Origin of the sequence: Poseidonibacter parvus, from assembly GCF_001956695.1 — a bacterium.
Classification (GTDB): domain Bacteria; phylum Campylobacterota; class Campylobacteria; order Campylobacterales; family Arcobacteraceae; genus Poseidonibacter; species Poseidonibacter parvus.
Map to the genome: position 1 here is coordinate 403,701 of NZ_CP019070.1, position 57,671 is coordinate 461,371.

55 protein-coding genes (2 of these 55 cut by a window edge) are annotated in these 57,671 nt (G+C 29.1%); 42 read left to right on the forward strand and 13 right to left on the reverse strand.

The annotated features are described in order from the left end of the window. A protein-coding gene (locus tag LPB137_RS02015) for a hypothetical protein (RefSeq protein ID WP_228144679.1) crosses the window boundary here: on the forward strand, positions 1 to 242 show its 3' portion. It extends 154 nt beyond the left edge of the window; only the last 242 of its 396 coding nucleotides appear in the window; its start codon lies off the left edge, out of view; the stop codon is at positions 240 to 242. Then, positions 242 to 913, forward strand: a complete 672-nt coding sequence (locus LPB137_RS02020) for a 16S rRNA (uracil(1498)-N(3))-methyltransferase (RefSeq protein ID WP_076083717.1) — start codon at positions 242 to 244, stop codon at positions 911 to 913. Before LPB137_RS02015 ends, LPB137_RS02020 begins: the two co-directional genes overlap by 1 nt. 80 nt (positions 914 to 993) lie before the next feature. Here the strand turns inward: LPB137_RS02020 and LPB137_RS02025 are convergent, their stop codons facing one another. The 5 genes from LPB137_RS02025 to argB form a co-directional block, all read right to left on the reverse strand. Then, the gene (locus tag LPB137_RS02025; RefSeq protein ID WP_076083720.1) at positions 994 to 1,878 is read right to left on the reverse strand and encodes a c-type cytochrome; all 885 of its coding nucleotides are present in this window, start codon (positions 1,876 to 1,878) and stop codon (positions 994 to 996) included. Continuing rightward, a complete protein-coding gene (locus tag LPB137_RS02030) occupies positions 1,878 to 3,128 on the reverse strand; it encodes a cytochrome b (RefSeq protein ID WP_076083723.1) in 1,251 nt (416 codons plus the stop codon). Before LPB137_RS02030 ends, LPB137_RS02025 begins: the two co-directional genes overlap by 1 nt. Positions 3,129 to 3,138: 10 nt before the next feature. Beyond that, a complete protein-coding gene (gene petA, locus LPB137_RS02035) occupies positions 3,139 to 3,639 on the reverse strand; it encodes a ubiquinol-cytochrome c reductase iron-sulfur subunit (RefSeq protein ID WP_076083726.1) in 501 nt (166 codons plus the stop codon). A 160-nt stretch (positions 3,640 to 3,799) separates the two neighbouring features. Continuing rightward, complete coding sequence (gene thrC / locus LPB137_RS02040) at positions 3,800 to 5,281, reverse strand: threonine synthase (RefSeq protein ID WP_076083729.1); 1,482 nt, start codon at positions 5,279 to 5,281, stop codon at positions 3,800 to 3,802. 9 nt (positions 5,282 to 5,290) lie between these two features. Further along, positions 5,291 to 6,196 carry an acetylglutamate kinase gene (gene argB, locus LPB137_RS02045; RefSeq protein WP_076083732.1) on the reverse strand — a complete coding sequence of 302 codons (906 nt, stop codon included), beginning with the start codon at positions 6,194 to 6,196 and terminating at the stop codon, positions 5,291 to 5,293. Between the two features lie 112 nt (positions 6,197 to 6,308). On the opposite strand from argB, the gene LPB137_RS02050 reads away from it, so the two are divergent. Next, positions 6,309 to 9,041 (forward strand): RecB-like helicase, encoded by a 2,733-nt coding sequence (locus LPB137_RS02050; RefSeq protein WP_076083735.1) that lies wholly within the window; start codon positions 6,309 to 6,311, stop codon positions 9,039 to 9,041. Positions 9,042 to 9,108: 67 nt separating this feature from the next. Here the strand turns inward: LPB137_RS02050 and LPB137_RS02055 are convergent, their stop codons facing one another. From LPB137_RS02055 to LPB137_RS02070, 4 genes are all read right to left on the reverse strand, one after another. Beyond that, entirely contained in the window at positions 9,109 to 9,795 is a 687-nt protein-coding gene (locus tag LPB137_RS02055; protein WP_076083738.1) for a F0F1 ATP synthase subunit A, read from the reverse strand. A gap of 89 nt (positions 9,796 to 9,884) precedes the next feature. After that, a complete protein-coding gene (ilvA, locus tag LPB137_RS02060; RefSeq protein WP_076089160.1) occupies positions 9,885 to 11,090 on the reverse strand; it encodes a threonine ammonia-lyase in 1,206 nt (401 codons plus the stop codon). A gap of 101 nt (positions 11,091 to 11,191) precedes the next feature. After that, complete coding sequence (gene metE / locus LPB137_RS02065; RefSeq protein WP_076083741.1) at positions 11,192 to 13,462, reverse strand: 5-methyltetrahydropteroyltriglutamate--homocysteine S-methyltransferase; 2,271 nt, start codon at positions 13,460 to 13,462, stop codon at positions 11,192 to 11,194. Positions 13,463 to 13,524: 62 nt separating this feature from the next. Then, complete coding sequence (locus tag LPB137_RS02070) at positions 13,525 to 13,869, reverse strand: hypothetical protein (RefSeq protein ID WP_076083744.1); 345 nt, start codon at positions 13,867 to 13,869, stop codon at positions 13,525 to 13,527. Positions 13,870 to 13,972: 103 nt separating this feature from the next. Between LPB137_RS02070 and trmD the strand changes: the two genes are divergently transcribed. Genes trmD through LPB137_RS02090 form a run of 4 tightly spaced genes read left to right on the forward strand, consistent with a single transcriptional unit; the run spans position 13,973 to position 16,164 of the window. Continuing rightward, on the forward strand, positions 13,973 to 14,650 hold the full coding sequence (gene trmD, locus LPB137_RS02075; protein ID WP_076083747.1) for a tRNA (guanosine(37)-N1)-methyltransferase TrmD: 678 nt from the start codon (positions 13,973 to 13,975) through the stop codon (positions 14,648 to 14,650). Next, on the forward strand, positions 14,647 to 15,003 hold the full coding sequence (rplS, locus tag LPB137_RS02080; RefSeq protein WP_076083750.1) for a 50S ribosomal protein L19: 357 nt from the start codon (positions 14,647 to 14,649) through the stop codon (positions 15,001 to 15,003). The genes trmD and rplS overlap by 4 nt, the downstream gene beginning before the upstream one ends. A gap of 36 nt (positions 15,004 to 15,039) precedes the next feature. After that, positions 15,040 to 15,558 carry a hypothetical protein gene (locus LPB137_RS02085; RefSeq protein ID WP_156981717.1) on the forward strand — a complete coding sequence of 173 codons (519 nt, stop codon included), beginning with the start codon at positions 15,040 to 15,042 and terminating at the stop codon, positions 15,556 to 15,558. A 12-nt stretch (positions 15,559 to 15,570) separates the two neighbouring features. Beyond that, positions 15,571 to 16,164 carry a DedA family protein gene (locus LPB137_RS02090; protein ID WP_076083756.1) on the forward strand — a complete coding sequence of 198 codons (594 nt, stop codon included), beginning with the start codon at positions 15,571 to 15,573 and terminating at the stop codon, positions 16,162 to 16,164. A 21-nt stretch (positions 16,165 to 16,185) separates the two neighbouring features. Here the strand turns inward: LPB137_RS02090 and LPB137_RS02095 are convergent, their stop codons facing one another. Then, positions 16,186 to 17,034: a universal stress protein gene (locus LPB137_RS02095; protein ID WP_076083759.1), complete on the reverse strand. Its 849-nt coding sequence runs from the start codon at positions 17,032 to 17,034 to the stop codon at positions 16,186 to 16,188. Between the two features lie 87 nt (positions 17,035 to 17,121). Between LPB137_RS02095 and LPB137_RS02100 the strand changes: the two genes are divergently transcribed. Beyond that, positions 17,122 to 17,910 (forward strand): ABC transporter ATP-binding protein, encoded by a 789-nt coding sequence (locus tag LPB137_RS02100; RefSeq protein ID WP_076083762.1) that lies wholly within the window; start codon positions 17,122 to 17,124, stop codon positions 17,908 to 17,910. Position 17,911: 1 nt separating this feature from the next. Here LPB137_RS02100 and LPB137_RS02105 read toward each other — a convergent pair whose 3' ends face one another. Next, positions 17,912 to 18,820 carry a DMT family transporter gene (locus LPB137_RS02105; RefSeq protein WP_076083765.1) on the reverse strand — a complete coding sequence of 303 codons (909 nt, stop codon included), beginning with the start codon at positions 18,818 to 18,820 and terminating at the stop codon, positions 17,912 to 17,914. 214 nt (positions 18,821 to 19,034) lie between these two features. Between LPB137_RS02105 and LPB137_RS02110 the strand changes: the two genes are divergently transcribed. From LPB137_RS02110 to LPB137_RS02245, 28 genes are all read left to right on the forward strand, one after another. Further along, positions 19,035 to 19,967, forward strand: coding sequence for a dihydrodipicolinate synthase family protein (locus LPB137_RS02110; protein WP_228144704.1), 933 nt, complete (start codon positions 19,035 to 19,037; stop codon positions 19,965 to 19,967). A 121-nt stretch (positions 19,968 to 20,088) separates the two neighbouring features. Next, complete coding sequence (locus tag LPB137_RS02115) at positions 20,089 to 21,672, forward strand: aldehyde dehydrogenase (NADP(+)) (RefSeq protein ID WP_076083771.1); 1,584 nt, start codon at positions 20,089 to 20,091, stop codon at positions 21,670 to 21,672. Further along, complete coding sequence (lhpI, locus tag LPB137_RS02120; RefSeq protein WP_076083774.1) at positions 21,669 to 22,604, forward strand: bifunctional Delta(1)-pyrroline-2-carboxylate/Delta(1)-piperideine-2-carboxylate reductase; 936 nt, start codon at positions 21,669 to 21,671, stop codon at positions 22,602 to 22,604. Before LPB137_RS02115 ends, lhpI begins: the two co-directional genes overlap by 4 nt. Positions 22,605 to 22,613: 9 nt before the next feature. Then, complete coding sequence (locus LPB137_RS02125; RefSeq protein ID WP_076083777.1) at positions 22,614 to 23,618, forward strand: 4-hydroxyproline epimerase; 1,005 nt, start codon at positions 22,614 to 22,616, stop codon at positions 23,616 to 23,618. A gap of 1 nt (position 23,619) precedes the next feature. Then, entirely contained in the window at positions 23,620 to 24,876 is a 1,257-nt protein-coding gene (locus tag LPB137_RS02130) for an NAD(P)/FAD-dependent oxidoreductase (protein ID WP_076083780.1), read from the forward strand. 84 nt (positions 24,877 to 24,960) lie between these two features. Next, complete coding sequence (locus LPB137_RS02135; protein WP_076089162.1) at positions 24,961 to 25,782, forward strand: transporter substrate-binding domain-containing protein; 822 nt, start codon at positions 24,961 to 24,963, stop codon at positions 25,780 to 25,782. Positions 25,783 to 25,835: 53 nt separating this feature from the next. Further along, positions 25,836 to 26,510 (forward strand): amino acid ABC transporter permease, encoded by a 675-nt coding sequence (locus tag LPB137_RS02140; RefSeq protein WP_076083783.1) that lies wholly within the window; start codon positions 25,836 to 25,838, stop codon positions 26,508 to 26,510. Beyond that, positions 26,510 to 27,232 (forward strand): amino acid ABC transporter permease, encoded by a 723-nt coding sequence (locus tag LPB137_RS02145; RefSeq protein ID WP_083657065.1) that lies wholly within the window; start codon positions 26,510 to 26,512, stop codon positions 27,230 to 27,232. Before LPB137_RS02140 ends, LPB137_RS02145 begins: the two co-directional genes overlap by 1 nt. Then, positions 27,229 to 27,954, forward strand: coding sequence for an amino acid ABC transporter ATP-binding protein (locus LPB137_RS02150; protein WP_076083786.1), 726 nt, complete (start codon positions 27,229 to 27,231; stop codon positions 27,952 to 27,954). Before LPB137_RS02145 ends, LPB137_RS02150 begins: the two co-directional genes overlap by 4 nt. Before the next feature lie 93 nt (positions 27,955 to 28,047). Then, positions 28,048 to 28,530, forward strand: a complete 483-nt coding sequence (gene rraA / locus LPB137_RS02155) for a ribonuclease E activity regulator RraA (protein ID WP_076083789.1) — start codon at positions 28,048 to 28,050, stop codon at positions 28,528 to 28,530. Between the two features lie 21 nt (positions 28,531 to 28,551). Next, positions 28,552 to 29,439, forward strand: coding sequence for a DMT family transporter (locus LPB137_RS02160; protein WP_076083791.1), 888 nt, complete (start codon positions 28,552 to 28,554; stop codon positions 29,437 to 29,439). Between the two features lies 1 nt (position 29,440). Then, positions 29,441 to 30,484 carry a proline racemase family protein gene (locus LPB137_RS02165; protein ID WP_076083793.1) on the forward strand — a complete coding sequence of 348 codons (1,044 nt, stop codon included), beginning with the start codon at positions 29,441 to 29,443 and terminating at the stop codon, positions 30,482 to 30,484. Positions 30,485 to 30,496: 12 nt separating this feature from the next. After that, the gene (locus LPB137_RS02170; RefSeq protein ID WP_076083795.1) at positions 30,497 to 31,135 is read left to right on the forward strand and encodes a GntR family transcriptional regulator; all 639 of its coding nucleotides are present in this window, start codon (positions 30,497 to 30,499) and stop codon (positions 31,133 to 31,135) included. 288 nt (positions 31,136 to 31,423) lie between these two features. Further along, positions 31,424 to 31,663: a hypothetical protein gene (locus tag LPB137_RS02175; protein WP_076083797.1), complete on the forward strand. Its 240-nt coding sequence runs from the start codon at positions 31,424 to 31,426 to the stop codon at positions 31,661 to 31,663. Next, complete coding sequence (locus tag LPB137_RS02180) at positions 31,656 to 32,315, forward strand: hypothetical protein (protein WP_076083799.1); 660 nt, start codon at positions 31,656 to 31,658, stop codon at positions 32,313 to 32,315. Before LPB137_RS02175 ends, LPB137_RS02180 begins: the two co-directional genes overlap by 8 nt. A 37-nt stretch (positions 32,316 to 32,352) precedes the next feature. Next, on the forward strand, positions 32,353 to 33,474 hold the full coding sequence (locus LPB137_RS02185; protein WP_076083801.1) for a branched-chain amino acid ABC transporter substrate-binding protein: 1,122 nt from the start codon (positions 32,353 to 32,355) through the stop codon (positions 33,472 to 33,474). A gap of 17 nt (positions 33,475 to 33,491) precedes the next feature. Beyond that, the gene (locus tag LPB137_RS02190) at positions 33,492 to 34,394 is read left to right on the forward strand and encodes a branched-chain amino acid ABC transporter permease (protein ID WP_076083803.1); all 903 of its coding nucleotides are present in this window, start codon (positions 33,492 to 33,494) and stop codon (positions 34,392 to 34,394) included. After that, entirely contained in the window at positions 34,394 to 35,359 is a 966-nt protein-coding gene (locus tag LPB137_RS02195; RefSeq protein WP_076083805.1) for a branched-chain amino acid ABC transporter permease, read from the forward strand. The genes LPB137_RS02190 and LPB137_RS02195 overlap by 1 nt, the downstream gene beginning before the upstream one ends. Continuing rightward, the gene (locus LPB137_RS02200; protein ID WP_076083807.1) at positions 35,359 to 36,144 is read left to right on the forward strand and encodes an ABC transporter ATP-binding protein; all 786 of its coding nucleotides are present in this window, start codon (positions 35,359 to 35,361) and stop codon (positions 36,142 to 36,144) included. Before LPB137_RS02195 ends, LPB137_RS02200 begins: the two co-directional genes overlap by 1 nt. Next, complete coding sequence (locus LPB137_RS02205; protein ID WP_076083809.1) at positions 36,144 to 36,866, forward strand: ABC transporter ATP-binding protein; 723 nt, start codon at positions 36,144 to 36,146, stop codon at positions 36,864 to 36,866. Before LPB137_RS02200 ends, LPB137_RS02205 begins: the two co-directional genes overlap by 1 nt. Before the next feature lie 134 nt (positions 36,867 to 37,000). Then, positions 37,001 to 40,570 carry a proline dehydrogenase family protein gene (locus LPB137_RS02210; protein WP_076083812.1) on the forward strand — a complete coding sequence of 1,190 codons (3,570 nt, stop codon included), beginning with the start codon at positions 37,001 to 37,003 and terminating at the stop codon, positions 40,568 to 40,570. 152 nt (positions 40,571 to 40,722) lie between these two features. Next, positions 40,723 to 42,438 (forward strand): FMN-binding glutamate synthase family protein, encoded by a 1,716-nt coding sequence (locus LPB137_RS02215; RefSeq protein WP_076083814.1) that lies wholly within the window; start codon positions 40,723 to 40,725, stop codon positions 42,436 to 42,438. Between the two features lie 258 nt (positions 42,439 to 42,696). Next, positions 42,697 to 42,933, forward strand: a complete 237-nt coding sequence (locus LPB137_RS02220) for a hypothetical protein (RefSeq protein ID WP_076083816.1) — start codon at positions 42,697 to 42,699, stop codon at positions 42,931 to 42,933. Next, positions 42,933 to 43,574 carry a hypothetical protein gene (locus LPB137_RS02225; RefSeq protein ID WP_076083818.1) on the forward strand — a complete coding sequence of 214 codons (642 nt, stop codon included), beginning with the start codon at positions 42,933 to 42,935 and terminating at the stop codon, positions 43,572 to 43,574. Before LPB137_RS02220 ends, LPB137_RS02225 begins: the two co-directional genes overlap by 1 nt. Positions 43,575 to 43,852: 278 nt before the next feature. Beyond that, entirely contained in the window at positions 43,853 to 44,779 is a 927-nt protein-coding gene (ctlX, locus tag LPB137_RS02230; RefSeq protein ID WP_076083820.1) for a citrulline utilization hydrolase CtlX, read from the forward strand. An 11-nt stretch (positions 44,780 to 44,790) separates the two neighbouring features. After that, positions 44,791 to 45,804 carry an ornithine cyclodeaminase gene (locus tag LPB137_RS02235; RefSeq protein ID WP_076083822.1) on the forward strand — a complete coding sequence of 338 codons (1,014 nt, stop codon included), beginning with the start codon at positions 44,791 to 44,793 and terminating at the stop codon, positions 45,802 to 45,804. Further along, positions 45,804 to 46,754 (forward strand): arginase, encoded by a 951-nt coding sequence (locus tag LPB137_RS02240; RefSeq protein WP_076083824.1) that lies wholly within the window; start codon positions 45,804 to 45,806, stop codon positions 46,752 to 46,754. Before LPB137_RS02235 ends, LPB137_RS02240 begins: the two co-directional genes overlap by 1 nt. Before the next feature lie 18 nt (positions 46,755 to 46,772). Then, positions 46,773 to 48,179, forward strand: coding sequence for a YjiH family protein (locus LPB137_RS02245; protein WP_197682249.1), 1,407 nt, complete (start codon positions 46,773 to 46,775; stop codon positions 48,177 to 48,179). 54 nt (positions 48,180 to 48,233) lie between these two features. On the opposite strand, the gene LPB137_RS02250 is transcribed toward LPB137_RS02245, so the two are convergent. Together LPB137_RS02250 and LPB137_RS02255 are read right to left on the reverse strand one after the other, a co-directional pair. Continuing rightward, positions 48,234 to 48,704, reverse strand: coding sequence for a threonine/serine exporter family protein (locus tag LPB137_RS02250; protein WP_076083826.1), 471 nt, complete (start codon positions 48,702 to 48,704; stop codon positions 48,234 to 48,236). Between the two features lies 1 nt (position 48,705). After that, a complete protein-coding gene (locus tag LPB137_RS02255) occupies positions 48,706 to 49,479 on the reverse strand; it encodes a threonine/serine exporter family protein (RefSeq protein ID WP_076083828.1) in 774 nt (257 codons plus the stop codon). Positions 49,480 to 49,635: 156 nt separating this feature from the next. Here LPB137_RS02255 and LPB137_RS02260 point away from each other — a divergent pair, with 156 nt between their 5' ends. The 6 genes from LPB137_RS02260 to LPB137_RS02285 all read left to right on the forward strand — a co-directional run. Continuing rightward, positions 49,636 to 49,968, forward strand: a complete 333-nt coding sequence (locus LPB137_RS02260) for a hypothetical protein (RefSeq protein ID WP_076083830.1) — start codon at positions 49,636 to 49,638, stop codon at positions 49,966 to 49,968. Further along, on the forward strand, positions 49,946 to 50,581 hold the full coding sequence (locus LPB137_RS02265) for a type III pantothenate kinase (protein WP_228144680.1): 636 nt from the start codon (positions 49,946 to 49,948) through the stop codon (positions 50,579 to 50,581). Before LPB137_RS02260 ends, LPB137_RS02265 begins: the two co-directional genes overlap by 23 nt. Continuing rightward, a complete protein-coding gene (gene hisG, locus LPB137_RS02270; RefSeq protein WP_076083835.1) occupies positions 50,559 to 51,167 on the forward strand; it encodes an ATP phosphoribosyltransferase in 609 nt (202 codons plus the stop codon). The genes LPB137_RS02265 and hisG overlap by 23 nt, the downstream gene beginning before the upstream one ends. Further along, a complete protein-coding gene (locus LPB137_RS02275) occupies positions 51,167 to 51,865 on the forward strand; it encodes a class I SAM-dependent DNA methyltransferase (protein ID WP_076083838.1) in 699 nt (232 codons plus the stop codon). The genes hisG and LPB137_RS02275 overlap by 1 nt, the downstream gene beginning before the upstream one ends. A gap of 47 nt (positions 51,866 to 51,912) precedes the next feature. After that, positions 51,913 to 52,509: an FmdE family protein gene (locus LPB137_RS02280; RefSeq protein ID WP_076083841.1), complete on the forward strand. Its 597-nt coding sequence runs from the start codon at positions 51,913 to 51,915 to the stop codon at positions 52,507 to 52,509. 108 nt (positions 52,510 to 52,617) lie between these two features. After that, positions 52,618 to 57,671, forward strand: the 5' portion of a protein-coding gene (locus LPB137_RS02285) for a beta strand repeat-containing protein (RefSeq protein ID WP_076083844.1). 6,298 nt of this gene lie beyond the right edge of the window; only the first 5,054 of its 11,352 coding nucleotides appear in the window; the start codon lies at positions 52,618 to 52,620; its stop codon lies off the right edge, out of view.

Consider the following 57,671-nt stretch of genomic DNA (forward strand, 5'->3'; position numbering starts at 1 on the left):
TTGTAATTTATACTGGAACAATTGTTGCTTTTTATGCTCAAGTTATGAGTATTACAATATTTTTAATGATACCAGCTTCTATTTTTTTACTAGTAATTGAAATTAAAAGATATAAGAAAATGAGAGTTATTAAGTTTGCTGATGTAGAAGCTCAACAAGAGTTTTATAAATATGCAAAAAAAATCTATATTATAGAGATTTCTGTAATAGTCTCTATTTACCTTATAAGTAAAGTATTTTAATGCAATTCACTTATGATATTAATTGCGGAAATGAATTCTTAGAAATAAGTGATGATACATATAAATATTTAATAAAAGCAAGAAGGCACAAAATTAATGATGAAATATATTTTAGAAATTTAAAGAATGATTTGCTTTATTTATATAAGCTAAGTTCAATAAATAGAAGAAGTGCTAGTTTTAATTTAATTTCAAGTGAAGAAAAAATAGTAAGAAATGAAAATAGTTTACATTTAATTTGGTGTTTAGTTGATCCTAAAACAATTGAGAAGTATTTAGCTTCTTTAAATGAATTAGGAGTTGAAAAAATTACTTTTGTTTATTGTGAATATTCACAAAAGAATTTTAAATTAAATTTTGAGAAGTTAGAAAAAATATTAATTAATTCTTCTTCTCAATGTGGAAGATCAGATATTATAAAATTAGATTTTTGTAATTCATTAGAAGAAGTTATGAAAGAAAATGAGAATGTTTATTTCTTGGATTTTTCAGATATTTCAATTGATGATAAAAAAGAAGATATTAAAACTTTAGTTATTGGTTGTGAAGGTGGCTTCTCAAAAGATGAAAGATTGACTTTTAACAAAGAGAAGATAGTTGGTTTTAAATCAAATATAATATTAAGAAGTGAAACAGCAATATTAAGTGCAGCATCTAAAATATTAATATAAATATTTATAGTTTTTAAAGTAAAAAAAAGGCCTAGAAGTAAAACTTCTAGGCCTTTTTTATTTCCTTATAAAAAGAAGTTCTAGTGAACTTCTCTCCATTTAGAGTTTTTCCATAAGAATGCAAATATAGCAAAGATTACCATATAAATTAAGAATTTAGGTCCTAATTCAGATCTAGCTTCTTTACTTGGATCTCCAATTTCTTCAAGATAAGTTACAACTTGTTCTTGAGATTCTTCAGTTAATCCAACTCTAGGCATTGCAGTACCTTCAAGATGTTTTTGAGGTAAATTAATGAATGTTTCTAAATATTCATGTCCTCTTGATTTAATGTATTGAGATAAATCAGGTGGTAGTTTACCCATATATGCTTTGATATTTTCATCAGGTGTAAATGCTGCCATTGTACCTTTTTGCATATCAGCGTATTTGATTGAGTGACATCTTTGACAAGCATCTGTAAATACTTCTTTATTACTCATTTCTTCTGGAGCAATAGATTTTAAGTATGCTACCATATCAGCAATTTCTTGTGGTTGCATCCAATCATAACCAGGCATTGGATGAGCACGTCCATCAACAAATTTATGAGAAACATCAGAAGCTTTTGCAGGGTTTTTAATAAATGCAGCTAAATAAGCAGCATCATATAATTTTCCTGCACTTCCTAAATCAGGAGGTGTAACACCGTAAGCTGCTGCTGAACTTGCATTATCCATAATCTCAGGGAAACCTTTAGATTTAATAGAGTGACAAGCAGTACAGTTTGCAGTAACTAATGCTTCACCTGCTGTTGCATTACCTTCTAATGAAGTAACATCAGCAACGTCTTTTTGTACATCTTCAAATTTAAAATCTGCAGGTGCAACATGTGGGTGCATTTGAGAGTGAGCAAATGGCTCAACTCCCCAGTATGTAATAAGCGTTAAAGCTACTACTACTGCTAGTATTTTTAATTCTCTCATTATAATGCTCCCCTTTTCTTAGCGTCTATTTTTGTAACAATTGGTAGTACTAAGAACATAATAATAAATAATGTTGCTGCAAAGAAACCAACCCATGCATTTACACCTGTTGGTGGTAATTTACCATAAACAGTAAGTACAATTAAATCTGCCATTAATATCCAGAACCAAATAAAGAACACAGGTCTTTTGTGTGCTGGTAAAATTGCAGGATCTCTATCTAACCATGGTAATACTAAGAAAATAACGTTTGCAAATGCAAATGCAATTAATCCAATATCAAAGGCTTTAAATCCAGCAATATCAAAGAAGAAACCTCTTAATACTTCATACGACCATAAGAAATACCACTCAGGATAAATGTGAGCAGGTGTTACCATATTATCAGCAGGATCAAAGTTAACTGGATCCATTGCAAAGTTATAATGGAAGAATACTAAATAGAAGTAGAATATTAAGAAAATACCTAATACAGCTAAATCTTTAGAAATAAATACAGGCCAGAAAGGAATAACTTTTGACTCTTTTTTATTTCCAGCTAAATATTTTTCAGCTTCTTCATCAAAATCAAATTCATCAGAAGTTTGGTTGTTAACGTGAGGAATTCTTAATGTATAGAAGTGTAATCCAATAATACCCATAATAGTAATAGGTAATAAGAATACGTGTAACATGAAGAATCTAGTTAATGTAGCATCGGCCACATTAAAATCACCTCTAATCCAAATAACTAAAGCATCACCAATTACAGGAACTCCACCAAATAAGTTTGTAATAACCATAGCAGCCCAGTAAGACATTTGTCCCCATGGTAACATATATCCAGAGAATCCAGCAGCAGAGAATGTCATAAATAATAACATACCTGAAATCCAAATCATTTCTCTACCTTGCTTATAAGAACCGTAGTAGATACCTGTAAACATGTGAATATAAATAATTAAGAATACAACCGAAGCTGCAACACCATGCATATGTCTAAATAACCAACCAAATGCAACTTCTTGCATAATTGTGTAGTTAACAGAATCAAATGCTAAACCAATATCTGGTTTGTAATACATCATTAAGAAAATACCAGAAATGATTAAAATACCAAATGTAGTAGCTAATAATACACCCATTGCCCATAAGAAGTTAATATCTTTTGGAATCCAATATTCAGTCATCATAACTTTATTGAATGTTGTAGTATTTAACCTTTGGTCTAACCATTCACCAACAGAGTTAGCTTTTTCAAATTTTGCCATTGCTTACTCCTTATGCCATCATCGCAGCAGCGATTTTTTTGTATTCAGGACCTTCTTCACCTAAAACGATAGATGTTCCTTTTACACTAAACGGTGGTAAATCAAGAGGTCTTGGAGGAGGTCCAAATGTTTGTGTTCCACTAGCATTAAACTCTCCACCATGACATGCACATTTCCACATATCTTTCTTCCATGCTGGAATACACCCTAAGTGAGTACATAACCCAATTGCAACAGTAAATCTGTCAGAACCGATTATTAAGTCTCTAGGAGCTTCTTCCATTTCAGCAGTTTTCTTTAGTAAGAAAATTGGCTTTCCTCTCCATGATACAGTTACAGGATTTCCAGCTTTTAAACTACCAAGTTCTACATTTGTAAAACCTCCAGCTAAAACGCTTGGAAGTGGATCCCATGCTTGTTTCATTCCAACAAGTGACGCAGCACCACCTACTGCAGCAACTGCAGCAAATGAGTAACCAAGAAAATCTCGTCTATTAGTTTGATTAGACATATTTGGCTTCCTTTTTTTTAAATTAAAATCCTACAATTATATTGTCTTTTGTCTTAAAATGAATTGACTTATGTCACGAAATGTTATGTTAATGCTATTATTTGTGAAATTTATACACAAAAGTAAGATAATGTGTAGTATTGTTTATTATTAGAGAGACTTATGACTCTCTAATAAATTTAACAATTTGCGATTCAATATCTTTTTTATCAATAATTGAATCATGATTTATTTTTGAGTTAAATAAATCTTTTATACTTTGAGGTAAGTTAGCATTATATTTAGAAGATATCTCATCTAATGCCTCTTTGTCCGTATATTTTACATCATTTTGATTTAAAGAGTTAAGAACTGTTGGAGAAAATTTAGTCCATTCTGCTGTAGAATAAATCACAGTTTTTAAATCTTTTTGTTTTAAATCTTCATATGCTTTTAAACAAGTTGCTGTATGTGGATCCATTAAATATCCATCGTCCAGAAACTCTTTTATAATTTTTTGACCATAAGCATCATCAGAATTTACAGCTGCAAACTCTTCTTGAAGTTTAAGTGTTTCATTTTTACTCATTTTAAAGATGTTGTTTTCTTTTAAATCATCTAATAATTCTTTTGTTCTTTGTGCTCCATAAAGTGAATACATAACTCTTTCAATATTTGAAGATTTTAAAATATCCATTGCAGGTGATTTTGTAAGTTTTAACTCTTTTCCACGAATATCATAAATACCAGTGTTAATCCATTGTGTTAAAATATTGTTTTCATTTGAAGCAACTAAAAATTTCTCAACTGGAACTCCCATTGCTTTTGCATAAAAAGCTCCTAATACATTTCCAAAGTTTCCTGAAGGTACTACTAGGTATATTTTTTCACCCATTTTGATTTCTTGTTGTTTAAGAAGTTGAATATATGACCAGAAATGATAAATAATTTGGAAAATAATTCTTCCAAAGTTTACAGAGTTTGCTGCACTTAATTTAATTCCATCATTTTGTAATTCATCTTTAAAACTTTGTGATGCTAGAAGATTTTTCAAAGCTGTTTGTGCATCATCAAAGTTTCCTTTGATTCCAATTACTTTTAAGTTTTTTCCATCTTCACAAACCATTTGTAATCTTTGAACATCAGAAGTTCCTCCATCTGGATAAAGACAAGCTACTTGTATATTTTCTTTATTTTTAAAAGTATTAAGTGCAGCTGGTCCAGTGTCACCTGAAGTTGCCGCAAGAATTAAATAGTTTTCATTTCTTTTTTTAGCAATTGAGCTTAAAATTGAACCAAAAGGTTGAAGTGCCATATCTTTAAAAGCCCTTGTTGGACCATGATATTGTTCATGAACAAATAAATCATCTTTTACACGTACAACTGGACATGGGTTTGAAGCATCATCAAAATTATCATACAAATCAAGTGCTTTATTTATCTCATTTTCATCAATATCAATTTGGAAAGCTTTTAAAATATCATAAGCTAATTCTTTATAACTTTTATCTACATGATTTTGTAAAAAGTTTTCTTCTAAAGTTGGTAACTCTTTTGGAACATACAATCCTCCAAAAGAAGCACTTGGATTTAAAATAGCTTCACTAAATGGAACTTCTGTAGGTTTAATTCCATCATTTCCTCTTGTTTCAATAAAATTCATAATAATTCCTTAGTCATTTTCATTTAATAATTTTTCAATATCAATCCCATTATTAGGGTTATCTCTTCTTAAGAACTGTGTACCAATTCCATCTTTTGTAAATAGTTCAAGTAAAATCGAATGCTCAACTCTACCATCAATTATATGTGCTTTATTTACACCATCATGAATAGTTTCAATACATGAATCAACTTTAGGAATCATTCCACCTGCAATTGTTCCATCAGCTTTATAAGCTTCAACTTGTTCTTTATCTAAAGTTGTTAAATGAACACCAGCTTTATCTAACACTCCAATAATATCTGTAAGAAATAGTACTTTTTGAGCTCCAAGTGCAACAGCAACTTTTGATGCTGCAAAATCCGCATTAATATTAAATCCTGGATGATTTGGTTCTGCACTATCTGCAATTGGTGCAATTACAGGAATAAAACCTTCTTTAATTAAATTATTGATTAAATCTCCATTTATTTCAGTGATTTCACCTGTGTAACCAAATTTTCCACCATCTTTTGGACGTGCTTTGATAATTGCAGAATCTTTTCCTGAGATACCAATAGCTTTTGCACCATGATGATTAAGAAGTGAGGTAATGTTTTTATTGATTTCACCAGAAAGTACCATTTCAACAACTCTCATTGTCTCTTTTGAAGTAACTCTATGACCATCTATAAATTCAGATTTTATTTCAAGTTTTTCTAATAACTCAGAAATTCTTGCTCCTCCACCATGAACAATAACTGGATTAATACCAAGTAATGAAAGAAGAACAATATCTTGAGCAAATTTTTCTTGTAATTCAGGACTTGTTTGTGCTGAACCACCATATTTAATTACAATAGTCTTGCTATTGAATTTTTTTATATAAGGAATGGCATCAAGTAGGGTTTGTACTTTTTGATGTTTATCTTGCATAATATTTCCTATGATTATTTTTAAAGGTAATGATTATATCTAAATCTATCTTAATGAGAAAAAGTAGCTTTTTAATAATACACTTATAATTTTTACTGTTGTATTATTCACTATGAAAAAATTTTTAGCATTAAAAGCCAGCGCTGGTTCTGGTAAAACATTCGCACTTACAGTTAGGTATATTACACTACTACTATTAGATGCAAAACCAAATGAAATATTAACACTTACATTTACAAATAAAGCTGCAAATGAGATGAGTGAAAGAATATATAATACACTTTTAACTCTAGGTGATGATGAAGCATATTTAAATGCAATTATAAAAGAATCATCACTTTCAAAAGAACAAATTTTAGGTAAGAAAAACTTTTTAGTAAAGTCCTTTACAAATGCAAATTTAAGTATTTTTACAATTGATAAATTTATAAATAGTATATTAAGAGAATTCTGTGGTTATATTGGAATATCAGATGACTTTGAAATAAAAGAAGATGATATTGAAGCTTTATCTATGAAGTTTTTACAATCTCTTGATGTAAAGCAGTTTGACTCATTGATTGATTTTTCAATTTATGAAAAAAAGAAGTTTAATTCTATTTTTGATTTATTTAAAAACCTACTTGAAAAAAATGAAAATATTGAAATTGTTGATATTGATGCAAAGTTAATAAATATTCAAAAAGATCAAGTTTTATTAAGTGCATATAAAATAAAAGAAGCCATTTTGAATTGTGAAGTTGCAAGTAATTCAGCTAAAAAAGCAGTTGATTTTGAAAACTTTGATGAGTTGTTTACAAAAACATGGATAGGAAAAGAGACTTTAAGTGATTATTCATATTTTAAAAAATGTTCAAATGATACATTGGAGAGCTTTTTTGCAAATGTAAAAGAAGAAATAGGACTTTATTATAAGCTAAGAGCTGGATATAGTCTTAGTAAACTTTTTGAATTATATATGATGTTTAAAAATTTTAAATTAACATTTAATAAAAATAAAAACTATTTAGAATTTAATGATATTTCAAATTTAGTATATGAGTTATTATCAACAAAAATAGATAAAGAGTTTTTGTATTTTAGATTAGATTCTCAATTTTCCCATATTTTAATGGATGAGTTTCAAGATACTTCTCTTTTACAATATAAAATTTTAGAACCACTTATAAAAGAGTCATTGTCTGGTGAACAAAATAAATTCAAATCCTTCTTTTATGTGGGGGATACAAAACAATCTATTTATAGATTTAGAGGTGGAAAAAGAGAATTATTTGATTATGTAGCAAATACAAATAAATCCTTAGAGGTTGAAGTTTTAAATACAAACTATAGGTCTTGTGAAAATGTAATAAATTTTGTAAATTCATTATTTGTAAATTTACCTTCTTATGAATATTATGATCAGTTATCAATCAGGAAAGGTGGATATGTTGAAGTTCTTGTTGATAAACAATTAGTTGAAGAAGAAAAGTTTGCAACAGTTGCTTCAAAGATTGCACAACTTATTAAACAAGGTGTAAACTCAAATGATATTGCAATATTAACATATACTAACTCTGATGTTTTAGATATGTATAATTATTTAAAGAATAAATTTCCAAGTTTAAAAATATCTACTGAAATGACATCAAAATTAATAAATCAAGAAAATGTACAAGCTGTAATAAATGCAATTAAATATATTTATTTTAAAGAAGAGATTTATAAAGAAAATTTAAATGCACTAATTGGAAATAAAGTATTAACAAAGCTTGCAATTAATTTTGAAGTAGATAAAAAATCTGTTCAGGAAATTATAAAAGAAATAGCAACATCATTAAAAATAATAGATGAAAATGTTGTTAAGTTTATAGAGTGTAGTACTATTTATAATAATATTGTAGATTTTGTTTACGAAATAGATAAACTTGATGCTGTTATGGAAAATAGCGAATCTTCAGGATTACAAATACTTACAATTTTTAAATCAAAAGGTTTAGAGTTTAATACTGTAATTTTACTTGATAGAATAAAAAGAAAAAATTCTGATAAGTCATCATTACTTTTTGAATATGATAGTGTTGAGTTAAAAAATATCTTTTACAAAATAAAAGGTTATGAAAATTATAATAAACAATACTCAAATGCTATTGCAAAAGAAAAAGCATTAAGCTTAGAAGATGAAATAAATATTTTATATGTTGCTCTTACTCGTGCTAAAAATAATATGATAATCTTCAAAAAAGAGAAGTCATCAGTTTTTGATATCCTAAGTATGAAAGCTTCAATATTTGGTCAAATAATTGAAAGTACAAATGTATCAAAAAATTATGAAAAAAGCGAAAAAATTCTTTATACTCCAATGGATTTAGGTCAACAAGAAAAACAAATTGCAAAAGAAAAAGATTTAGATGATAATAGACTTCATTCTAAATACTTTGGTATTGCAACTCACTTTTGTCTTGAAATGATGAATGACTTTGATAAAGCTGATTTAGATTATTGTTTGAATCTTGTAAGAACTAGGTATTCAAACTATTTAGATGAGAGTGATTTTATTAATATTAAAAATAGAATAACAAAACTACTTGAACATAAGTTATTTGCCAATTTAATTAAAGATTCAAAGTTTATATCTGAGCAAGCTTTAGTTTATAATGGAGAAATTAAAATTATTGATTTACTTTTATTTAAAGGTGACAAATATTATATTTTAGATTATAAAACTACAAAAGAAAAATCACATGATCATATCTTACAAGTAACTTACTATAAAAAAGCAATTAAAGAGATATTCAAAAGTGAAGAAGTATTTTCATATTTAGTGTATTTAAAAGAGAATGAAGTTTTAATTGATGAGGTTTAAAATATAGGCATAAAAAAAGGGATGAATTTCTTCATCCCTTTTTTAAATATTAAGAAAACTTAAAGTTCTAGTGATCTTCTTCTGACATCATAATTGATCCAGCTATATAAACGTAAGTTAAAATAGCGAATACGAATGCTTGTAAAACTCCAAATGCTGTTAACATAAAGAATCCAGATAAAGGTACAATCCATGGTGTTAACATTAATAATACCATTAAGAACATATCATCACCTCTAATTGCACCAAAAAGTCTGAATGACAGAGATACGATTCTAGAAATGTGAGAAATAATTTCAATAGGGAACATTAATGGAGCTAAAATTGGCATTGGACCCATAAAATGTTTAAAATAGTTTATAAAACCATTTTCTTTAATACCTAAGTAATTATAGTAAACAAATACTATAAGAGCTAAAGATAAAGTAAAGTTTATATTAGCTGTTGGTGATTCAAAACCTGGAATAACACCAATTAAGTTAGAACAAACAATTACTAACGCTAAAGATGCAATTAAAGGCATGTATCTTCTAGCATTTTTTTCACCCATTGTATCAGCACCTACAGATATAACACCACCAATGAATGTTTCCATAACATTTTGGCTACCAGTTGGAACTAATTGTAATCTTTTTGTAGCTGATCGTGCTATTAAAAATATTATACCTACCACTAGGACAAAGTGTGATAAGATAATCCATTCTTGACCGTGACCACCAATAGATCCCAAGAATGTAAATAGTCTTCCTTCCATTTTCTTCCTTTTTTTTGTTTCTCAATACTAAATTATCTCTGCATTATATGATTTGTTTTCTAAAAACTATATAAAGATTATAAATTAATTTAAATTTGTTTGAATCTGTATGCGTTTTGTTTCAAATTTTCTCTAATTAGTTTTTGATGTTCTTCGCCTTTTGTTTCAACTGCAATTGTTACATGTGCTTCTCCAAACTCTAATTTAACGGAGTTTCTATCATAATCTATTTGTACAATATTTGCATCACTTTGTTTAAGTACTTCAGTTAATCTCATAAGAGCACCTGCTTTGTCCATTAAAGTAACAATTAGATTCATTTTTCTATATGATTTTACTAAACCTTTGTCAATAATTAAAGAAAGCATTGTAACATCAATATTTCCACCACAAACAATTGAACAAACTTTTTGATTTTCTATTTCTACTTTTTTATGCATAATAGCAGCAGTTGCTACAGCACCTGCTCCTTCAACTACTAATTTGTGTTTTTCTAGTAAAAATAAAATGGCATTTGCTATTTCATTATCAGATACTTCAACAACTTCATCAACATGTTCTAAAATAATTTCTAAAAGTTTTGGAGTTACATCTCTTACAGCAATTCCATCTGCAATTGTTTTAACTGATGCTGAATCAATTGGCATTTTTGATTCAAAAGATTCTTTCATTCCTCTAGCACCACTTGCAACTACACCTGTGATTTTTATATTTGGATTTATTTCTTTTGCTGCGATTGCAATTCCTGAAATTAATCCTCCCCCACCAATTGGTACAACAATATGTTCAATATCATCAATTTTTTCTAGAATTTCTAAAGCAATTGTTCCTTGCCCAGCAATAACAGCATCATCTGCAAAAGGATGAATAAACTCTTTATTGTTTTCTTCAGAAAATTTTATTGCAGTTGCATAGGCTTCATCAAAATTTTCACCAACTAAAACAACATTTGCACCATAAGATTTTACACCACTTACTTTTGTAAGAGGAGTTGATTCTGGCATAAAAATTGTAGCTTCACAATCAAAATGTTTTGCAGCATATGCTAAACCTTGAGCATGATTACCAGCACTTGCAGCTACTACACCGTTTTTTCTTACCTTATCTTCCATACATGCAAGTTTATTAAAAGCACCTCTTATTTTAAAACTACCTGTAAGTTGTAAATTGTCTTCTTTTAAATAAATTTGTGCATTTAAGTCACTACTTAAAATTGGAGCTTTAACTAATGGAGTATTTAAAACAGTGCCTGCTAATCTTTTTTTCGCTTCTTTAATATTGTTTAATGTAATCATTTCTTCTTTTCTCATTTTATATAATTCCTTGATATTATCTAAAAATATGTTTTATCATAATTAATTATGATAAAACATATTTTTACTAGAGTCTAAAGACTCTAGTAAGTTTTTTCTTTTATTATTTGTACGGCTTTAACCATATTTCTTAAACTTTGTTTTACTTCAGGCCAATTTCTTGTTTTTAATCCACAATCTGGATTTATCCATAATTGCTCTTTTGGTAAAACTTCAACTAAAGCTTCAATTTGTTTAACCATTTCTTCAATACTTGGAACTCTTGGAGAATGAATATCATAAATTCCTGGTCCTATTTCTTGCTTGTAAGCTACTTCTTTAAATATCTTTAAAAGTTTATTTCCACTTCTTGCTGTTTCTATTGAAATCACATCAGCATCCATAGCTTCAATTGTTTTAATAATGTCATTAAATTGACTATAACACATATGTGTATGAATTTGAGTATTACTTTTTGCGCAAGAAATACTTAGTTTAAAGTTATCAACAGCCCACTTTTCATATTCAGCAATATTTTCTTTTCTTAAAGGATAACCTTCTTTAAAAGCTGCTTCATCAACTTGAATCATTTTTATTTCTGCATTTTGTAAGTCATCAACTTCTTTACAAATTCCTAAGGCTATTTGTTTTGCTACTTCACTTCTTGGCATATCATCTCTTACAAAAGACCAGTTTAAAATAGTAACTGGACCTGTTAACATTCCTTTTACTGTTTTTGATGTTTTACTTTGAGCATATTTAGTCCAATTTACAGTCATTGGATTTTCTCTGTTTACATCTCCATAAATTAATGGTGGTTTCACACATCTACTTCCATATGATTGAACCCAAGCATTTTTAGTAAAAGCAAAACCATCTAACATCTCACCAAAATATTCAACCATATCATTTCTTTCAGGTTCTCCATGAACTAGTACATCAAGTCCAATTTCTTCTTGAAATGAAATACAATCATCAATATATTTTTTTATCTCTTTTTCATATTCTTCTTTGCTAATTAAAGAGGCTTTATAATTCTTTCTATTTTCTCTAATTTCTTTTGTTTGAGGAAAAGATCCAATTGTAGTAGTTGCTAGATAATCGTACTTGAAATAATCTCTTTGCGCTTTAATTCTATCTTCAAATTTATCTGCTCTTTGTAATACTTTCAGATTTTTTAACTCTTCTTGAATTTTGTTATTATGAATTTTTGTAGATGTTTTTCTTTTATTATTATCTTCAATATTTTTTTGTATTGCAGACTTTTCTTCTAAACTTAAATCTAAATTGAAAAATTGCTTTGAAAGAAGTGATAATTCATTTAATTTTTCGCAAGCAAAAGCTAACCAAGATTTAATCTGCTCATCCAATTTTTCTTCATAATTTAAAGTAAAAGGTACATGTAATAGTGATGAAGATGTAGAAATTATAATATTTTCTTTTTTTATTACTTTTGCTATTTCTTCTAAAAGTGATTTTTTCTCTTCAAAGTTACTTTTCCAAATATTTCGTCCATCAATTACACCTGCTATTAATACTTTATTTGAATCTTTGATTAAATTTAAGCAATTAAGATTTTTTCTTCCATAAATAAAATCTAAACCAAGAGCCCAAATAGGAGTGTTAACAAAATTTTTTGTTGCTTCATTAGAGTGTTCAAAATAAGTAGAAACAACAAGTTTAATATTTTTTGCAATACTTGTTAATTGATCATAAGTAGGTTTTATTAGAGAAAGTATTTTTGAGTCTAAATCTTTTACAAATAAAGGCTCATCAAATTGAACAACAATTTCTTCATCTAAATTTGATATTTCTAATAATAGTTCTTTATAAATTTCTACAACTTTATTTATATGAGAAAATGTATCACTATTATCAATACTTTTACTAAGACCTAAATATGTAATAGGTCCAATTAAATTGATTTTAGTTTTAATACCTAATTCTTTAGCTTCTTTGTATTCATTTATAACTTTTTTACTATTTAATTTAAATGTAGTTTCTTTTGAAATTTCTGGAACTATATAATGGTAATTTGTATTAAACCATTTTGTCATTTCCATTGCAAGAGCTTTGTCATTTCCTCTAGCCATTGAAAAGTATTGTTCTTCGTCTTTTAGCTTCTCAAATCTTTTTGGAATTGCTCCTAATAAAATTGTAGTATCAAGCATATTGTCATAATATGAAAAATCATTTGATGAAATAAAATCTATTTTTGCTTTTTTCTGATAATTCCAGTGTCTTTTTTTTAATTGTTCTGCTACATATTTAACTTCTTCAAAGCCTATTTGCTTTGACCAATATTTTTCTAAAACTTTTTTAAGTTCTCTTTTTTCTCCAATACGAGGAAATCCTAATACGTAATTCTTTTGCATAACTAATCCTTTTGTTATTAATAATTTATTTTTATATGATTTTGTTTTAATTTTTGAATAAATTATGCAAAAGGAGGGTGTACTCCTGTTCTTCTAAAGGCAAAAAAAGCATTGTAAAATGGACATCGAGGAATAAATTTAAATAGAGTTATAGCTAAAGCAGTTCTTTTTTTAAAGATACATTCACAATGACATGGCTTCTTATTTTGAATAAGACATAAAGTTAAGTTTTCAATGAGATTTGGAGGTGCATCTTCATCTTCATCGTTTTCGTTAGAAATTAAAAGTTTATTATTGATATGGTTTTTTGTAGACGTTAGGACACTATGTAATTGTGTAGCTAATGAATATGCTTGTATAGAACTTAGTGTAAAATACTTTTTGCCAAAACCTCTTAGTAGTTTCAAATAATAACCTTAATAAATTTTTCGTGCAGTTTAAATTAATAATGCTTAATTACAAATAAAAATAAATATGGTATTATTCCAATAAAAAAGGTAGAGTATTAGTTTGAAATTTACATTTGTGACACTTTTCCCAAACTTAATTGAACCATATTTTCAAGATTCTATTTTAAAACGAGCAGTTGATTCAAATTTTATATCTTATGAGTTTTATAATCCAAGAGATTTCACAAATAATAAGCATTTGAAAGTTGATAAACAAATGGTAGGTGGAGGAGCAGGAATGCTTATGACTTGCCAACCTTTGTTTGATTGCTTAGATAAAATAAAAGAAGAAAATGAAGATGCTTATATTATTTTTCCTTTAGCTGCTGCAAAAACATTTAAACAAAATGATGCAAAGCGTTTGGCAAAGAAAAAAAACATAGTATTTGTAAGTGGAAGATATGAAGGAATTGATGAAAGAGTAATAGAAAAATATGCAAATGAGGTATTTTCTATAGGAGAATTTGTTTTAACAGGTGGAGAATTACCATCTTTAACAATGAGTGATGCAATTTCTAGAAATGTTGATGGTGTTCTTGGGAATGCCCAATCTTTAGATGTTGAGAGTTATGAAAATCAACTTTTAGAAGCTCCATCTTTTGCTAAACCTGAAATTTTCCAAAATTTAAGTGTCGTTAAAGAATTCTTAAAGGGAAATCATAGTAAAATTTCCGACTTAAAAAACCAGATGTCAATTTGTAAGACAAAATACTATAGACCTAATAAGGAAAAACGATGAAAAACAGATATATTGCTAGTTTCGAAACTGCACAAATAGAGTCAAAAGAAATCCCTCAATTTAGAGCAGGAGATACTGTAAGACTTGGTATTGAGATTAAAGAAGGTGAAAAAAAGAGAGTTCAGACTTACGAAGGTATCGTAATTGCTAGACATGGTGAAGGTGTTTCTGCAACATTTAACGTAAGAAAAATTGGTGCTAACTCTGTTGGTGTTGAAAGAATTTTCCCATTATACTCTGATTCAATCAAATCTTTTGAAGTATTAAGAAGAGGTAGAGTAAGAAGAGCTAAGTTACATTACTTAAGAGGATTAAGAGGAAAAGCTGCAAGAATTAAAGAACTTAAAAGATAGTAAAACTTTAGAGTTTAGGCTCTATTGTTAATTAATATGTCAAAAATATTAATTCACACTACTTCTTTAATAGAAGCACAACCTATAGTTGATTTCTTTAATTTAGAGAAATTAACTAATCCAATTGAAAATACAATTTATTCTAATGATGATTTAATACTTATAGTTTCTGGTGTAAGTAAAGAAGAAATATTAGACTCTTTAAATTATATTTTCAAAAACTTCCAAATCTCTAAAGCTTTTGATTTAAGTATTGCCTCGTGCAGTGATGGATCAATTGCTCTAGGAACACTTTTTTGTACTAATCGATTTATCAATGGACTTAATTTTGCAAATGTTACTACAGTAGAGAAAGCTTTAGAAACAGATAAAGATTTAGAAACATTACTTGTTGATAAGCAAGCAGAGTTCTTTAGACAAACATGTAAAGAAAATATTCAAGACTTTTATATATTAAAAATTGTTTCTGATTATTTTGATGAAACAACTCCTAGTGAAAAAGAGATATTCCAACTTATAAATGATTCTATTTTAAAATGGAAGAACTTAATTTAATAAAGGTACTTAATGCTTCATGATATTGTAAACTTTGTTGTAGATACTGTTGGTAGTTTAGGCTATACAGGTATATTTATCATGATGTTTTTAGAAAGCTCGTTCTTTCCATTTCCTTCAGAAGTTGTAATGGTTCCAGCTGGTTACTTAGCATATAAGGGTGAAATGAATATATATTTTGCTATTTTTGCAGGAGTTGCTGGCTCACTAACTGGCGCACTTTTTAACTACTTTTTAGCAGTTAAATTCGGAAGAGCTTTTTTAGTTAAATATGGGAAATACTTTTTTATTAAAGAAGAAACAATTTCAAAAATGGAAGAGTTTTTTAAATCACATGGACATATTTCAACTTTCTCAGGGCGTTTAATTCCAGCAGTAAGACAATATATATCTTTTCCAGCAGGCCTTGCTAGAATGAATTTATTAACATTTTCTATTTATACTACATTAGGTGCAGCGATTTGGGTAGTGATTTTAACACTTCTAGGATACTACTTAGGAGATAATGAAGCTTTAATAAAAGAATATCTAAGGTATATAATCGTTGGAATTTTAATTTGCTTAGCAATTATTGGTTTTTGGTATTATAAAAAGATTAAAAAATAGAGTTAAAATAACTCTATTTTATTAATTTGACATAAATATTGGGATATTTGTATGTTCTAATATGTATTTAGTAGTTCCTCCAAACATAAGCTCTTTAAAACCCTTATGTCCAAAAGCACCTGCAACTATTAATTCATAATTCCCATCTTTAGCATTTTTAAGTAAAGCTTCACCTGGAGTATTTGTTGTTTTTACTATTTCATATGTTGCTATTATATTATGTATTTTTAAATAATCTTGCAATTTGATTACTTCATTCTCATTTTTCATATATTCATTTGCTGTAATAATATGTACTTTCTTTGCTTTTTTCATTATAGGTATTGCTTGTGATATTGCTCTTGATACCTCTGGTGAATTATTCCATCCAATTAGTATTCGGTCTGTATTAAAACTTGTCATTTCTCTAGGAAACATTAATGCAGGTTTTCCACTTTTTGTAACTGTGGTTTCAAACGTAGCCGTTAATCGTGCATTATGAGGAGCAGAAACAACAACTAAATCACAGTACTTTGACTCTTGTTCAATTAACTTACTTCTATATCCTTCTCCTGATAATATCTGTGCACTAGCAGTATTAGTGATTATTGTACTTGAAATTGTAGTATCAAGTTTATTTGCTTCTTCTTTAAATATTTTTTCATGTATATGAAGATCTTTTTCTAGTTTATCTTTAGCAATTGCATTTAATTCTTTTAAAATAGACTCTGGTATATTGTCTGCAAATTGCATAATCTGACTAGGTTTTGCAAGTGATTTAAAAATATCTAAATGAGCATTAAAGTGTTTTCCAATAAGTAATGCACCATGAATTCTTTGAGCAAGCTCTTCTCCTCCACCAATTGGGAAGAATAATTTTTTATATTCCATTATATTCCTTTAATATATTATTAATATATTAATTTTATCATAAAAATAGTAAAATATGATATATTAATAATATATATAAGGATAAAGATGAATATAATAGAATTTGAAAATATAAATATTGGCTATGACTATAGGTTTTTAGTTTTAAAAAATATTAATTTAAATATTAAAGAGGGAGAACATTGGGTTATATTAGGTGCAAATGGTTCTGGTAAATCAACTTTATTAAAACTAATATCAAATGATTTATATCCTAATACTCATTATGAATTTAAGAAAAAAATATTTGGAATAGAAAAATGGGATATTTTTGATTTAAAGAAAAAACTTGGAATAGTTACAAATGAACTACAAAACGAGTTTGTATATCAAGCTAGATTTGCCAGTGGTTATGAAATTGTACGTTCTGGTTTTTTTGCAAGTATTGGTAAAAAAGAACATCATATTTTTACTAAAGAACAAAATGAAAAAACAGATGAAATTTTTGACTACTTAGATATAAAAGTTTTAAAAGATAAAAAGGCTTCTTTAATGTCAACGGGAGAACTTCGTAAATGTCTAATAGCAAGAGCTTTAATTTATAGACCAAAAGCTTTATTACTTGATGAGCCTACAACAGGACTTGATATAAAAGCACAAAAGAATTTTTTATCATTAATTAAAAGATTAACTTCAACATTAAGTATTATTATAATTACTCACCATGTTAAAGAAATTATTGAAGATATAAGTCATGTCGCTCTTATTGCTGACAATTGTATTTATAAACAAGGTTTAAAAAAAGATATTTTAACAAGTGCTAATATCTCAAAAGTTTTTGATTTAGATATTGAACTCTTGTCAAAAAATAATAAATATTATATAAAAGAAGATTAATTTATTTTTTAATCTTCTGTGTTAATGATTTACCTTGTTGCACTAATAAACCAATTACAATTAATACTAAACCAATAATAGTAGAAAATAAAATTGCTTCTCCCACTAAAAAGTAAATAAATATTAATGATAAAAATGGTGCTATAAATATTAAATTAGCAATTTTTGATGTAGAAGTAGTTAATTTCATTGCACTTAACCAAAACATAAAAGTTATACTCATTTCAAATAACCCTATATAAGTCGCTCCTAATAACCCCTTTATATCCGGTATAGAAAAATCTTCCATATATAAGTAATAAATTAAAACTAAGGGTAAACCAACTATAAAACTAGAAAAGAGACCAACAACTGGTTCTACTTTTACTTTTGTATTATATATCCAATATAAAGACCATACTACTGTAGTTAATAGTGCTAAGATAACACCATATGTATTTGAGAAGTCTAATGATAAAGGATTTCCCTTTGTTGCAATAATCAAAACTCCAAAATAACATATAAATCCTGCAATAAAATCACTAAGCTTTGGTTTGTGACCTAATAAAGGTATTGAAAGATATGTCAACATTAATGCCCAAGTAAAATTTATAGTTTGTGCTTCTTGAACTGGTAAAAGATCATATGCCTTAAACAATAATATATATTGTAAGAATGGATTTAGTATTCCTAATAGAATAATAAGTTTATAATTTTGTTTAAAATGTATAAGTACTTGTTTTAACTGTTTTTTTATTAATACAATAATTAATAAAACTATAGTTGAAGTAAGAACAGCATAGAAAACTAGCTGTGCTACACTTAAGGTTTGAAGGCTTATTTTAAATACACTTGCAACAGTTGACCATAAAAACACTGCAATTAGTGCGTGAATATAAGCTATCTTCTGATTTTTAATGTCATTTTTCATATTACTACTTTTTTTAAAATTTCAGTTTGTTTTAATATAAAAACAAATACTGCTATGATATACTTCTAATATATCAATTGATATATCAAGAATATATTAATAAACATGATACAACAAAAAAATTAAATTAAGTTAAAAGGATTATGTCAAATAATTTATTTGACAAAAAGGTAATATAATGAAAACAACTAGTACAGATTGGCTTTATACAGTTATGCCGGCCGTGTTTACATGGCTAAAAGAATCAGAATCTGGTGCCCTTGAAATTGACTTTGAAGAAACACAAAGACAGGCTGAATATGTTTTAAAAGCTCAAGGAAAGGGAGGAAGTAGAATGGGAGGACTTGTGGCTTCTGGTACTTTAGGTGAGAATAGTTACCTAAGTAACGAACAGCGTCTCTCACTACTTAAATCCCTTTCTGAAGTTGCTAAAAAATATAGTGTTCCCTTGATCAGTGGAGCTGTGGCAGAAACTAAAGAAGAGATTGCTAAAATCATTGCAGGACTAGCAACTGTTGGTGTGGATACGGTTATGGTTATGCCTCCAAAAACTTTAGCAGTTCCTTCTGATGAAGATATGTATGCGTACTATGCTCTTGCTGCAACAGCTGCAAAAGAGGCAGGCATAACAATTATGCCTTATAACAACCCTGATGCAGCAGGATATCATGCAATCTCAACAGATACTCTTATTAAACTTGCTGATCTACCTGAAGTAGTTGCTCTTAAAATATCGTCTATAGATGTTTCAATTATTGAAACACTGTTGTTAGAGAACAAAGATTTAAAAATTTTGGCAGGTGTTGATACTGTAACTGTATATGCTGGACTTGCTGGAGCATGCGGTGGGATTACAGGTGTAGGTACTGTCTTCCCAAAAGCTAGTGTTACTATGCAGGAGTATGTTTTAAAAGGAGAATGGGCCCAGGCTCTAAAAGTTTCTCAGGCTATGAACTCTATTTCATATCTTGATGGTCAGCCGCTGCTTATGGAATACCTTAAGTTTGCAATGGGAATTCACCATAATGATTCTGTTGGAGGACTTCGTACTCTTGGTAAGAAATTAACTCGTGATCAAATTGAAGATGTTCGAGCAAGGTATATTCTAGCAAAAGAAAGAGTTGAAGCATTGGGTTTATTAGATTAATCCTTATTGATAGTATGATAGAAAAAAAAATTAATTAAACTAAAATGGTTAGTATGAAATGTAAATTTATTGGAGTTTATCCAGCAGTTACAACTAGCCTCATTATAAAAAAGGATATAAATTGAGTATACACGGTAAAAACTTTATTGGAAATGAATTATCAGCTAAGGGTGATAAGACGAGTAAGTTATATGATATTAATAGTAATGAAGCACTAGATGGTGAATTCTTTCATGCAACGACTGTAGAGGTTGATGAAGCTTTAGTTAAAGCTAATAAAGCTTTTATTGAGTATAAACAAACTTCTCAATTACATCGAGCAGAATTCTTAGAAACAATTGCATCAGAAATTATGAATTTAGGTGATGAATTAATCCTAAGAACAATGACTGAGTCAAATCTTCCAAGACCTAGAATCGAAGGAGAGAGAGGACGAACTATAGGGCAAATTAAAATGTTTGCTAACTTACTAAAAGATGGTTCATGGGTTGAAGCATCAATTGATGAAGCACTGCCAGAACGAACACCACTTCCAAGAAATGATTTAAGAAAGATGTTAAGACCTCTTGGTGTTGTATCTGTATTTGAAGCAAGTAACTTTCCTTTAGCTTTTGCTTGTGCAGGAGGAGATACCGCTTCAGCTTTAGCAGCAGGTTGTCCAGTTATTGTAAAGGCACACTCTTCTCATAGTGGCACATCTGAATTAATTGCAGGTGCAATTATAAAAGCAGTTGAAAAATGTAATATGCCAAATGGTACATTCTCAATGGTTCATGGATCAGGAAGAACGGTGGGGCAACAAATTGTTTTAAATGAAGCAGTACAAGCAGTTGGTTTTACAGGTTCAACATATGCTGGAATGGAATTATTCAAATTAGCGAACTCAAGAAAACAGCCAATTCCAGTATTTGCAGAGATGGGGAGTGTTAATCCTTGTTTATTTCTACCATCATCTTTAAATGATACTAAAAAACTTGCAGCTACATACGCTTTTTCTATTACATTAGGTGCTGGACAGTTTTGTACAAATCCTGGATTAATTATTGCCTTAAAAGATGAAAAATTAGAAGCATTTAAAAAAGATTTAAAAGATGAAATTTCAAAAGTAAAACCTGCAACAATGTTATCAAAAGGTATTCAAGAAGCTTATGAAAAAAATAAAGATGAAGCTATTTCTCAAGATGGTATGACAGTAATTGCAGAAGCCTTTGAAGATAATTTAGCTTCAGAAGGTAAACCTGTAGTTGCAAGTGTTGAAGCTTCAACATTTATTTCAAATCCTAAGCTTCAAGAAGAAGTTTTTGGTCCTTATTCTTTATTAGTAGAATGTAATGATATTAATGAATTAGATCAGGTAATTGCATCTTTAGAAGGGCAATTAACAGCAACGGTAATGGGTGAAGAAAGCGAAATGTCTTCATATGAAAATCAGATTTTAAATTTAGAAAATAAGTGTGGAAGAATTTTATTTAATGGCGTTCCAACGGGTGTTGAGGTTTGTGCTTCAATGCAACATGGTGGTCCATTCCCAGCTGCAACTGATGCTAGATTTACATCAGTAGGAACTGGAGCTATTAAAAGATTTGTACGACCTGTTTGTTTTCAAGATTGTCCAAGTTTTTTGCTTCCTTTAGAACTTCAAGATGGAAATCCATTAGGAATTTTAAGAATTGTAAATGATAAGTACACAAAGAGTTCATTATGAGATTTATAGATAAAGAAGAAATTGCAAAAGCACTTGATTATCCATCATTAATAGAAGCATTAAGAAATGCTTTTATTTCTGATATTAAAGTGCCACCAAGACATCATCATGATTTTAAAAACCCAAAAGAGGGTATGGATTCAACACTACTTCTAATGCCTGCATGGGAAGAGAGTGAATCTATTGGTGTAAAAATTGTAACAGTTAGTCCTAATAATACTAAATATAATTTACCTGCTATTCAAGGTTTATACTTATTAATGGATGCACAAAAAGGAACAATTGAAGCTTTACTAGAAGGTAAAACTTTAACAGTTAAAAGAACAGCAGCATCATCTGCATTAGCTAGTTCGTATCTTTCAAGAAAAGATTCAAGTTCTATATTAATAATTGGAACTGGAGCATTAAGTTCTGAGTTAATTAAAGCACACGCAAGTGTAAGAGATATAAAAGATGTTTATATTTGGGGTAGAGATAAATCTAAAGCCTTAAAGATTGTAGATGAATTAAAAGATGATTTTAATATTAAAGCAGTTGATAATATTGAAGATGAAATTTCCAATGTAGATATCATTTCTTGTGCAACACTTAGTGTGGAACCTTTAGTTTTTGGTAAATTTTTAAAAGCAGGACAACATGTAGATTTAGTTGGTGCATATAAGCCTAATATGAGAGAAGCTGATGATGAGCTAATTAAAACTGTTGATATTTATATTGATACTAATATGGCTAAAAAAGAAACGGGAGATATTAAAATACCACTGGATACAAATGTAATTAGTGAAGATGATATTAAAGCTGATTTATTTGAATTAACAAGAGAGATAAAAGAAGGAAGAACATCTGATTCTTCGATTACTTTATTTAAATCTGTTGGTCATGGACTAGAAGATTTGGCAGCTGCTAAATTAGTAAAAGAAAAATTGAGTTAAGGAGTAATTATGTCTTGTAAAACATTTTTTTGTGTTGATGCACACACTTGTGGTAATCCTGTAAGAGTTATTTGTGGGGGAGCACCTCTGTTAAAAGGTGCAAATATGAGCGAAAAAAGACAACATTTCTTAAGAGAGTTTGATTGGATTAGAAAAGGTTTAATGTTTGAACCTCGTGGTCATGACATGATGAGTGGAACAATAATTTTTGAACCATCAAGTGATGAATTTGATGTATCTATTTTATTTATAGAAACAAGTGGATGCTTACCTATGTGTGGACATGGAACGATAGGAACAGTTACTGTTTTAATTGAAAAAGAGATAGTAACTCCTAAAGTTGAAGGTACTTTAAGAATTGAAACTCCCGCTGGTTTAGTGGTCGCTACTTATACAAGAGATGATAAAAATAGAGTTAAATCTGTAAAAATTGTAAATATTGCCTCTTTTTTACACTCAGAGAAACTTGAAATAGAATCATCAACATTAGGAAAACTTACTGTTGATGTAGCTTATGGTGGAAACTTTTATGCAATTGTGGATCCTCAAGAAAACTTCACTGGAATTGAAGATTTTAAAGCTGCTGAATTAATTGCAATGAGTGCAGAATTAAGGGAAAGATTAAATGAAAAATATTCATTTGTTCATCCTTTAAATGAAACGATAAATGGTTTATCTCATATTGAATGGACAGGTAAAACTATTGATGAAAGTTCAAGTGCAAGAAATGCAGTTTTTTATGGTGAAAAAGCAATAGATAGATCTCCTTGTGGAACTGGTACAAGTGCTAGAATGGCACAGTGGTATTCAAAAGGTAAATTAAACAAGAATGAAGATTTTATTCATGAAAGTTTTATTGGTTCAAAATTTATTGGAAGAATAGAAGAAGAAGTTACTTTAGGCTCATATAAAGCAATAATACCTTCAATTGAAGGTTGGGCAAAAATCACTGGTTTAAATACCATAACTATTGATGATGATGATCCATATGCCCATGGGTTCGTGGTGATTTAAGGTGAAAAATGAAATTGCAATAATAGGTGGAGGAATAAGTGGAATTTGTTCTGCTTATTACTTACATAAGAGTGGACATAAGGTTACAGTTTTTGATGCTAATGAAATAGGAACACAGTGTTCTTCTGGAAATGCAGGATTAATTGTTCCTAGTCATTTTGAAACTTTATCAAATCCTGGAATTTTAAAAAAAGGTTTTAAATGGATGTTAAATCCAAATTCACCATTTTTTTTAAAACCAAGTTTGGACTTAGAGTTAATTACGTGGTTATTTAAATTCAATACTTTTTGTACAAAAAAACATGTTGAAAATAATAAACATTTTTTAAGAGATATAAATTTATATAGTTTATCTTTATACAAAGATTTACTAGAAGACAATAATATAGATTTTGATTTGAAGCAAAGTGGTTTATTAATGCTTTGTAAAGAAGAAAAAACTTTAAAAGAAGAAGAACTTATTGTAAATGAAGCTATTAGTTTAGGTTTAGATGCAAAAGTTTTAAATAAAGATGAGTTAAAAATACTAGAACCAAATGCTTCTTTTGATGTACTTGGTGCTACTTATTTTAAAGATGATTCTAAGATACAGCCGTATGATTTTATTATGGCGATGAAAAAATATTTAGAAAAAAATGGTGTAAAGTTTTTTGAAAACTGCTTAATAGATGATATTAAAACAAATAAAAATAATATTACTTCAATAATTGATCAATCATCTGTTGCTCATAGTTTTGATCAGTATGTGTTTACATCAGGAATATTTACATCAAAACTTGCTAAAAAAATTGATTTAAATCTACCTATGGAAGGTGGAAAAGGTTTCTCTTTTATTAGTTATAAAAATGAAGCCTTAAACTTTTCTACACCTATGATTTTAGCGGAAGAAAAAGTTGCAATAACTCCTTATGATGATTATGTACGTTTTGGTGGAACTATGATGTTAGGTGTTAATGATTTAAAAATTAATGATAGAAGAATCAATAATATTAGAAAGTCTGCAAACAAATATATAAATGGTTTAGATTTAAAACAAAATGATATGAAAGATCAGTGGGCAGGACTTAGACCTTGTTCTCCAGATGGTATTCCATATATAGGAAGAAGCGAAAAATTTTCTAATGTAATTATTGCAACAGGGCATGCAATGATGGGTGTGTCTTTAGGTCCAGCAACGGGTTGTATTATCAGAGATTTGATAAATGAAGAAAAAACTAAAATTAATATTTCTAAAATGAATATTAATAGGTTTAATTAAATTTTAAAGGAGGGAAAAATAAGTTTTTACATAAATAAAATTAGTTTGATTACAAAAAAAAATAAAATAAAAAAAGGAATTAAAATGAAATTTATAAATAAATTAACAATAATAGCAGCATCAGTTTTAGCTTTAGGAGCTACAAGTGTAAGTGCAGACAAATTAGATAAGGTTATCTCAAAAGGTAAAATCAAATGTGGTGTTGTTTTAGATTTTCCTCCAATGGGATATCGAGATGCAAAAAATAAACCAGCAGGTTTTGATGTTGAATATTGTAAAGATTTAGCAAAGTCTTTAGGTGTTAAGTTAGAGCTTAAATCTATGTCTTTTGCTCAAAGAATACCTGCTTTAAATTCTGGAAAAGTTGATGTTGTTATTGGTTCAACTTCTGATACTTTAGAAAGAGCGAAATCAGCTGGTTTTACAATGCCATATTTTGTTTTCAAACTTCAAGCATTAGTTAAAAAAGATTCTGGAATTAAAGAGTTTAAAGATTTAAAAGGTAAAAAAGTTACAGCAGCACTTAGTACTACTCCTGAAACAGAATTTATGAAAAATGTAAAAGCTTTAGGTTGGGATGAAGATAATTATTTCTCATCTAAATCAGAAAATGATACTCATTTAGCACTATCTCAAGGTAAAGCAGATGCAATTATTACAACAGATACTACTATTGCAGAGTTATTAAAACTTCCTAAATATAAAGATTATGTTGCTGGTCCTTTTATTCCAGGATTTGATGATTTTGTATCAATTATTGTTAAAAGAACTGAATTTGGAATGATTAATTATTTAAATTTATTTATTCACCAACAAGTAAGATCTGGTAGATATGCAGAATTAAATAAACAATTCTATGGAAATTCTCCAGTTAGAAAATTAACAGTAGATGGAATTTATTATTAATAGGTTATTCAAGGCTTAAGCCTTGAATAAATACATCAATATAAGGATTATATATGTTTGAATTTGATTACACTTTCCACTGGATTACGGTATGGAATGTACTACCTGAAATGCTTAGCGCTGCTGTAGTGACTTTAGAAGTTGCTATTTTATCTATTGTTCTTGGTCTTATCATTGCTATCTTTTTATCACTAGGAAAAGAATCAGAAAATGAGTTCGCAAGAACTACATCAATTATATGGATTGAAATTGCAAGAAATACGCCTGCGTTATTTCAAATTTATATGGCTTACTTTGGCTTAGGAGCATTTGGTATTCATTTAAGTCCTTATGTTGCTGTATTATTAGCATTAACATTTAATAATGCTGGATATTTAGCTGAAACATTAAGAGGTGGTTTTGCATCAATTCCAAATACTCAAATGTCAGCTTCAAGATCTCTAGGAATGAGTAAATTACAAACTTATTGGTATATTATATTACCTCAAGTTTTAAGAAAAGTTTATCATCCTATGACAAATCAAATAATTTGGGCAATCTTAATGACATCTCTTGGAACACTAGTTGGAATGTTAGAGTTAACAGGTAAAACTGATCAGTTACAATCTTTATCTTTCAGAACTTTTGAGTTTTATCTTGTAGCTGCGGTAATGTACTTTGTTATGGCCAAAGGAATTTTACTAGCATCAAAATTACTTTCATATAAATTATTTAGAGGAGATGCATAATGAGTAATAAACAAATTAAATATTCTATATATACACTTCTTATAATATATGTTATTTATCAAACAGTTTCGACAATTCAAGCCTCGTCATTAACTTATTATGATTTAGAGTTTTTACTTGAAGGTTTAATGAGAACAATTTATATTTCAATTGTTTCAATTTTAATCGGAACATTTTTTGGAATTATATTTGGATACTTTAAAAGTAATTCAGGTCCAATATCAAATATATTTTTAAGTGGTTTTCTTGATATTTTAAGATCAGTTCCTTTAATTATTCAATTTATCTTATTTTATTCATTTATGGGAATTTTAGAGATTGATATTTCGGTATTTTGGGTAGGTGCAATTGTTTTATCTGCATACACTTCTGCTTTCGTAACAGAAGTAGTTCGTGCAGGAATTGATTCTGTACCTCAAACTACAAGAAGAGCATCAAGATCTTTAGGTTTATCTTATTGGCAAGATTATAGATATATAGTTTTTCCTTTAGGTGTTAGAACTGTGTTTCCAGCTTGGATAAGTATTGTTTTATCAGTTATTAAAGATTCGGCACTTGTTTCTGTTATTGGTTATTTGGAGTTATTAAAAACTACAGAAGAATTGATTTCGAAAACACAAGAAGCTTTATTATTACTATTAGGTGTTGGGTTCTTTTATTTTATTATTTCGTATCCAATTTCATTATATGCAGCACATTTAGAAAGGAAGTTAAAAATATGATTGAGTTAAAAAAAGTACATAAATCGTTTGGAGATTTAGAAGTATTAAAAGGTATAGATTTAACAGTACAAAAAGGTGAGGTTTTATCAGTAATTGGTGGTTCTGGTTCTGGTAAATCTACTATGCTTTATTGCATTAATGCAATTGAAAATATCCAAAAAGGTCAAATAGAAGTTGATGGAGTATCTGTACATGATAAGAAAACAAATATTAATAAATTAAGACAAAAAATTGGAATGGTTTTTCAACAATGGAATTCTTTTCCTCATTTAACCGTTCTTGAAAACGTTGCCCTAGCACCACAAAAAGTTTTAGGAAAAACAAAAGAAGATGCAGAAAAAATTGCAAAAGAGCAATTAATACATGTTGGACTTGGTGATAAGTTTGATGAGTTTCCTACAAGAATGTCTGGTGGACAACAGCAAAGACTTGCAATTGCAAGAGCATTAGCTATGGAACCTGAGTATATGCTTTTTGATGAAATCACATCAGCACTTGATCCCGAATTAGTAGGAGAGGTACTTGATACCTTAAGACTACTTAGAAAAGAAGGAATGACAATGATTTGTGTTACTCATGAAATTGCATTTGCAAGAGAAGTATCAGATAGAATTGCTTTCTTTCATAAAGGTGTTATTGAAGAAATCGGAACACCCGAACAAGTAATCGAAAACCCACAAAAAGAGAGAACACAACAGTTTTTATCAAAGGTTTTACATTAAACCTTTAGATATAAAATGATTAAATATAACTAATTAACAAAAGGAAATATACTTAGTGATAAAACTCTTTTTGTTATAAATTTAAGGTAAAAAATGAATATGCAAGTTTCAGATATTTGTGATGATAATCAGAATAAAAAAATTCAAGTATTATCTGCAAAATTTAATAACTATGGAAAATTGAAGAAATTCTCTGGTCAAATAGAAACATTAAAAATAAGTAAAAGTAATTTTCATTTATTAGAAATTCTAAGAGATGAAGATGGTAAAGGTAGAATTATGGTTGTGGATAACAATCAGGATTTCTTTGGTGTAGTAGGGGATAAACTAATGGCATTTGCATTAAAAAATAACTGGACTGCAATTATTATCAATGGTTATGTTAGAGATACCTTTGAGACTAAAAATATTGATGTAGGATTATACGCAATTGGCGCTTGTCCTTTAAGAAATTTTGAAAAAACAAAATCTTTTAGAGGTATTGATTTGAAATTTGAAGGTGTAAGTTTTAGTAAAGGTGATTATATTTATGCAGATGAAGACGGTATTATTCTTACTAAAAATAAACTAATTTAAAATATTACAAAAAGGATTAATTTGATTTCTAATAATAAAACAACTATCTTAGCATTAATCCTTTTTGTAATACTACTATGGGCAGGTAACTTTATATCAATTGCTTATTTAGTAAAAGAGATGGATGTTTTTACAGCTTTAACGTTAAGACTTGCTTTTGTTTCTTTGTTATTATCACCTTTTTTGAAAAACCTACCATCTTTTAGAGATCTTTCTTTTTTATTTCTAGCAGCAATTGCGATTGTGCCTGGACACTTTGGACTTCTTTTTTTATCAATATTAAATACTTCTAGTGTAGGAGGAGTGTCTGTATTAATTCAATTGGCAATACCTTTTTCTATAATATTTGCATGGATAATTTTTAAAGATAAACCAAGTCCTTTAAGAATTACTGGTTTAACAATATCTTTTTTTGGAATAGTTTTCTTATTATATGATCCAAGTTTATTAGATAGTAGAGATGCTTTTATTATGGCAATTGCATCTGCATTGTGTTTAGGTATTTATTTTAATATTGTAAAGAAAATAAAAAATGTGAAAAGTATTAGTGTTATAGCTTGGACATCTTTATTAGGAGTACCTATGATGTATATAATTATGCTTTTTAATAATAATACTTTTTCTTCTGTTTTAGAAATTAAAGATAGTTTAACTATATGGGCATTTTTTTACACAGTTATTGCAAGTAGTATTATAGGACATGGCATTTGGGCTTACTTAGTTAAGACACAAGATATAAGTTTTATTTCTCCTTTTTTATTATTAGTTCCAATAGTTGCAGTTATTTTAAGTACTTTTACTTTAGGTGAAGAAATTACATTTCGTTTTATAATTGTTTCAAGTGTGATTATTTTTGGAATTTTTCTTGTTTTTATATCTAGAAATTCTCAAAATAATTTAAAGGATTAAAATGGAAATTTTACAAAAAATTAAAGATTCGAAAATCCAAAAAGATTTTCTAAAGATAAAGACAATTGATATGCATACAGGTGGTGAGCCTTTACGTGTTATTCTTGATGGTTACCCGAGAATAGAAGGTAAAACAATCTTAGAAAAAAGAAGTTATGTTAAAAATAATTTAGATCATTTAAGAACCACTTTGATGTTTGAACCTCGTGGGCATGCTGATATGTATGGAGTATTACTTGTTGAACCTGAAAATAAAGATTCAGATTTTGGTGTAATATTTATGCATAATGAAGGTTATAGCACAATGTGTGGACATGCAACAATTGCTATTACAAAATTAGCAGTTGAGTTAGGTTGGGTTGAGGTTAGAAAACCAATTACTAATATAAAAATAGATGCTCCTTGTGGGCAGTTAGATTCTTTTGCTAGTATAGATGAAAATGGAGATGTTACAAGTGTTAGTTTTAAATGTGTTCCATCTTTTGTTATTGCTTTAAATGAAGAAATATATGTGGAAAGTATTGGTACTGTAAGGTATGATTTAGCATATGGTGGAGCATTTTATGCTTATATAAATGCTGATTCAATTGGTCTTAGTTTGAATAAGGATAATTATGATAAAATTATTCATTACGGAAAGAAAATCAAACATGCAATAAGTGAAAATAAAGATAATATCAAACATCCTTTTGAAGAGGATTTAAGTTTTCTTTATGGAACAATTTTTATTACAAAATCAGATAAATTTCATAGTAAAAATGTATGCGTCTTTGCAGATGGAGAAGTTGATAGAAGTCCAACTGGCTCAGGTGTATCTGGTAGAGCTGCAATTCATTTTAAAAGAAATGAACTTTTAATAAATGAGAGTATTAAAATTGAGAGTATTTTAGGTACAAGCTTTGATGTCGAAGTAGACTCAACATTAAAGTACTCGGATTTTGATGCTATTATCCCTAAAGTTAGCGGGAATGCAAATATTACAGGTGAACATACATTTTTAATTGATGAAAATGATGAGTTGAAACATGGATTTTTTTTAAGATAACAAGGAAATAAGATGCAAGAGAATAATTTATCAGTAAAAGCATATAAAATATTAGAAGAGTTAATTGTAACTTTAAAATTAGAACCTGGTAAAACCTATTCTGAAAAAGAATTAATGGCTCTATCTGATATTAGTAGAACACCTCTTCGAGAAGCCTTATTAAAATTATCAAATGAATCTCTACTTAATATTATTCCTAGACGTGGAATTGAAATATCTGATATTAATATGGCTAATCAATTATCTATTTTAGAAACAAGAAGAGTATTAGATAATCTTCTTATTTCAAAAGCTACTAAGTATGCTACTACATTAGAAAAAAATAAAATACTTGATTTTAAAAAACATATGATTGAAGCTGTTGAAAAAAAAGATGTAATTGAGTATTTACGAAATGATAAACAATTAGATCAAACAATATTTGAAACGGCAAGAAACGAATATGCAGCAAATGCTACGGCTCCTTTACATATCAGAAGTAGAAGGTTTTGGTATTATTTTAAAGGAAGTGATGATTTAGAAGCTTCTGCAAAGGTTCATATGGATTTAATAGATGCCATTGTTGCATCTAATGAAGAAAAAGCAATTGAACTTTCTGATAAGATAATAAACAATCTAGTTGAAGTAGTTAAAAAATATATGAATATCTAAGAACTATTTAACTTAAACTTATAGAATTCTTTTTATATTTATTAATAAGAATTCAACTACTATATCATTCCCTCAATATTTCATTTATTTTCACTTTAATTTATAACTATTCTACTCTTAACATAGCATTAAAATAGCATTTGCAATTTATTTGTAAAATTGCGTAATTTTTAGACAATTTAAGCTAATATATTAAGTTTTAATTAAGTTTCACTGTGAAATAATGATTAAAGAAAAAAAGGTACTACTTTAAGTAGTACTAAAAAATACACATAAAAAGTTATAAAAATGGCAAAGCAAAAATATAAAAGAACAGTTATTCAAAAAGTTATAAATAATCATTTAAAAAGTAATAAAAGAGAAGTTTCTCAACTTACTGTAAAGATTGATAAAAGACTGGATAACGCACTTTTAGTTTTATCTACATCTTTAAATATTTCTAAAAATAAACTAATAGAAGATATTTTATTTGAAAGTGGTATTTTAGATGAAGTAGATGAAAATTTTGTTGGAGATAACAATGAATAGTTTCCCATCACAAGATGAAGTAGTAGAAGCAGTTTTAACAGGTATTAAAACTGCTAAGTCAAATTATAGTTTTTGGACTGCTGATGATATTTATTTATCATATGCACCTCCAAAATTCTTGACTATACATGTATCTCAAGAAATAGCAAAACTAAGTCCTGCTCCAGAAATTTTTATTGATGCAACAATTGCTGATATATTAAGATGTTCTCTTCCTAAAAGAGATGCATTTAAGTGGTTTATGGCAGAGAATAATATTGCTCAAGATGTAATTTGTTTAACACTAGATGAAAGATTTGAACATAAAAGTGATAATGATTCTATTTCAAAAGTTATTATGAGTATAAGAAATGGTGTAAGAAACGCACAAGCTGAATATAAAGATGATATAGAGTTAATGTGTAAATTACTTCAAAGAGAACAAAGGGATGAATCTACATTAGACTATGGAGTTTTTGCTTTTTACTTAGATATTTCAAATACTGCAAGAAAAAAAAGCGAAAAAAGATTAGAAGAAATTATTGAAGCATTTAATAAGATTGTAGCTTCACATAAAAATTTAAAATCAAGTTTTAAAGGAGGCGATATTAACAAGATTGATAATGTTGGCGAATGGTGTGTTGGGTGTTATATTATTGAACCAACGGTTTAAATAATATAAGAAATTTAATTCAAACTAAGGAGAAAATATGAATTTTAAAAAATTAACAGGTGCTTTAGCACTAAGTGCGGTAGTTGCTAGTTCACTAGTTGCTGCAGATACTGTAAAGATAGGTGTTCAAGCGCCAATTACTGGTAAGTATGCAAATGAAGGTCAAAGTATTGAAAACTTTGTTAAGTTAATTGTAGATGAAAAAAATGCAGCTGGTGGACTTTTAGGTAAACAAATTGAAGTTGTTACTTGTGATGATGAAGCTAAAGCTCAAAAAGCTGCTGTTTGTGCTAAGAAATTAGTAAATGAGGGTGTATTTGCTGTAATTGGTTCTTATACTTCAGGAGCAACAGAAGCTGCTCAAACTACATACTATAGAAACAAAGTTTTACAAACTTCTGATGGTACAAGTGATTCTTTAATTTCTAAAAAATACTGGACTTTCTTTAGAAATTCATTTCCAAACTCATCACAAAGTGATTTTACAGCTGATTACTTTGTAAATGTAAAAAAATATCAAAGAATTGTTGTTTTATCTGATTACTCTTCTTATTCTGCTGGACTAGGTGATTCAACTGAAGCATCTACAAAAGCACTTGGCGGGAATGTAATCTTTAGAGGAAAAGTTAAATCAGGAACTCAAAACTTTACAGCAGTTTTAACAAAAATTAAAGCAATGAAACCAGATGTTATTTATTACTCAGGTTACTATACTGATGGTGGACTTATCCGTGCACAACAAGAGCAATTAGAAATTGATGCTGACTTTGTTGGTGGAGATTCAAATGATAACCCTGATTTTGTTAAATTAGCAGGAAAATCAGCTGAAGGTACAGTTTTAATTAACTTTCCAACTCCAGAAATTTTACCATATCCTGAAGCTAAAAAATATTTAGCGGCATATAAAGCTAGATTTAAAATGGACCCTCCATCAATTTGGCCTGTTACAAATGCTGATGGATTAAGAGCTGTTATTGAAGGTGTTGAAAAAACTAACTCTTTTGATACTAAAAAAATCTCTGATTATATTAGATCTACAATGAAAGATTTCCCAGGAATTACAGGACCATTTAACATTAGAGAAGATGGTGAAAGAGTAGGTGCTAAATTTGTTGTATATAATATGAAAAATGATGGTACTAAAGAAGTAGTAAAATAAGTAAGGGATAGACAAATATGGATACTTTTCTTCAACAGTTAATCAATGGTTTAACAGTAGGAAGTTTGTATGCATTAGTAGCCTTAGGTTATACAATGGTTTACGGTGTGATGAAGTTAATCAACTTCGCACACGGTGACCTTGTTGCCTTTTCTGCTTATGTAGGACTTACTATTTTTACTCAATTTTATGGTTCAAATGCATTGTCTTTAGTGAATATTGTAATAGTATTTTCATTAACAGCAATTGTGGTGGCTTTTGTGGGTGTTCTTCTTGAGCGTCTTGCATACAGACCTTTAAGAACGGCACCAAGATTAAGTGCTGTTGTTTCAGCACTTGGAGCTTCACTTGTTATTCAAAATGGAATTATGTTAATTTGGGGACCAAATATGGAGATTTTCCCTGCTGATGTATTCCCCTCAACATCTTGGAACTTTGGTGGAGTAATTATTTCATTTACACAATTAGTGATTTTAGCACTATCTGCTGTTTTAATGGTTTCATTATATATTTTTATTAATAAAACAAAAATGGGTACAGCAATTAGAGCAACTGCAATTGATCAAGATGCTGCAAAATTAATGGGAATTAATGTTAATAGAATTATTATGATTATATTTATTGTAGGTTCTATGTTAGGTGCAATTGGTGGTCTGTTTATTGGTATGTATTACCGAGGTCTAACATTTGATATGGGATGGCTTTATGGTTTAAATGCTTTTATTGCAGCAATTATAGGTGGTATTGGTTCAATTCCAGGAGCAATGCTAGGTGGGCTTTTACTTGGATTATTTAATGCAATGATTTCAGGTTATATTTCAACAGAATGGGCAGAAACATTTACCTTTATTTTACTAATTGTAATTTTAATTGTAAAACCAACTGGACTTCTTGGTGAAAAAACAGCGGAGAAAGTATAATGAATAAAACTACAGGAATTGCTACTTTATTTATAGTAGTTATGGCAGTTTTTCCATTTATAGTTGATTCTGCTTGGTTAAGTATTGGTATTACATTTTTAGTATTTGCAGTAGTTGCTTTTTCTCAAGATATTATTTTAGGTCGTGCTGGTATTTTTAATATGGGTCATGCAATCTTCTTTGGAATGGGAGCATATACAACTGCTATTTTAAATGTACATTTTGGTTTAGAAATTATTGCAACTATTCCTTTTGCAATCATAATTCCAGCTATATTTTCAATTTTACTAGCTGGTCCAATTATTCATTTAAGAGGTGATTATTTATTAGTTGCAACTATTGGATTTAATATCATATTTGAACAAGTTTTATCAAATGATGTATTTGGTTTAACAGGTGGTCCAAATGGTATTTTTGGTATTGATGTAGTTAGAATCTTCGGTTATGAATTATTTTCAGATACAGCAATTTATTATTTAGCATTTGGTTTATTAGTTCTTACATTACTAATTATAAGAAACCTAGATACTTCAGCTTATGGAAGAGCTTTATACTATATTCATAAAGATGAAATAGCTGCTAAATCTATGGGAATAAATGTTTCATATTATAAACTATTTGCTTTTGCTTTAGGAGCTGCGATTGCTGGAGCTGCTGGAAGTGTGTTTGCTATTCAGTATTCAGCTGTAAGTCCTGAGTCATTTAACTTTATGCAATCAGTTATGTTCTTTGCTATTGTACTTGTAGGTGGATCAGCTTCACTTCCTGGAATTATTATAGGAACATTTGTAATGTTTGTATTGCCTGAGTTATTTACAGAGTTTAAAGAATCAAGATATTTAATTTTTGGTGCAGCAATGGTATTAACAATGATTTTAAGACCTAATGGTGTATGGCCAGCTAAGTTTGGAAATATTCCAAAGTTCTTAAAGAAAAAAGTAACTAAAGAAGAAGGGGCAAAATAATGGAATATGTATTAGAGATTGAAAATGTTTCAAAGTTTTTCCACGGTTTGGTTGCAATTGATGATTTAACTATTAAAGTAAAACCTGGTCAAATTTATGGAATTATTGGTCCCAATGGTGCTGGTAAAACGACACTTTTTAACTGTGTTACAGGTATTTATACTCCTGAAAAAGGAAGTATTAAATATAAAGGTGAAAATATTACAGGGATGGAACCTCATAAAATTGCTCAAAGAGGAGTTTTAAGAACATTCCAAAATATTAGACTATTTAAAGAGATGAGTGTTGCTGAAAATATTATTGCAGGAACACATACAAAATCAACTCAAAAATGGTACCACTCAATTGTTCATACTCCAGCATATAAAAAAGATGAATTAAAATCTTGGAAAAAAGTTGAAGAACTAATGGAGTTTTTTGGTTTAAGTACTTTTGCAGATACTCCCGCTGGAGATTTGTCTTATGGAAATCAAAGAAAAATTGAAATGGCAAGAGCACTTGCAGCTGATCCTGAAATTTTAATTTTAGATGAACCAGCAGCTGGACTTAATGAAAATGAAACAATTGAGTTAACAAATATTATCTTAAAGATTAAAGAAATGGGTCTTGGGATTATGATGATTGAACATGATATGGAAATGGTAATGAAATTAACAGATTACATCACTGTTATTAACTTTGGAAAAGAGATTTCTCAAGGTGAACCTTCATTTGTTCAAGATGATCCAAGAGTTATTGAAGCATATATTGGAACTGATGATGAAGATGAAGAGGAGGAATCATAATGGTTAATAATGAAGTATTATTAGATATAAAAGACCTTCACGTATCTTATGGAGCAATTACTGCTATTAAAGGTATTAATATTCAAGTTAAACGTGGTGAAGTTGTAACAATTCTTGGTGCTAATGGTGCTGGTAAAACGACAACTTTACAAACTATATCTGGACTTTTAAAAGCAAAATCTGGATCTATTGTTTTTGATAAAAATGATATAACAAAATGTGAAGCACATGATATCGTATCTTTAGGAATGTCTCATTCTCCAGAAGGAAGAAGAGTTTTTGGAATCTTAACAGTAGAAGAAAATCTTATGATGGGTGCATATACATTAAAAGATCATGATAAAGAGACATTAGAATGGATTTATGACATTCTTCCAAGACTTAAAGAGCGACGAAAGCAACTTGCAGGAACGCTTTCAGGTGGAGAGCAACAAATGTTAGCAATTGGTAGGGCAATTATGTCTAAACCAAAACTATTAATCCTTGATGAACCATCACTTGGATTAGCACCAATTTTAATTAAAGGTATTTTCAAAGCAGTTAAAGAAATCGCGCAAAGCGGTGTAACTGTTTTATTAGTAGAACAAAATGCAAAGGCTGCTTTAAAATTAGCAGATAGAGCGTATGTACTTGAAGTAGGTAAAATTACTCATGAAGGTACAGCAGAAGAATTGTTAAATTCTAAGACAATTCAAGAAGCATATTTAGGAAAAAAACATTAGATAACAAAACCATTGAAGAAAAGTAGCATAAGGGGATTTACTTGGCGGCATATCCCCTTAGTTTCTAGACAAAAAAGCCTGTCTGTAAGCTACTTGAAATTTATTTAAAAACAAATTAATTTTAAGGATTAAAAATGAAAAAAGAACAAGAACTTGTAAATTCTGCTGTAACTCTTGCTTGTAAATGGCAAAATAGAGCAACTGAACTTGTGAGTGATTTTGATAGAGAATTTTATGTAAAGATGAATAAGATGCTTGAACAACCAAAAGATAAAGCACTTTTAATTGAGCTTATGGATCAGTGTTTTAGAGCTGAATCAAATGCAAGAATAGCAGATCAGATTTGTTTTTTATTAGAAAAACATGGAATGGCACATTTTTTTACAACAAAAGATAAAACGCTTTTATACCTATTCCAAAATATAGGTAAATATTTACCTAATATTTCTGTTCCATTATTTGTAAATCAAATTAGAGAAGATACTAAAACTGTAGTAATTAAGGGTGAAGAAGAGATCTTTAATGCACATCTTAAGAAAAGAAAATCTGAAGGAACTAGAGTAAATATCAACCTTATTGGGGAAGTAGTCTTAGGAGAGCAAGAAGCGGGTGAGCGAATGGAAAAATATATAAAGGCATTAGAGAATCCAAATGTTGATTATATTTCTATTAAAATATCTACTATTTTTTCACAAATTAATCCTTTAAATTTTGAAAATGTTGTTGATGTATTAGTTGCTAAGCTTACTTTAATTTATGAAGCCGCACAAAAGAATCAATATGTAACAAACTCTGGTGAAAAGAGAGATAAGTTCATTAATCTTGATATGGAAGAGTACCGAGATTTAGCTATTACTGTTGAAGTATTTAAAAGAACTTTAGAAAAGCCACAATTTCAAAGCCTTTATGCTGGTATTGTATTACAAGCTTATTTACCTGATTCCTTTCTTTGGCAAAAAGATTTATGTGATTGGGCAAGAAATAGAGTACAAAATGGTGGATCTCCTATTAAGTTTAGACTTGTTAAGGGTGCTAATATGGAGATGGAAGAAACAGAAGCCTCTCAAAAACATTGGGAAATGGTTACTTATGTAGATAAAGCTGACACTGATTCAAATTATAAAAGAATGGTTAGATATGCACTGGATAAAGACAATGCTCCATTTATGCATATAGGAACAGCATCTCACAATTTATTTGAATTAGCATTTGCTACTGTAATGGCAGATGAGAATGGAACAAGTGAATATCATACATTAGAAATGTTAGAAGGTATGAGTGAATCTGCAAGATTAGCAATTAAAGAAATTTCTAAAGAAGTGATTTTATATGCACCTACTGCATCAAAAGAACAATTTACAAATGCAATTGCATATTTAGTGCGAAGACTTGATGAAAATACTGGTCCAAATAACTTTATTAGATATTCATTTGGATTAAAAGTTGCTTCAAAAGACTGGAAAATGCAAGAAAATCTTTTTAGAGAATCTTTTGAAGTTGAAAAAACATCTTTTGTAGGTTCTAAAAGAGTTCAAAATAGATTAGACGAAAAATGGGACAATTATTCAAACTCTTCTTTTGATACAAACTCTTACCATGCAGAAGCTGATACTGATTTTATTTTAGAAAAAAATCATGAATGGGCTGCTAATATTGTTAAAAAATGGAAAAACACTAAAGATACTGTTCATACAATTGCCCCTGTTGTTGTAGGTGGAGAAGATTTAGTAGGTGATCGTAAAATTTTTGATGCTATTGATAAATGTCAAGTTGAAGATGGTGTATTAGCAGGTAGATTTGCCTTAGCAAATAAAGAAGATATTAATAAAGCTGTTGCAGTTGCAAAGGCTGATGTTGATGGTTGGAGAGATTTAACTCATGCACAAAGACATGAAATATTAAAAGCAGTTGCAATTAAAATGCGTGAAAGAAGAGATAATTTAATTGGAGTAGCTTCAGCTGAAGTTGGTAAAGTATTTACTGAAACTGATGTAGAAGTATCTGAAGCAATTGATTTTGTTGAATTCTATACTCATGCAATTAGACACTTTGATGATTATGAAAATCTTGAAGTTAGTGCAAAAGGTGTTGGTGTAGTTGTTCCTCCTTGGAATTTCCCTATTGCAATTCCCGTTGGTGGAGTAGCATCAGCATTAGCAGCTGGTAATACTGTTATTATTAAACCTGCTTCTGTTGCTGCTTTATGTTCTTATGAAATGTGTAAATGTTTCTGGGATGCTGGGATTTCAAAAAATGTTTTACAATTTCTTCCTTGTCCAGGAGCACTTGCAGGAGAGCATTTAATTCCAAATAAAGATATTGACTTCTTAATCTTAACAGGTGGTGAAGATACAGCTGCAACAATGTTAGAAACTAGAAATGATTTATTCTTATCGGCTGAAACTGGTGGAAAAGATGCCACAATTGTTACAAATATGGCAGATAGAGAACAAGCTGTTAAAAATGTATGTCAAAGTGCATTTGGAAACTCTGGTCAAAAATGTTCAGCAACTTCTTTACTTGTATTAGAAGATGAAGTTTATAACGACGCAGGGTTTAAAAAGGCATTAATTGATACGGCAAGCTCAATGAATGTAGGTTCTATTTGGGACATGAAAAATAGAATCGGAACATTAGCTAATAAAGTAAGTGGTAACCTAGAACGGGCACTTAATGAGCTTGAAGGTAATGAAACTTGGGCTTTAAAACCAGAATATGTTGATGGTAACCCTTATATGTTAAAACCATCAATTAAATGGGGAGTTGAGGAAGGTAACTTTATTCACATGAATGAATTATTTGGACCTGTATTAGCAGTTATTAAAGCAAGTGATTTAGAACATGCAGTTAAAATAGTAAATGCAACTGGATATGGATTAACTTCCGGAATTGAATCTTTAGATGAAAGAGAAATAGAATATTGGAAAGAAAATCTTGAAGCTGGTAACCTTTATATAAATAGAGGAACTACAGGTGCAATAGTTTTACGACAACCATTTGGTGGAATGGGTAAATCTGCAATTGGAGCAGGGAGAAAAGCTGGTTTCTATAACTATGTTACTCAATTTGTTGATATAAAAGAAACTCAAAATCCAAAAAGTTTAAAAGTATATAATACTGAATTAACTAAATTTATTGATAACTGTGTTAGTACTCATAATAATCAAGAAGATTTCAAGAAATTAAGTATTGCACTACAATCATATTATTCTAACTTTGAAACAGAGTTCTCACAAGAGAAAGATTATGCAAAGGTAAGAGGTGAAGATAACCACTTTAGATATTTACCTTTAGATAATGTACTTATTAGAGTATCAAGTGAGGATACATTATTTGAATCAATCTCAAGAATCTTAGCTGCAAAAGTATCAGGAGTTAGATTTAAAGTTTCTATTGAAGATAATAAATTAATTCAATCATTCCTAGAGAATTCAAAAGAATTATTTGGTGCACGTGACGGTTTAGTTTCTCAAACAGATGATGAAATGATTAAGTCAATGGATAAATTTGATAGAGTAATTTATTCGGATATTTCAAAAGTATCAGATGTAGTGTTTAAGAAATCTGCCCAAACATTAACTTTTATAGTAAGACAAAAACCAATGATGGAAGGAAGACTAGAGCTTCTTAATTACTTCATTGAACAATCAATCTCACACTCTTTCCATAGATATGGAAATATTGGTGCTAGGGATTTAGCTTAATATCATAAAGAGAGAGTCTTTCTCTCTCTAATTATTTAAATCTTGCAGTCTAGGTGTATGCTTCCTAAATTTATGATTAGACTGCAAGCTTTGAATAATAAAACCAAAACCAAAATCAAAAAATAAATCAATAAAATTAATTAGGATATTAAATGGGAACAGGAATAACACTATTCTTAAGTCTAGTAATTATAATAATAGCATGGTATATACACGATAAATATGTACAAAGAACACATCAAATTTTAGTTAATTATCCAATAATTGGAAGATTAAGATTTGTATTTCAGGAATTTAGAGAACCTTTTAGACAATACTTTGGAGATGAGAAGTTTTATGAATCTATGGACAAATTGGACTGGGTTTATAATGCATCAAGAGATAAAATAAGCTTCTCATCTTTTTCCCCTGCACAACCTTTAGAAAAACCAAAGTTTATGTTAAGACATACCAATATTGTTTTAAATGATGATGAAGTTGATAATGAATTTAATGTAACACTTGGAGAAAATAGAGAACAACCTTTCTTTGCAAAATCTGTAATTGCACGTGCACCAATGAGCGACGGATCTATTTCTCCAGAAGGTACACGAGCCTTTGTATATGGTGCAAAAATGGGAGGTTTCCCTATTAACTCAGGGGAAGGTGGGCTTACTTCTAACTTTTTTGTAACGCATTATGATTATGATGAAAGATACATGAAAGAAGTAAGAGGTAGTATTTTAGAATATAAAATATTTAAGTTAGCAAAAATATTTTTTAATGAACCAGTTGCAGTAGACTTATACAGGAAAAGAGTTTTTAAAAATGATTTAGAAGCTGACACTTATATGTTTAATAAAGATAAAGAGTGTTTTTATAGACCAAATTGGGAAGCTCCTCTTGAGAGTTTTCCAAGTGTTGTTCCTGAAGATATGGCTGATATTATATTACAAATAAGTTCAGGCTTTTATGGAGTAAGAACAAAAGAGGGAGAATTTGATATTGAACGTTATAAAAAGCAAATGAGTTTTTGTAAAATGACGGAGATAAAAATTGCTCAAGGAGCTAAACAAACAGGTGGAAAATTAGTAGCTAAAAAAGTTACTCCTTCTATTGCATATTATAGAAATATAGAAGCTAATAAAGATGCCTTCTCCCCGAATAGATTTCCATATGCAAATACAATAGAGGAATTGTTCAATTTTATTGGGACATTGCAAGTTGCTTCAAAAAAACCAGTTGGAATTAAAATTGTAATTTCAGATCATGATAATATTGTTCCCCTTGCCCAAGAGATAAAAAGAAGAATAGATTTAAATCTTCCTTATCCTGATTATATTTCGATTGATGGAGGAAGTGGTGGAAGTGCAACAGCACCTTTGGACATGATGGAAAGAATTGGTATGGATATTAGGGATGCTTTATATTTAGTAGATAAAGTTCTTAAAGATTATGGAGTAAGAGATAAAGTGAAAATATCTGCAAGTGGTAAGATTCTTACTCCTGATGATATTGTAATTATTCTTTGTCTAGGTGCAGACTTTGTACAAATAGCACGTGGGTTTATGATGAGTGCTGGATGTATACGAGCTAGATTTTGCTCAGGAGCTACAAAACACCAATGTCCAGTAGGACTTGCAACTCAAGATATTAAAAAAAGAAAGCATTATTTTGTTAAAAAACATTCGCAAAATGTGAAAAACTATCATAATAATATTTTAAAAAGTATGAAAAGTCTATTAGCGGTAATGGGTCTTAAAAATGTAAAAGATTTAAGTAAAGAGAAGTTGATATTCTTAGATAAAGATTCAATTATTCATGATGATATGGATGCTTTATTTGAAAGAAGAGTTTTAAAGAAGAAAGGGAAATCAGATGAAAGTTAATGATTTAAAAGATTACTTAGGATTTGCAGTAGCTGGAAACTTTGCTGGACATTTAGGCGAAATGAATTTTTTTATAAAAAACTAGCTTAAATAGCATCAAAATAGCATTCTTAGTTTATTTTCAAAACTTTACCAAATTACATCTCTATATATATAATTAAACCTATTTCTTAAGTTTATTTTAATTTTAACTGTGCAAGAATAATCAATCAAAGTTTAGTAATACTTTTGGTATTACTAAAAAATATTAGGAAAAAAATGGCATTAAGAAATAATGATAGACTTGTTATTCAACGAGTTATAGATAAAAATTCTGGAACTAAAAAAAAGAAAAAAGTTGTTCAATTAAGTATTAAAATAGATGAGAATATTGATGATGCTTTATATACTTTAAGTAAGTCATTAAATATTTCTAAAAATAAATTAATTGAAGATATTTTTCTTGAAAGTGGTATTGTTCAAGAAGTTGATGAAAACTACACAAAGGTTAGATAATGAATCCTTTTCCTGAAAAAAAAGAAGTTTTAGAAAAAGTACAAAAAGGTATTTTAAATGCTAGAGAAAACTTTTCTCTATGGACAGGGGAAGAATTATATCTTTCTTATGCTCCAGCAAATTTTTTGTCAATTCACATTTCACAAGAAATATCAAAATTAAGTGTTTTACCTGAAATATTTATCGACGCAACAATTGCAGATACTCTAAAGTACGCGCTAAAGAATACAGATGAGTATAAATCTTTTATGAGAAAAAATGAAATTATGGATAGAACTTTTTGCATTACTCTTGATGAAAGGTTTGACCATGAAACAAATAGAGATTCTATAGCCAAAGTTATTATTTCAGTTAGAAATGGTGTACGAAATGTAAAAGAAGAATATTTAAATGATATAGATGTAATGTGCAAAGTTATTTCAGATTCAAGTTTAGATTATGCAGTTTTTGCTTTTTATCTAGATATTTCTAATAAAGCTAGAATTAAAGCCAAGGAAAGAATTAATGAATTAATTTCAGCATTTGATGAAGTTTCTGAGAAGTATAAAGAAATAAGTACAAGATTTATTGGAGGAGATATAAATACAATTGAAAATATAGGTGAATGGAGTGTTGGATGTTATGTAATTGAAAATAAATAATTGAAAATAATATTTTCAAAATATTAAGTATTTATTGGTTAAATTTAGTGGCAAAGGAAAAGGAGTTACTTGGCGGTGCATCCTTTCCCTTCTTAACAGTCAAAGCTGTACTGTTACGCTACCTTAAATTTATTAAAAAACAAATTAATTTTAAGGATTATAGATGAAAAAAAAATATAAAGTTTCTATAAATAACTTTTATAACTCTTTCTCGCATAAATTTATGCAAGACAATGATAATTCTTATTATTTAAAATTAAAAATAAGGATAAAAAATAATGTCATTAATACAATCCCCCAATACTATAGTCATGGTAAGGCCGTGGAAGTTTTGTTCTAATCCTGAAACTTCTGATGATAATGCTTTTCAAAAAATCAGCTCATTAACTAAGTCAAATACAGCTTTTAATGCAAAAGAAGAATTTAATGAAGTAGTTAGAGTATTAGAATCAAAAACAATTAAAGTTCATATATTTGATGATTTTGGGGAAAAAGATACTCCTGATTCTGTATTTCCTAATAATTGGTTTTCAACGCACCCTGGTGGTCATATAGCAATTTATCCAATGTTTTCTTTAAGTAGAAGAAGAGAAAGGAGGCAAGATATTATTGAGATGTTGAAGTCTGAATATAGAGTTCAAGATGTAATTGATTTTTCTGGTTTAGAATGGGATAATTTATTTCTTGAAGGAACTGGGGCAATGGTTCTTGATCATATAAATAGAATTGCATATACAGCTAAATCAAATAGATCAAGTGAAATTATTTTAGAAAGATTTTGCTCTATTTTTCATTATGAACCAATGGCATTTGATACGGAAGATGAAAATGGTAAAACAGTTTATCATACTAATGTAATGATGAGCATAGGTACTAAGTATGCATTAATTTGTTTAAATATGATAAATGATGATAAAAGAAGAGCAGAAGTAAAAAGTAGACTTGAAGAATCAGGAAGGGTTGTTATTGATTTGAGCTTTGCTCAGATTAATAATTTTGCAGGTAATACCTTAGAATTAACTGGCTTAAATGGAAAGAAATACTTAGTAATATCAAAAGTTGCCTATGAATCATTACATAGTTCAGAGATAGAAATATTATCGAAAATGGTTGAAACTATACCTATAAGTATCCCAACAATTGAGTTAGCTGGTGGTTCAGTTAGATGTATGATGGCTGGAATCCATCTTAGTAAAAGAAAATAAAAGGAAAAAATATGAAAGTATTAGAAATAGAAGATATTAAAAGAATTGTAGAAAAGCTAGGATATAAAGATTTTTATTCAATGTTAATAAGAACATTAGAAGAAGATTATTCAAATTGGGAGAGTTTTGATAAAACACCAAGAGTAGCAAATCATGTTGATGGTGGAGTGATTGAATTAATGCCAATTTCAAATGATAAATTATATACATTTAAATATGTAAATGGACATCCTAAAAATCCAGCACAAAATAAAATGACAGTAATGGCAACGGGACAATTATCAGAAGTTTCAACAGGTGAACCTTTGATGTTTACGGAAATGACATTGTTAACAGCATTTAGAACAGCAGCAAACTCAGCAATGGCAGCAAAATATTTAGCAAAAAAAGATTCAAAAATATTAACACTTATTGGAACAGGTGCACAAAGTGAATTTCAATATCTTGCATTTTCACAAATATTTGATCTTGAAGAAATAAGATACTTTGATACAGATCCAAAAGCAATGGATAAATTTGAAAAAAATATGAAACAATTTGATATAAAAATAACAAGATGTAAAGATTCAAGAGAAGCGGCAATGGGTGCAGATATTATTACAACATGTACTGCTGATAAAAGGTATCAAACTGTTTTAACAAGAGATATGATTTTAGGAGATGTATATATTAATGGAATAGGTGGAGATTGTCCAGGTAAAACAGAAATTGAAAAAGAATTAGTTGAGTCATCAACAGTAGTATGTGAATTTTTAGAACAATGTAAAATTGAAGGTGAAATACAACAATTAGATAAAGATTTTACTTGTACGGAATTGTATGAAGTTATTCGAGGTGAGAAGAAAATAAATGTAGAAACTCATGGAACAATAGTATTTGATTCAGTAGGGTTTGCAATCGAAGATTATTCTGTATTAAGGTTAATTTATAAATTAGCGAATGAATTAAACATTGGTAAAGAAATGAATCTTCTTCCTGAATTAGATGATGTTAAAGATTTATTTTCTTTAGTGGAGAAAAAATAATGTTAAAAAGAATAAAGGTTATAGAAGTATACTCTGATATTGCAGGACATAGAAAAGGCGCTTCATATGGTATTGAAGCATTAAGAACATCTTCAATAGAAGAAAATTCTCAATATTATGAAAAATTAGATGTTGATACGATTGGTGAGAATAACCAGCATTATCCTGATTCTATTTTTAAACATGCAAAACATGCTGATCGTATACATACTACTATTTTAAATTTGGCTTCTAAAGTAAAAGAAGCTAGAGATGAAAGAAAGTTTCCAATTGTTATAGCAGGAGATCACTCAAGTTGTGCAGGAACAATGCATGGTTTAAAAATGGCACATCCTGATGCAGAAATTGGTGTAATTTATATTGATGCGCATGCAGATATTCATTCTCCTTATACAAGTAGTTCAGGAAATATGCATGGTATGCCTTTAGCAATGGCTTGTGCACTTGATAATCTTGAATGTCAAATAAATGAATTGACTTTACCCGAAACTGAATATTGGAATAAATTAAAATTTATGGCTTCAAATGAAGCCTCTATAAAACCTGAGAATATAGTTTTTTGTGCAGTAAGAGACTACCAAGAAGAAGAAATGTCTTTAATCAAAAAACATAAAATTCCTTTATACTCTGTTGAAGAAATTACACATAAAGGAATAGGACCAACAGTAGAAGAAATTTTTAAAAAGCTTGAATATTGTGATCATATTTATGTTTCATTTGATGTTGATAGTGTCGACCCTTTATATATTCCTGGGACTGGGACTCCTGCTGAAAATGGTCTTTCATATGAACAAGCAATGCAGTTAAATATAGAACTTATAAAAAATGAAAAAGTATGCTGTTGGGAAATGGCAGAAATTAATCCACTTTATAATAATTCAAAAGACGATTCTACAAGAATTTTCAAAATTTTAGAAAAAGTGACTCATTCTTTATTAAATAACTACTAAAAAAGCAAAGGATTTAAAGTGAAAAATAATAATTTCGTAATAAATAAGGAAGAAGAAGGTTACAATTTAACCTTAACAGGAATTTTAAAGTTCTTTATTCCTTCGGTAATAGGAATAATGATATTTATGTTCCCTATTCCATACCTTGATGGTAAGTTTGTAACTTATTTAGAGGGATTTACTATTCCAATCGCGGTAATAAAAGATTATATTCAAGGTTTTTTTGGTGATTTATTGCCTATGTTTGTTGTAATATCGATTATGATAACTCTTGTTGGTACTTTGTATACAAAGATTATGAAACCATCTTTTATCTTAAAAAATGAGTTTTTAGATAACTTATTTAATGTTTCATTTTTTTGGACAATCACTAGAATAATTGGTGCAATTTTTGTTCTTATTACTTATTTTAAATATGGTTATGAAATGATTCATTCTGGAAATACAGGTGGCTTACTATTAAATGATTTAATGCCTGTACTTCTAATTGTATTTTTTTTAGCAGGAGTATTATTACCTTTGATTCTTGATTTTGGTTTACTAGAATTTGTTGGAGTAATATTAAGTAGAGTTATGAGACCACTATTTGGTTTACCTGGAAGATCATCTGTAGATTGTTTAACTTCATGGCTAGGAGATGGAACAATTGGTGTTTTATTAACAAACAAACAACTTGAAAGTGGATTTTATACAAAAAGAGAAGCTGCTGTAATTGCAACAAGTTTTTCTGCAGTATCTATTACTTTTTGTTTGGTCGTTATCTCACAAGTTAAATTAGAGAGCTACTTTATTCATATGATTGGTGTTGTTGCTGTATGTGGTATTGCTTGTGCTTTTATTGTCCCTCGGTTAATGCCTTTATCTAAAATTGAAAATGCTTATACTAAAGACAATGAAGACAGAGACCATGAGACAGTTCCAAAAGGAAAAACATTATTCACATATGGATTGCAAAAGGCTTCACAAAGAGCGGAAAAAAGTCCGAGTCTATTTTCTTTTTTAAATGATGGCTTAAAGAATGTCTTAGATATGTGGATTGGAGTATTACCTGTAGTAATGGCAATTGGTACTTTTGGACTTATAATTGCAGAAGAAACACCTCTTTTCAGCTATTTAGGTATGCCATTCATTCCCTTTATAGAATTATTAAATATCCCACATGCTGTAGAAATGTCAGAAACAATTATGGTTGGATTTGCAGATATGTTTTTGCCTACGATTATTGGTTCTTCAATAGAATCTGATTTAACTAGATTTGTAATAGCTTGTTTATCTGTTTCTCAATTAATTTATATGTCAGAAGTTGGTGGATTAATTTTAGCTACTAAAATACCTGTTAACTTTATTCAATTGTTAATCATCTTTTTATTAAGAACAATAATTTCCTTACCAATTATTGCGATTTTTGCGCATCTTATATTTTAATTAAGATATAAAATATTAGATAAATTAATTTTCTAAATTAATTTATCTATATTATTAAACTACAGGTCTATTTAATCTCATATAGTATAAAGATGTAAGTGCTAGACCAAAAGTAATAGCACCTAAAATTGATAAAGCTTTTAATGCATTCTCAATAAATATTTTAATTAGTTCAGGGCTTACACCATGAGTATTCATATCAACTAAAGATATCATTGCAGTAAAGGCAAAAGTTCCAGGAATCATAGGAATTATAGAAGCAACGGAATAAACAGGTCTTGGAACTAAAAATTTCTTTGACCATTTTAAAGTAATAATACCAATACAAGTTGCTGCTATAAATGTTGAAAATTCAATAGAAAGTCCTAATTGCATAGATATATTTCTAATTACATAAGTAATAGCACCACCTAGTGCACAAAATTTTAACGTTGCTTTTGGAACATTAAAAAGCATTGCAAACCCAGTTGAAGCAATACTTGCAAAAATAGATTTTAATAAGATATTTAAAATAATTGTTATCATATTACCAGCCTTTTATATTTAATACTGCCATTGCTAAAACAATACCCATTGAAGATGCAACTGTTAAGAGTGTTGCTTGTAGCCATCTTCCCCATCCCATGCTCAAATAACCTTTAAAGGCATCTAAAAAAGAGTTTATAAAAGGAACTCCAGGAACTAGTAATAAAACACTTGAAGCTAAAACAATATTAGGTGTACTTGTAATATCTAAAAGCATAATCAAACTGGCTAATATTGTGGCAATAAAAGAAGTAACTCCAAAAGTAATAATCATCATGAATCTTTTTTTGTTGAGTTCTTGTCTAATAAACATTGCAATACTTGCTACAAAGAAAGTAATAAAAAATGAGTTAATATCTCCATCTTGTAAAATGGCAAATGAGGCACAAGCAAGTCCTACCATAAAAACTATCAGCCATTTGTTATAAAGATTGGGTTGAATATTTCTGATTGTAGTATTTACATATTCTGAGGGATGTTTATATTTTTCTACATCAATAACCATAGTTTGCACATCACATACAATTGACATATTTATAGGTTTATGATGAACACTCCTTGTAGTAGTAACTGATTGATTGTTATGTAAAGTTGTAAGTACAATTGCAGCTGGAATTAGTGACATTTGAACTGAATCAACTCCAAGTGCAGCACCAAGTCTTTGAGCTGTTTGTTCTATTAAAATACTTTCAGCACCAAATTCTAGCATCAATACAGCAGATTTAATAATAGCACGAGTGATTTTTGTTTGTTTTTCATAAGTAATTTTTGACATAATTCTTCATTCATATAGATATTTTTTTAAATTATATCAAAAATGGATAATAGTTATATGATAATTGGACTAATTATTTACCTTTTGATATTTTTTGCTTCTATTATAGCAATAAGATTTAATTAGATATAATCTTTCAATTTAAAAGGGCTATAAGTGAAAGAATTAACAAACTATTTTATGAACAAAGATATTATATTTAAGCAAATTGACTCAATTACTCCAAAAGAGATAGGTTCAAGAAAAAAAATAGATATATATCATGCTACTTCTGTTAAAAAAGAGTTTTATGCTATTTTTATTGTTGATACAAAAAGCAGGTTTTTACGTAAAAATGCAGATGATCTAATGATACTTTGTGAAACTTTATCAACTCATTTAGATCATAACTTTAAAAAAAAGGTATTGTTAATATCAAGCCCTTTATGTTCAAAAGCAAAAGCATATTTAAAAGAAAATAAATGGAGTGTATATATTGATTTTATGTGATATTGGAAATACAACTTTTCATTTCTTACTTGGGAAAAACCATAAAAAGTATTCTATTGAGGAAAAGCTTCCAAAATTTGATGAAAAAATATATTTTGTGTCTGTAAATAAAAAAGCAACAAAAAAACTAATGAAAGCTAATCCCGATGCTGTAAATATGAAAAAATACTTAGATTTTAAAACAGAATATAAGGGACAAGGTATAGATAGAGTACTTGCTTGTATGTTTACAAAAAATGCAGTTATTGTAGATGCAGGAAGTGCAATTACAGTTGATATTATGAAAAAAGGTGTTCATAAAGGTGGATTTATTTTACTTGGATTGAGCTCTTTTATTAAAGCTTATCCAAAAATATCCAAAAAACTAAAATTTGATTTTGAAAAAAAAATAAATTTAGATAAAATACCGCTTCAAACAAAAGATGCCATACAATATGCCATGATGAAATCAATCATTTTACCCATCAAAGACGTGAGCAAAAATAAGAATATTATATTTACAGGTGGAGATGGAAAGTTGTTAAGCACTTACTTTGAAAATAGTGTATATAAAAAAGATTTAATATTTGAAAATATGAAAAGGATTATTGATGCTAACAATTGCATTGCCTAAGGGAAGAATTGCCAAAGAAACGTTAGAAAAATTTGAAGCAGCTTTTGGTGAAAAGTTTATTTTTGAAGATAGGAAACTGATACTTGAAAAAGCTGGGTTTAGATTTTTAAATGTAAGAAATCAAGATGTACCAACGTACGTAATGCATGGAGCTGCTGATTTAGGTGTTGTTGGACTTGATGTATTAGAAGAAAAAGAGTATGACTTAATCAAGTTACTTGATTTAGAACTTGGACGTTGTAAAGTTGCTTTTGGACTTAAGCGTGGGGAAGAGTTAGATTTTAATAAAAGTAAAATTACAATTGCAACAAAACATGAAAAAATAGCAAAAAGATATTTTGAAGAAAAAGCAATGGCTGTTGATATTATAAAACTTTATGGCTCTATTGAACTAGCTCCTCTTGTGGATCTTGCTGATTGTATTGTTGATATTGTAGAAACTGGTGAAACTATGAAGCAAAATGGTCTTGAAGTTGGTCCTACAATTATGGAAAGTAGCGCACATTTAATTGTAAATAAAAACTCATTTTATGCTAAAAAAGATTTAATACTAGATTTAAAAGAAAAGATTGAAGCTCAATTATAATGGGTTTAGAATTATATTCAAAGATTGAACCTTTCTTAGATTTTGAAGATGAGGTTTACTCTTTACATAAACAGTTTATGGAGTTTGTTATGCTTAATGAACTTGACAATATTATTGATATTGGATGTGGTCAAGGATACTTTCTAGATAATCTTAGAATTAATAAAAAAACTGCTTTTGGTATTGATTTAAGCCTTGAGCAAATAAAAGTTTGTGAGGCAAAAAACTTAAATGCTAAAGCAATTGCTTTAGATGAAGTAAAAGAAAAATATGATTGCGCAACTGCTATATTTGATGTGTTAAACTATATTCCAAGTCAAAATTTAGAGCAGTTTATAAAAGAGACAAATCTTGTCTTAAATCAAGGCGGATATTTTGTATTTGATGTAAACTCGCACTTTGGATTTGAATATATTGCACAAGGGTGTATTACAATAGATTTAGAAGATAGATTTATTGGAATTGATGCAGTTTTTGAAAATGAAAAACTTCAAACAGATTTAACACTTTTTGAGAAAAATCAAGAAAACTTATATACAAAAATAAGTGACTCAATAATACAGCAATACCATTCAAAAGAGTTTTTAACTAAACTATTGAAGAAATGTAATTTTGAAATTCAAGAAATAAAAGAATTTAATTTACATAGCGATGAAGATGCTGATAAATTAATTTTTATTTGTAAAAAGACTAACTAACACAAAATATTTATACTTTGTGTTAAATTTAATACAAGGTACAAAATATGACTTACCCAGAATTTTATAATAAAATAGAAACAATTAAAGTACAAGATGAATTATCATCATTTTTAGGTGCATTTGAAGATGGAATATATGAAATCTCATATTTAGATGTTGTAAAAGGTGCAGGGCATTCTTGTCCTACAGTTTTAGGCGCTTATCTTATGACTTTAGAATCTTTAAAAGCTTTATATCCAAATGAGCCTGCAAAAAGAGGTGAAATAGAAGTTTCATTTTCTCAAAGACAAAGTGAAGCGGTTGCTGGTGTTATTGGAAATGTTGCTATGAATATTACAGGTGCTTGTACAACAAATGGCTTTAAAGGAATCGGTGGTAAATTCGACCGTAATTATCTTTTAAAATTTGAACAAGATATAAATGAAGCAAGTGCAAGATTTACAAGAGTAGATACAAAACAAAGTGTTGATGTTATTTATGACCCAAGTTCAATACAGTTTAATCCATCAATGCAAGCTTTGATGCAAAAATGTGTTCAAGGAAATGCAAATGAAACTGAGAAACTAGAGTTTGGAAGACTTTGGCAAGAAAGAGTCGAAAAAATTTCTAAAAATATTTCAAATGTTATAACAATTTCTTAATTAAGTTTCTAAATTTAAAAATACTTTACTGCTATTGTACTATAGTACAATAAAATAATTTTATTATTTCGGTACTATATAGATATAAAATTTACTCAGGAGTAAAGTATGGCTACAGTAATAGGACAAATAATAGAAGTAAATGGTGAATTCGAAATTGTAAATGAGAATGGAGAAATAGTTCAACTTCAAGAAGGTCAAGAACTTCAAGTTGGAGACCAAATACAAGGTATAGTTCAAGAAATTAATGGAGAACTTCAACTTGTAAATGAAGGAGGAGAATTAATTGAATTATCTAATGGCTTAGTTTTGGAAACAATTGATTCTTTACCTAATAATACACAACAAGAAACTTCTAATACCACTGCATTATTAAATAATGGAGAACAAGTTACAGTTAGTACTCAAAATCCTTTAGTATTAGATCCTACAGTAACTAATAATCAAGCAAATACTTTTGAAGAAACTCAGATTGATAATGAAACTTTAGATAATTTAGAAAGTGATTTAATAGATGAAACAAATTTAGTAGTTGAAAATAACAATGATAATGACACTGATACAGAAGAAGAGGATGAAGTTCAATCTGATGACTCAAAAGCAAGAGAATTAGATAGAAATGGTGATATTGCAGATGTTGTTGCTGATTTAAGAGAACCAGTTATTGACTATAGAGAACCAGAAGAGAATGTTCTTGGAGAAGAAGAAACTAGGTTTAACGAAGCAAAACTTTCAATAAATGGTGTAAGTAGTGTAATTGAAGGTAATAAAGCTCTGTATACGTTAAATGTAAGTGAAGTACCTTCTTCTAATGTACATGTTACAATTAGTTATTCTGGTGTTGCTATAGATGGGTTAGACTATACTGGAATTAAAAATATTGTTATTCCTTCAGGATCAAAAGAAGTATCTTTTTTAATTGATACTATTGATGATTATTATGCAGAGGGTACAGAACCGTATACATTAGAAATTATCTCTGCTTTAGGTGGAGGATATGATCAATTAAAAATAAACCCAACAGAAAATAGTGTAACTACAAAAATATTAGATTCAAATAGTCCTGATCCAGATAAAGAAAATCCTTCAGATGAAGATATTGTATATGTAAAAATATCTAATGATGATGAAACAACTGAAGCTGATGGAAGTACATTAACTCATAAAGTTTCATTAATTGATAATAATGGTAATCCTGTAATTGTACCATCAGGATCAAGTATAAAAATTAAGCTTATTTATTCAAATGATACTACAGAAAATGAAGATTATATTACGAAAGTTTTTGAAGTTGATATCCCTTCAGGAAGTAGTAGTACAGATATTATTAATATAATTGCGAATGATGATATTTATGAAATAGAAGAAGGGTATACTTTAAGTATTGATAAAGTAATAGATATAAATAATACTTTTGAAAAGATGGAGATTGATTCTTCGAATAACTCAACTACTGGAAAAATAGATGATGAAGATAAAGATGGAGATACACCACCAGATGATAAAGAAGGTGATAAACCAACATTAAATTTAACAGCAACAGATGCACTAGCAATAGAAGGTGTAGCAAATGATGTAGTAATCTTCCAAGTAGCACAAACAAATGAAAGTAATAGTGATACTGTTGCTAACTTTAAACTAACTCTTAATGAATTAGAAGTAGCAGATATTACATCTGTAAAAATAACAGATGGAGATGGAACAGTAACTACTCTTACAACAGCTGCAGAAATACAAGCTTTAGTAGATACAGGAGTAAGTTTAACAATAGATGCAAATAGTTCACAAACACCAACAGTAGAAATTACACCAGTTGATGATTCAATATATGAAATCAGTGAAGCCTTTGGATCAGTAATAACAACTTCTTCAGATGTAAACTTAGGAACAGATACAGCAGTAGCAGCAATAGATGATGAAGATAAAGATGGAGATACACCACCAGATGATAAAGAAGGTGATAAACCAACATTAAATTTAACAGCAACAGATGCACTAGCAATAGAAGGTGTAGCAAATGATGTAGTAATCTTCCAAGTAGCACAAACAAATGAAAGTAATAGTGATACTGTTGCTAACTTTAAACTAACTCTTAATGAATTAGAAGTAGCAGATATTACATCTGTAAAAATAACAGATGGAGATGGAACAGTAACTACTCTTACAACAGCTGCAGAAATACAAGCTTTAGTAGATACAGGAGTAAGTTTAACAATAGATGCAAATAGTTCACAAACACCAACAGTAGAAATTACACCAGTTGATGATTCAATATATGAAATCAGTGAAGCCTTTGGATCAGTAATAACAACTTCTTCAGATGTAAACTTAGGAACAGATACAGCAGTAGCAGCAATAGATGATGAAGATAAAGATGGAGATACACCACCAGATGATAAAGAAGGTGATAAACCAACATTAAATTTAACAGCAACAGATGCACTAGCAATAGAAGGTGTAGCAAATGATGTAGTAATCTTCCAAGTAGCACAAACAAATGAAAGTAATAGTGATACTGTTGCTAACTTTAAACTAACTCTTAATGAATTAGAAGTAGCAGATATTACATCTGTAAAAATAACAGATGGAGATGGAACAGTAACTACTCTTACAACAGCTGCAGAAATACAAGCTTTAGTAGATACAGGAGTAAGTTTAACAATAGATGCAAATAGTTCACAAACACCAACAGTAGAAATTACACCAGTTGATGATTCAATATATGAAATCAGTGAAGCCTTTGGATCAGTAATAACAACTTCTTCAGATGTAAACTTAGGAACAGATACAGCAGTAGCAGCAATAGATGATGAAGATAAAGATGGAGATACACCACCAGATGATAAAGAAGGTGATAAACCAACATTAAATTTAACAGCAACAGATGCACTAGCAATAGAAGGTGTAGCAAATGATGTAGTAATCTTCCAAGTAGCACAAACAAATGAAAGTAATAGTGATACTGTTGCTAACTTTAAACTAACTCTTAATGAATTAGAAGTAGCAGATATTACATCTGTAAAAATAACAGATGGAGATGGAACAGTAACTACTCTTACAACAGCTGCAGAAATACAAGCTTTAGTAGATACAGGAGTAAGTTTAACAATAGATGCAAATAGTTCACAAACACCAACAGTAGAAATTACACCAGTTGATGATTCAATATATGAAATCAGTGAAGCCTTTGGATCAGTAATAACAACTTCTTCAGATGTAAACTTAGGAACAGATACAGCAGTAGCAGCAATAGATGATGAAGATAAAGATGGAGATACACCACCAGATGATAAAGAAGGTGATAAACCAACATTAAATTTAACAGCAACAGATGCACTAGCAATAGAAGGTGTAGCAAATGATGTAGTAATCTTCCAAGTAGCACAAACAAATGAAAGTAATAGTGATACTGTTGCTAACTTTAAACTAACTCTTAATGAATTAGAAGTAGCAGATATTACATCTGTAAAAATAACAGATGGAGATGGAACAGTAACTACTCTTACAACAGCTGCAGAAATACAAGCTTTAGTAGATACAGGAGTAAGTTTAACAATAGATGCAAATAGTTCACAAACACCAACAGTAGAAATTACACCAGTTGATGATTCAATATATGAAATCAGTGAAGCCTTTGGATCAGTAATAACAACTTCTTCAGATGTAAACTTAGGAACAGATACAGCAGTAGCAGCAATAGATGATGAAGATAAAGATGGAGATACACCACCAGATGATAAAGAAGGTGATAAACCAACATTAAATTTAACAGCAACAGATGCACTAGCAATAGAAGGTGTAGCAAATGATGTAGTAATCTTCCAAGTAGCACAAACAAATGAAAGTAATAGTGATACTGTTGCTAACTTTAAACTAACTCTTAATGAATTAGAAGTAGCAGATATTACATCTGTAAAAATAACAGATGGAGATGGAACAGTAACTACTCTTACAACAGCTGCAGAAATACAAGCTTTAGTAGATACAGGAGTAAGTTTAACAATAGATGCAAATAGTTCACAAACACCAACAGTAGAAATTACACCAGTTGATGATTCAATATATGAAATCAGTGAAGCCTTTGGATCAGTAATAACAACTTCTTCAGATGTAAACTTAGGAACAGATACAGCAGTAGCAGCAATAGATGATGAAGATAAAGATGGAGATACACCACCAGATGATAAAGAAGGTGATAAACCAACATTAAATTTAACAGCAACAGATGCACTAGCAATAGAAGGTGTAGCAAATGATGTAGTAATCTTCCAAGTAGCACAAACAAATGAAAGTAATAGTGATACTGTTGCTAACTTTAAACTAACTCTTAATGAATTAGAAGTAGCAGATATTACATCTGTAAAAATAACAGATGGAGATGGAACAGTAACTACTCTTACAACAGCTGCAGAAATACAAGCTTTAGTAGATACAGGAGTAAGTTTAACAATAGATGCAAATAGTTCACAAACACCAACAGTAGAAATTACACCAGTTGATGATTCAATATATGAAATCAGTGAAGCCTTTGGATCAGTAATAACAACTTCTTCAGATGTAAACTTAGGAACAGATACAGCAGTAGCAGCAATAGATGATGAAGATAAAGATGGAGATACACCACCAGATGATAAAGAAGGTGATAAACCAACATTAAATTTAACAGCAACAGATGCACTAGCAATAGAAGGTGTAGCAAATGATGTAGTAATCTTCCAAGTAGCACAAACAAATGAAAGTAATAGTGATACTGTTGCTAACTTTAAACTAACTCTTAATGAATTAGAAGTAGCAGATATTACATCTGTAAAAATAACAGATGGAGATGGAACAGTAACTACTCTTACAACAGCTGCAGAAATACAAGCTTTAGTAGATACAGGAGTAAGTTTAACAATAGATGCAAATAGTTCACAAACACCAACAGTAGAAATTACACCAGTTGATGATTCAATATATGAAATCAGTGAAGCCTTTGGATCAGTAATAACAACTTCTTCAGATGTAAACTTAGGAACAGATACAGCAGTAGCAGCAATAGATGATGAAGATAAAGATGGAGATACACCACCAGATGATAAAGAAGGTGATAAACCAACATTAAATTTAACAGCAACAGATGCACTAGCAATAGAAGGTGTAGCAAATGATGTAGTAATCTT

Excerpts from the sequence above, each read along its gene's own strand:
- LPB137_RS02125 (WP_076083777.1), top strand. The coding sequence starts at position 22,614 with ATGTCTTGTAAAACATTTTTTTGTGTTGATGCACACACTTGTGGTAAT.
- argB (WP_076083732.1), bottom strand. The coding sequence starts at position 6,196 with ATGCAAGATAAACATCAAAAAGTACAAACCCTACTTGATGCCATTCCT.
- LPB137_RS02020 (WP_076083717.1), top strand. The coding sequence starts at position 242 with ATGCAATTCACTTATGATATTAATTGCGGAAATGAATTCTTAGAAATA.
- LPB137_RS02050 (WP_076083735.1), top strand. The coding sequence starts at position 6,309 with ATGAAAAAATTTTTAGCATTAAAAGCCAGCGCTGGTTCTGGTAAAACA.
- LPB137_RS02165 (WP_076083793.1), top strand. The coding sequence starts at position 29,441 with ATGGAAATTTTACAAAAAATTAAAGATTCGAAAATCCAAAAAGATTTT.
- LPB137_RS02205 (WP_076083809.1), top strand. The coding sequence starts at position 36,144 with ATGGTTAATAATGAAGTATTATTAGATATAAAAGACCTTCACGTATCT.
- LPB137_RS02280 (WP_076083841.1), top strand. The coding sequence starts at position 51,913 with ATGACTTACCCAGAATTTTATAATAAAATAGAAACAATTAAAGTACAA.
- LPB137_RS02275 (WP_076083838.1), top strand. The coding sequence starts at position 51,167 with ATGGGTTTAGAATTATATTCAAAGATTGAACCTTTCTTAGATTTTGAA.
- LPB137_RS02240 (WP_076083824.1), top strand. The coding sequence starts at position 45,804 with ATGTTAAAAAGAATAAAGGTTATAGAAGTATACTCTGATATTGCAGGA.
- LPB137_RS02110 (WP_228144704.1), top strand. The coding sequence starts at position 19,035 with ATGCCGGCCGTGTTTACATGGCTAAAAGAATCAGAATCTGGTGCCCTT.
- LPB137_RS02250 (WP_076083826.1), bottom strand. The coding sequence starts at position 48,704 with ATGATAACAATTATTTTAAATATCTTATTAAAATCTATTTTTGCAAGT.
- LPB137_RS02215 (WP_076083814.1), top strand. The coding sequence starts at position 40,723 with ATGGGAACAGGAATAACACTATTCTTAAGTCTAGTAATTATAATAATA.
- LPB137_RS02025 (WP_076083720.1), bottom strand. The coding sequence starts at position 1,878 with ATGAGAGAATTAAAAATACTAGCAGTAGTAGTAGCTTTAACGCTTATT.
- hisG (WP_076083835.1), top strand. The coding sequence starts at position 50,559 with ATGCTAACAATTGCATTGCCTAAGGGAAGAATTGCCAAAGAAACGTTA.
- LPB137_RS02135 (WP_076089162.1), top strand. The coding sequence starts at position 24,961 with ATGAAATTTATAAATAAATTAACAATAATAGCAGCATCAGTTTTAGCT.
- LPB137_RS02105 (WP_076083765.1), bottom strand. The coding sequence starts at position 18,820 with ATGAAAAATGACATTAAAAATCAGAAGATAGCTTATATTCACGCACTA.
- LPB137_RS02030 (WP_076083723.1), bottom strand. The coding sequence starts at position 3,128 with ATGGCAAAATTTGAAAAAGCTAACTCTGTTGGTGAATGGTTAGACCAA.
- LPB137_RS02090 (WP_076083756.1), top strand. The coding sequence starts at position 15,571 with ATGCTTCATGATATTGTAAACTTTGTTGTAGATACTGTTGGTAGTTTA.
- LPB137_RS02150 (WP_076083786.1), top strand. The coding sequence starts at position 27,229 with ATGATTGAGTTAAAAAAAGTACATAAATCGTTTGGAGATTTAGAAGTA.
- LPB137_RS02180 (WP_076083799.1), top strand. The coding sequence starts at position 31,656 with ATGAATAGTTTCCCATCACAAGATGAAGTAGTAGAAGCAGTTTTAACA.
- LPB137_RS02185 (WP_076083801.1), top strand. The coding sequence starts at position 32,353 with ATGAATTTTAAAAAATTAACAGGTGCTTTAGCACTAAGTGCGGTAGTT.
- metE (WP_076083741.1), bottom strand. The coding sequence starts at position 13,462 with ATGCAAAAGAATTACGTATTAGGATTTCCTCGTATTGGAGAAAAAAGA.
- rraA (WP_076083789.1), top strand. The coding sequence starts at position 28,048 with ATGAATATGCAAGTTTCAGATATTTGTGATGATAATCAGAATAAAAAA.
- LPB137_RS02210 (WP_076083812.1), top strand. The coding sequence starts at position 37,001 with ATGAAAAAAGAACAAGAACTTGTAAATTCTGCTGTAACTCTTGCTTGT.
- LPB137_RS02095 (WP_076083759.1), bottom strand. The coding sequence starts at position 17,034 with ATGGAATATAAAAAATTATTCTTCCCAATTGGTGGAGGAGAAGAGCTT.
- ilvA (WP_076089160.1), bottom strand. The coding sequence starts at position 11,090 with ATGATTACATTAAACAATATTAAAGAAGCGAAAAAAAGATTAGCAGGC.
- lhpI (WP_076083774.1), top strand. The coding sequence starts at position 21,669 with ATGAGATTTATAGATAAAGAAGAAATTGCAAAAGCACTTGATTATCCA.
- LPB137_RS02140 (WP_076083783.1), top strand. The coding sequence starts at position 25,836 with ATGTTTGAATTTGATTACACTTTCCACTGGATTACGGTATGGAATGTA.
- LPB137_RS02225 (WP_076083818.1), top strand. The coding sequence starts at position 42,933 with ATGAATCCTTTTCCTGAAAAAAAAGAAGTTTTAGAAAAAGTACAAAAA.
- LPB137_RS02100 (WP_076083762.1), top strand. The coding sequence starts at position 17,122 with ATGAATATAATAGAATTTGAAAATATAAATATTGGCTATGACTATAGG.
- LPB137_RS02220 (WP_076083816.1), top strand. The coding sequence starts at position 42,697 with ATGGCATTAAGAAATAATGATAGACTTGTTATTCAACGAGTTATAGAT.
- LPB137_RS02195 (WP_076083805.1), top strand. The coding sequence starts at position 34,394 with ATGAATAAAACTACAGGAATTGCTACTTTATTTATAGTAGTTATGGCA.
- ctlX (WP_076083820.1), top strand. The coding sequence starts at position 43,853 with ATGTCATTAATACAATCCCCCAATACTATAGTCATGGTAAGGCCGTGG.
- LPB137_RS02170 (WP_076083795.1), top strand. The coding sequence starts at position 30,497 with ATGCAAGAGAATAATTTATCAGTAAAAGCATATAAAATATTAGAAGAG.
- petA (WP_076083726.1), bottom strand. The coding sequence starts at position 3,639 with ATGTCTAATCAAACTAATAGACGAGATTTTCTTGGTTACTCATTTGCT.
- LPB137_RS02190 (WP_076083803.1), top strand. The coding sequence starts at position 33,492 with ATGGATACTTTTCTTCAACAGTTAATCAATGGTTTAACAGTAGGAAGT.
- thrC (WP_076083729.1), bottom strand. The coding sequence starts at position 5,281 with ATGAATTTTATTGAAACAAGAGGAAATGATGGAATTAAACCTACAGAA.
- rplS (WP_076083750.1), top strand. The coding sequence starts at position 14,647 with ATGAAAAACAGATATATTGCTAGTTTCGAAACTGCACAAATAGAGTCA.
- LPB137_RS02200 (WP_076083807.1), top strand. The coding sequence starts at position 35,359 with ATGGAATATGTATTAGAGATTGAAAATGTTTCAAAGTTTTTCCACGGT.
- LPB137_RS02055 (WP_076083738.1), bottom strand. The coding sequence starts at position 9,795 with ATGGAAGGAAGACTATTTACATTCTTGGGATCTATTGGTGGTCACGGT.
- LPB137_RS02175 (WP_076083797.1), top strand. The coding sequence starts at position 31,424 with ATGGCAAAGCAAAAATATAAAAGAACAGTTATTCAAAAAGTTATAAAT.
- LPB137_RS02085 (WP_156981717.1), top strand. The coding sequence starts at position 15,040 with ATGTCAAAAATATTAATTCACACTACTTCTTTAATAGAAGCACAACCT.
- LPB137_RS02255 (WP_076083828.1), bottom strand. The coding sequence starts at position 49,479 with ATGTCAAAAATTACTTATGAAAAACAAACAAAAATCACTCGTGCTATT.
- LPB137_RS02235 (WP_076083822.1), top strand. The coding sequence starts at position 44,791 with ATGAAAGTATTAGAAATAGAAGATATTAAAAGAATTGTAGAAAAGCTA.
- LPB137_RS02145 (WP_083657065.1), top strand. The coding sequence starts at position 26,510 with ATGAGTAATAAACAAATTAAATATTCTATATATACACTTCTTATAATA.